Origin of the sequence: Jannaschia sp. GRR-S6-38, assembly GCF_029853695.1 — a bacterium.
GTDB lineage: Bacteria > Pseudomonadota > Alphaproteobacteria > Rhodobacterales > Rhodobacteraceae > Jannaschia > Jannaschia ovalis.
This window is the reverse complement of the sequence record NZ_CP122537.1, coordinates 2,123,907-2,180,438: the sequence shown is the minus strand read 5'-3', so window position 1 is coordinate 2,180,438 and position 56,532 is coordinate 2,123,907. Positions and strand designations below refer to the sequence as shown.

The following is a 56,532-nucleotide window of genomic DNA, read 5'->3' as shown; positions in this document are numbered from 1 at the left end:
AGCCGTTGCCGTCGAGCGCGATGCGCCCGGCCTGCGCCCCCGCGACGGTGCCGTCGCGCGGCGTCCAGTCGCCGTCGGGCAGCGGCGCCGCGGCGGGCTTCGGCCCGAGGTTGAAGACGCAGAGCACGTCCTCGCCGCGGCCGAGGACAAGGATCGGCGCGGGCGCGGCGAGGACGCGCGTCGCGCCGTGGCGCAGCGCCGGGAGGTCGCGGCGCAGGGCGATCAGGCGGCGATAGCGCTCCAGCACCGAGCCGGGCACGCCCGCCTGCGTATCGACGGCCCGCGCGGCCTCGGGCGGCTTGACGGGAAGCCAGGGCGTGCCCTCGGTGAAGCCCGCATGGGGGGCGTGCGCCTCCCACGGCATCGGCGTGCGGGCACCATCGCGGCCCGCCCCTTGCGGCCAGTGGCCGAGACCGTCGGGGTCGCGCAGCTCCTCGCGGGTCAAGACGGCGGAGCGCAGGCCCAGCTCCTCGCCCTGGTAGAGCGAGACCGTGCCTTCGAGCGACAGCAGGAGCGCGGCGCAGAGAATGGCGAAGCGGTCGTCATCGATGGCGTGGCCCGCCCAGCGGGTCAGGTGGCGGTCGACATCGTGGTTCGAGAAGGCCCAGCAGGCGCAGGCCCCGGGGGCGGCATCGCGGAAGGTCCGGATCTGATCGCGGACGAAGGCAGGGGTGAAGGTCGGGCCGAGGAAGCCCGGATGGAAGCCCATGTGCAGCCGCCCGGGCGCGATGTATTCGGCCAGCCGCGCGACGGGATGGTGAAACTCGTTGATCTCGGCCACCAGCGCCCGCTCGCCCGGGTAGCCGTCGAGCATGGCGCGCACCGTCTCGGAGAAGGCCAGCGCCTCGGGCTGGTTCTTCTGGAAGAGCTGGTGCTGCATCTGGAAGGGCTGCCCGGCGGGCCAGGGCACGGAGCGGGACTCGGCGGGATTGTCGCGCAGCTGGACGTCGTGGAAAGTGAAATTCCAGGAATCCAGCCGGAACCCGTCGACGCCGCGATCGAGCCAGAAGCACAGCGTGTCGAGCACCCAGTCCCGCACCGCGGGGTGGTGGAAGTTTAGCGCGGGCTGCGAGGGTCGGAAATTGGCGAGATAGTATTGGCGCCGCCGCGGCTCCCACCGCCAGGCGGGGCCGCCGAACACGGCCTGCCAGTTGTTGGGCGGGGTGCCGTCGAGCTTGGGCTCGGCCCAGACGTACCAATCGGCCTTGGGGTTGTCGCGGCTGGCGCGGCTGGTCGCGAAGAAGGGGTGCTTGTCGGAGCTGCGCGACAGCACCTGGTCGATCACCACCTTCAGGCCCAGCCCGTGGGCGCGGTCCAGCAGGGCGTCGAACCCGGACAGCGACCCGAAGACCGGGTCGATCCCGCGATGGTCGGAGACGTCGTAGCCGGTGTCGGCCATCGGCGAGGGGAAGACCGGGGCGAGCGCGACGGCATCGACGCCCAGCCCCGCCACGTGATCAAGCCGCCGGACGATCCCCGCCAGGTCGCCCACCCCGTCGCCGTCGCTGTCCTGGAAGGACCGCGGGTAGATCTGGTAGATGACGGCGTTTCGCCACCAGGGCGGGTCGGTCATGGCGAGCCTCCGCTGCGCTCCTTCCGGGCTAGGCCGATCGGGGCGCGTGGCGCAAGCGCCGCGGCGGGCCCGGGCGGGCCGGCCGGGCGAGGCCGCGGCGCGGCTTCGCCGGGTCTCCCCTTCGCCGTCCGTGCCCGCTAAGGATGGGGCGGGACGCAGGAGGGCCGGATGCGAGCACCCCGGGAAAGCGAGAGCCGCAAGCTGCTGCGGCGGCTTCAGGCCGTCATGGCCGAGGAGGCGCAGGGACAGGCGCGCCTCGACCGGATCGTCGATCTGGTCGCGGATTCGATGCAGACCGAGGTCTGCTCGATCTATCTCAACCGCGACAGCGAGACGCTGGAGCTCTGCGCCACGCACGGCCTGAACCCGGCCGCCGTGCACGTCACCCGGATGCGGCTGGGCGAGGGCCTGGTGGGCCGCGTCGCGCGCAAGCGGCGGGCGATCAACACCGCCGACGCGCCCGCGACCAAGGGCTTCCGCTACATGCCCGAGACCGGCGAGGAGGTGTTTTCCTCGTTCCTGGGCGTGCCGGTGCAGCGGCTGGGCGAGCGGCTGGGCGTGCTGGTGGTGCAGTCGAAGGACGCGCGGGAATATTCCGAGGACGAGGTCTACGCGCTGGAAGTCGTGGCGATGGTCCTGGCCGAGATGACCGAGCTGGGCGTCTTCACCGGCGAGGGCGAGGCGCTGCGCCCGCGCCATGCCCAGCAGGTTCTGATCCGCGGCATCACCGGGCAGGAGGGCTCGGCCGAGGGGGTGGTCTATCTGCACGATCCGCGGGTGGTGATCTCGAACCTCGTGTCGGACGACCCGGAGCGCGAGCTGGCCCGCTTGCGCGGCGCGGTGGATGCGCTGCGCCTTTCGGTGGACAAGATGCTCAACGATCCGAACCATGGCGGCGAGCAGACCGAGGTGCTGGAGGCGTTCCGGATGTTCGCCTATTCGCGCTCCTGGCTGCGCCGGATGGAGGAGGATATCGACGCGGGCCTGACCGCCGAGGCGGCCGTCGAGAAGGAGCAGACCGCGGCGCGGACGCGGATGAAGAATGCCGATCCCTACCTTCGCGACCGGCTGGCCGACCTGGACGATCTGTCGAACCGGCTGCTGCGGATGCTGACCGGACAGGGCCGCGACCGCGGCGACCTGCCCGAGAACGCGGTGCTGGTGGCGAAGAATATCGGGCCGGGCGAGCTTCTGGAATACGGGCGGGGGCTGAAGGGCGTGGTGCTGGAGGGCGGCTCGGTCGGCAGTCACGCCGCGATCGTGGCGCGCGCCTGGGCGGTGCCGCTGGTGTTGCAGGCGGAGGGCATCACGACCGAGGCGCTGTCGGGCGATCCGATCCTGGTGGATGGCGACCAGGGGGTGGTGCATCTGCGGCCCGACGAGATGGTCCGCTCGGCCTTCGGCGAGAAGCTGGCGATGGCCGCGAAGGCGCAGGAGCGCTACGCCACGATCCGCGACACGCCCTGCGTGACCGAGGACGGCGCGCGCATCGAGATGATGATGAATGCCGGGCTGATCGCGGACCTGCCGTCGCTGGCGGGGTCGGGCGCCGAAGGCGTGGGGCTGTTCCGCACCGAGCTGCAGTTCCTGACCCGCAACAAGGTGCCCCAGCGCGGCGAGCTGGCGCGGCTCTATGCGCATGTGATGGACGCGGCGAAGGGGAAGCCGGTGACCTTCCGGACGCTCGATATCGGGTCCGACAAGGTGCTGCCCTACATGAAGCGCCAGGACGAGCCGAACCCGGCGCTGGGCTGGCGCGCGATCCGCGTGGGTCTCGACAAGCGCGGGGTGATGCGGATGCAGCTCCAGGCGCTGCTGCGCGCCGCGAATGGCCGCCCGCTGCAGGTGATGTTCCCCTTTATCGCGCAGATGGAGGAGTATCTCGCCGCCCGCGAGCATCTGCACCGCGAGATCGAACGCGAGCGCGTGATGGGCCACCCCCTGCCCGAAGCGATCCGCGTCGGCGCGATGCTGGAGACCCCGAGCCTGGCCTTCGCGCCGCGGCGCTTCTTCGAGGAGGCCGATTTCATCTCGATCGGCGGCAACGACCTCAAGCAGTTCTTCTTCGCCGCCGATCGCGAGAACGAGCGCGTGCGCAAGCGCTACGACACGCTGAACGTCAGCTTCCTGTCGCTGATCGAGAAGATCGTCGCCCGCTGCGAGGAGGCCGGCACGCCGGTCAGCTTCTGCGGCGAGGATGCGGGCCGGCCGGTCGAGGCGCTGTGCTTCGCGGCGATGGGGCTGCGCTGCCTGTCGATGCGCCCGGCCTCGATCGGACCGGTAAAGCACCTGCTGCTGCGCGCAAACCTGGGCGAGGTGCGGCGCGTGATCGAGGATGCGCGCGACGAGGGCGAGCAGACGGTGCGCCCGGCGGTGATGGAGTATCTGCGGACGCGGTGAGCGCGGGGGCGGCTCAGCGCCCGACCTCCTGCTCCAGCCGCAGGCGGGCCACGTCCTCGTGGCGGTCGGCCTCGCGCTGGTCGCGCATGCAGCCGCGCACGAAGGTCAGATGCGCCTCGGCGGCGGCGCGCGCGGCCTCGGGGTCGCGGGCCTGCAGCGCCTCGTTGATGGCGCGGTGCTGGTCCAGGAGCGTGTCGCGCGTGGTGCGCTGCTTGAACATGACCGAGCGGTTGTAGAACACGCCCTGCCGCAGCAGATCCATCATCGAGCGCATCATGTGCAGCAGCACGACGTTATGCGACGCCTCGACGATGGCCATGTGGAAATCGGCGTCGAGCGCCGCTTCCTCGGACGGGTCGCGCTTGGAATGGGCGGCCTCCATCTTGCGGAACACGGCGTCCACCACGGCGAGATCGGTGTCCGAGCCCTGCCGCGCGGCGCGGGCGGCGGCGATCCCCTCCATGTCGCGGCGGAAGGCGATGTAGTCGAACAGCGCGTCCTGGTGGCTGGCGAAGAGCCGGGTCAGCGCGGGCGAGAAGGCGTTGCCCAGCACGTCGGCCACGTAGACACCGGCCCCGGCGCGGCTGGCCAGCAGGCCGCGCGCCTGCAGTTCGGCCACCGCCTCGCGCAGCGAGGGGCGCGACACGCCCAGCCGTTCGGAGAGTTCGCGCTCGGGCGGTAGCCGGTCGCCCGGGCGCAGGATGCCGTGCAGGATCAGCCCCTCGATCTGGCGCACGACGGCCGCCGCGAGCTTCTCGGCCTCGATCTTCTGAAAAGGCATCCACGATCCCCCGATTGGTAAAGAGATATGACCACTTCGCGGGGATGCCAATGAAAAACGGCCCCCGGATCGCTCCGGGGGCCGCGCGGTCCTGCCTGTAATCGGGGTCAGACGTTGGGCGTGATCACGATCTCGACGCGGCGGTTCTGCTGGCGGCCGGCCGGCGTCTGGTTCGACGCGATGGGCTGGCTTTCGCCGCGGCCGATCGAGACGACGCGGCGCGACGAGACGCCCTGATTGATCAGGACGCTGGCGACCGAGCGGGCGCGGCGCTCGGACAGGTCCTGGTTGTAGGCGGCGGCGCCGGTGTTGTCGGTATGGCCGATCACCTGGACCGTCGTGTTGGGATATTGCTGCAGGTTGCCCGCCAGCGCGCGGATGTCGCTTTGCAGGTCGGGGCGCAGCGTCGCCGAATCGGTGGCGAAGAGGATGTCCTGCGGCATCGTCACGATGAGCTCGGAGCCGGTGTTGACGATGGTGATGCGGTCGTCGCCCAGCTGCCGGCGCAGGTCGGCGGCCTGGCGGTCCAGGTTGGCACCGATGGCGCCGCCGATCAGGCCGCCCGCGATGGCGCCGGCCGCGATCTCGTCGGCGCGGCTGCCGTCGCCCGCGATCGCGCCGGCCGCGGCGCCGATGCCCGCGCCGATCAGCGCGCCGCTGCGGGTGCGGTTGGGCTCGCCCGTGGTGGTGTCGACGCAGGCGGTGAGGCCCAGAACGCCGGAGACGGCGATGGCGAAGGGAAGCTTGAGGGTGGTCATGTCGAGTTCTTCCGCAAATGAGGAATTCCAGTTGTGCGGCGCTTCAACGCATGGCCGACGCGGCCCGTTCCAGCGGAAAGCCGGATCGGACCGGCCATGCGCGGCGCTCCGCCGGTCACATGCGGGCCCGGGCCCGCGCTAGGCAATAACGCGGCGCGGTCATCGGGCGACGTCAGGCCCGGGCCGCGGCCCCTGCCCCGGCGTCGCCGCCCGCCTCGCCGGCCGCATCGGCGCGCGCGCCCTCCCAGGCCAGCATGGCGCGCTTGACCGGCAGGCCCCAGTGATAGCCGCCGATCCCGCCCGACTTGCGCAGCGCCCGGTGGCAGGGAATCAGCCAGGAGACCGGGTTGCGGCCCACCGCGGTGCCCACCGCGCGCACGGCCCGGGGATTGCCGATGCGTGCGGCGATGGCGCCGTAGGTGGTCACATGGCCCGAGGGGACCTGCATCAGCGCCTCCCAGACCTTGATCTGGAAGGGCGCGCCGATCAGGTGCAGCCGCGCCTCGCCGCCGCCGCCCCAGAGACCGCCTGCCAGATCGGCCACGGACGGGTCCGGACGGTGTTCGGCCACGGGCCAGCGCGCGGCCATATCCGCCAGCGCCGCGTCGCGCCCCGTCTCAGCCGCGAAGGCCAGCCCGCAGATGCCGCGATCGGTGGCCATGACCAGCGTGTCGCCGAACGGGCCGTCGACCCAGCCGTGCCGGATCACCAGCCCCGCGCCACCCCGCGCGTAATCGCCGGGCGACATCGCCTCCCAGCGCAGGAACAGGTCGTGCAGCCGGCCCGTGCCCGACAGGCCCGTCGCATGCGCCGTCTCGAGCATCGTCGCCCGTTCGCGCAGCAGCGCGCGGGCATGGCCCAGCGTCAGGTATTGCTGGAAGCGCTTTGGGCTAACGCCCGCCCAGGCCGAGAACAGGCGCTGGAAATGCGCGGGGCTCATCCGCATCTCGGCGGCCAGATCCTCGAGCGAGGGCGGATCGTCCGCGCGCGCGTCGATCAGGTCGATGGCGCGGCGCATGACGGCCCAGTGATAGCCGTGATCGCTCTCGGTGACGGGGTCGTGGCGGGTCATGGCGCGGGCTCCTTTCCCTGCGACGATATCGCAGCCCGGCGCGGGCGCGCGACCCGGAACATGCGGGTTGCGGGCGCCGCCCCGGCCCGCCACAACGCGGGCGATGTCGAGAGCCCTGCCCTACCCCGTCCAGCGCGAGATCTTCGCCCGCTTCCAGGCCGCCGAGCCGGAGCCCAAGGGCGAGCTGGAGCATGTCAACGCCTACACGCTGGTCGTGGCGGTGGCGCTGTCGGCGCAGGCCACGGATGCGGGCGTGAACAAGGCGACGCGCAAGCTCTTCGCGGTGGCCGACACGCCACGCAAGATGCTGGAGCTGGGGCTCGAGGGCGTGACCGAGCACATCAAGTCGATCGGGCTCTACCGCAACAAGGCCAAGAACGTCATCGCGCTCAGCCGCATCCTCGAGGAGGAGCATGGCGGCGAGGTGCCGTCGTCGCGCGCCGCGCTGCAGGCGCTGCCGGGGGTGGGGCGCAAGACCGCGAACGTGGTGCTGAACATGTGGTGGGCGCATCCGGCCCAGGCGGTGGACACGCATATCTTCCGCGTCGGCAACCGCACGCGGATCGCGCCCGGCAAGGATGTCGACGCCGTCGAGCGCGCCATCGAGGACCACGTCCCCGCCGAATACCAGCGCCACGCGCATCACTGGCTGATCCTGCACGGCCGCTACATCTGCACGGCGCGCAAGCCGAAATGCCCCGCCTGCCCGATCGCCGATCTCTGCCCCTACGAGGACAAGACGCCCGCGCCCTGACCCCGCCTCCCCATCACGGGTCGCGCAATACTCCGGGGGTCCGGGAGCGGCGCCCCCGGCGGATCGCAGCGGCGCAGCCGATCCGATCCCGACATGAAAGGACACATCCATGAGCTACGACGTGATCGGCATCGGCAACGCGATCGTCGACGTGATCTCGCCCTCGAGCGACACCTTCCTGGACCAGATGGGCATCGAGAAGGGGATCATGCAGCTCATCGAACGCGAGCGCGCGGAGCTGCTCTATGCCGCGATGTCCGAGCGGGTCGAGGCGCCCGGCGGCTCGGTCGCGAACACGCTGGCGGGGATCGGCGCGCTGGGCCTGGCGACCGCCTTCATCGGCAAGGTGCGCGACGACGCGCTGGGCCAATTCTACGCGCGCACGATGGAGGGCGCGGGCACGGCCTTCCCGAACCCGCCGCGGGCGGCGGACCTGCCGACCTCGCGCTCGATGATCTTCGTCTCGCCCGATGGCGAGCGCTCGATGAACACCTATCTGGGCGCGGGCGCCGATCTGGGCCGGGCCGACGTGCCGGACGTGTTCGGCGGCGGGGGGCTCCTGTTCCTCGAGGGCTATCTCTTCGACAAGGACGAGGGGAAGACCGCCTTCCAGGAGGCAGCGGGGAAGATGCAGGCCGCGGGCGGGCGCTCGGCCATCACCATCTCGGACCCGTTCTGCGCCGACCGCCACCGCGCCGATTTCCAGCGCCTGATCGCCGAGGACATGGATATCGCGATCGGCAATGCCGCCGAATGGACGACGCTCTACGAAACCGAGGACCTCGAGCGCGCGGTGGGTCTCGCCTCCGAGGTCTGTGAGACCGTGGTCTGCACCCGCTCGGGCGCGGATGTCTGGGTGCGCAACGGCGACGCGCATGTCGTCTCGCCGGTCCAGAAGGTGCCGGTGGTCGACGCGACCGGGGCGGGCGACCAGTTCGCGGCGGGCTTCCTCTACGGGCTGTCGACGGGCCGCGACCTGGAAACGGCGGCCCGGATGGGCGTGATCTGCGCGCGCGAGGTGATCGGCCATATGGGCCCCCGCCCCGCCACGGACATGGCGGCGCAGTTCCGCGCCGAGGGGCTGCTCTAGGTCGGGCGCCCCCGGTGCGACGCGCCGTGGTTCGCCGCTGACCCGCCCGGCCATAGGCCGGGCAGCCCCCGACCGCCCCCATGGGCGGGGGCTCCTCCCCCGCCCGCGGCCGGGGGCTCTCCTTGGCGGATCGCGCCGCGCGGGCTCTGGTCCCCCCGGGCCCGCTGCCCTAGCCTTCGGGGCTCAATCACGGGAGACGGGCCATGCAGATCCTCATCACCGGCGCGGCGGGCATGATCGGGCGCAAGCTGGTCGCGGCGCTGGTCGCGCGCGGCGAATTGCGCGGGGACCCGATCACCGGGCTGACGCTGGTGGATCGGGATGCGCCCGTCCTGCCCGATGGCATCCCCGGCGCGGCGCTGGCCGCCGACCTGTCGGACCCGGCCGCCGCCCCCGCCCTGGCCGAGGCGCGGCCCGACGTCATCTTCCACCTCGCCGCCGTGGTCTCGGGCGAGGCGGAGGCGGACACCGCCAAGGGCTATGCCGTCAACCTGCACGGCACGGTGGCGCTATGCGAGGCGATCGCGGCGCAACCGGACTACTGCCCGCGGCTCGTCTTCACCTCCTCCATCGCGGTGTTCGGCGCGCCCCTGCCCGACGTGATCCCCGACGACCAGCCGCCCCGCCCGCTGACGAGCTACGGCACGCAGAAGCGCATGGGCGAGCTGATGATCGACGACCTGAGCCGCAAGGGCGCGCTCGACGGCGTGTCGCTGCGCCTGCCGACGATCTGCATCCGGCCGGGCGCGCCCAACGCGGCGGCCTCGGGCTTCTACAGCTCGATCCTGCGCGAGCCGCTGATCGGGCAGCCCGCCGTGCTGCCCGTGCCCGACACGGTGCGGCACTGGTTCGCCAGCCCGCGCGCCGCCGTGGGCTTCCTGCTGCGCGCCGCCGAGATGGAGACCGGCGCGCTGGGACAGGACCGGTCGCTGAACCTGCCGGGCGTCGGCGCGTCCGTGGCCGAGGAGATCGCCGCGCTGGAGCGGGTGGCGGGCGCGAAGGCCGCGGGCCTGATCCGGCGCGAGCCCGACGCGGCGGTCCAGGCGATCATCGACACCTGGCCCCGGGGGTTCGACCCCGCCCGGGCCCGCGCGCTGGGCTTCGAGGCCGAGCCCGACATGGACACGATCATCCGCGCGCATGTCGAGGACGAGCTGGGCGGACGCATCCCGGTGGCCGAGCAGGGCTGACCCCTAGGCCAGCCGCGCGTCCAGCCGCTCGAAGCCCCGGAACCGCACGCGCCCGCCGCGGCGGGCCTCGGTGACGCGGTAATCGGGGAAGCGCGCAAGAAAGCGCGCCAACGCGACCGTGCCCTCCATCCGCGCGAGCGTCAGGCCGATGCAGACATGCGGCCCGGCGGCGAAGGCGAGATGGCGGTTGGGGCTGCGCGCCGGGTCGAAGCGGTTGGGCGCCGCGAACTGGTCCGGGTCGCGGTTCGCCGCACCGATGCAGAGGTGCAGGTCCGTGCCCGGCGCGATGTCGAGCCCGTGGAAGCGGCTGGGCGCGGTGGTCTGGCGGTTGCCGAACTGGTTCGGGCTCTCCATCCGCAGCGTCTCCTCGACGAGGCCCGCCGGGTCGGAGCCGCGCGCACCCGGATGGCGGTCGAGCAGCCAGAGCGCGTTGCCGATCAGGTTGGTCGTCGTCTCGTGGCCCGCGTTCAGGATGAAGATGCAATTGTGCAGAAGCTCGGCCTCGGACAGGTCGCCATCGGCGATGAGCCGGGTCAGCACATCGGTGTCGGGATCGCCCGGACGGGCGCGGCGGCGGGCGACGAGGTCCTGCAGATAGGCCAGGAATTCGGTCACCGCGCGGTCGCCGCGGGCCCGCGCCTCGGGGCTCAGCGCGGGTTCCAGCGCGCCGAGGATGGCGAGCGACCAGCCGCGCAGGGGGCCGCGTTCGGGCCGGGGCACGTCGAGCAGGTCGCCGATCACCTCGACCGGGATGGCAGCGGCGAATTCGACGATGAGATCGGCCTCGGGTCCCAGTTGTTCGAGCAGGGTGTCCACAAGCGCTTCGAGCCGGGGCCGCAGCCGGTCCAGCGCGCGGGGCGTCAGCGCGCCGGTCAGCACCCGGCGCACGCGGGTATGCAGGGGCGGGTCGTTGAAGACGAGCGAGGTGGTGTGATGCGCGTAGAGCGGGCCGTCACCGAATTTCGGCGCGAAGACCTCGCGCCTGTCGGAGCGGAAGGTGGCGGTGTCGCGGTAGATGGCCGACAGATCGGCGTGGCGCCCGAGCAGGACCGAGCCGTCCGGCTGCCGGATCGCGCCGGCTTCGCGGACGGCGGCGTAATGCGGGAACGGGTCGTCGTGGAAGCCGGGCGGCAGGTCGGTCAGGATCATGCGCGGAAGCGTCGCCGGGCGGCGAAGGCGGGTCAATGGGGGCGCGGCGGAGGCCGCCCCGACCGCGCGCTCACCAATGCGGCGGGCGCTGGTCGGCGAGCGGCACGGAGCCCTGGCCTTCGGATTCCGCCTCGGCGGCGCGTTCCATGAGCAGCGCGACGCGGCGCTCCAGCCGGTCGATCTCGCCCGACTGGCGGGCGACCACGTCGGACAGGTCCTCGACCTGCCGGATCAGGTGGGCGATGCGTTCCTCGATGGCGTCCATGATGCTCTCCCTGCAAGCGGGCCTCGGGTTGCGGGGCACCCGCGCGCCCCGTAGATGACGGCCCGACGATCCGAGGGACAGGACCCCATGGCCAAGACCAAGAAGCCCCGCCGCCCCCAGGCCCGCCCGCCGCGCGGGTTCCGCGACTATTTCGGCGCGGAGGTGACGGCGCGCAAGGCCATGCTGGACCGGATCGCCGAAGTCTACGCGCTCTACGGCTTCGACCCGCTGGAATCCTCGGCCGTGGAGACGGTCGAGGCGCTGGGCAAGTTCCTGCCCGACGTGGACCGCCCGAACGACGGCGTCTTCGCCTGGCAAGAGGGCGAGGCGGCCGACGATCCGGGCGACTGGCTGGCGCTGCGCTACGACCTGACCGCGCCGCTGGCCCGCGTATATGCCGAGCACCGCAACGAGTTGCCCACGCCCTATCGCCGCTATGCGATGGGCCCGGTCTGGCGCAACGAGAAGCCGGGCCCGGGGCGGTTCCGGCAGTTCTACCAATGCGACGCCGACACGGTCGGGACGGCCAGCGTGGCCGCCGATGCCGAGATCTGCGCGATGCTGGCGGATGTGCTGGAGGCGGTGGGGATCGCGCGCGGCGATTACGTGGTGCGGGTAAACAACCGCAAGGTTCTGAACGGGGTGATGGAGGCGGCGGGCATCGCCGAGGATGACGAGCGCACGCGGGGGATCGTGCTGCGCGCCATCGACAAGCTGGACCGGTTGGGGGTCGAGGGGGTCCGCGCTCTGCTGGGCGAGGGACGCAAGGACGAGAGCGGGGATTTCACCGAAGGCGCGGGGTTGGGTGAGGCGCAGGCCGCGCCGCTCTTGCGCTTTCTCGAGATCGGGCTGGCAGTCGGCGGCAAGGACACGCCCGGCGGCACCGCCGGGCAGCCCCCGACCTCCCCCCGGGAGGGGGCTTCCGCCCCCACCCAGGTCGGGGACCGCCCTTCGGGCAGTGCGGCGACCCTGCAGGCGCTGCGAGACGTGGTGGGCGCATCCGCCCTGGGCGCCGAGGGCGTCGACGAGTTGGAGAAGATCGCCGCTCTCCTCGACGCGCAGGGCTACGGCCCCGACCGCATCGTCATCGACCCCTCGGTCGTCCGCGGCTTGGGCTATTACACCGGGCCCGTCTACGAGGCGGAGCTGACCTTCGAGATCACCGACGAGAAGGGCCGCCCGCGGCAGTTCGGCTCGGTCGCGGGCGGGGGGCGCTACGACGACCTGGTGACGCGCTTCACCGGCCAGCAGGTTCCCGCGACCGGCGTCTCGATCGGCGTCGACCGGCTTCTGGCGGCGCTGGACGCGAAGGGGCGGCTGGGCGACGAGGCCCGGGGGCCGGTGGTCGTCACGGTCATGGATCGCGACCGGATGGCCGATTACCAGGCGATCTGCGCCACGCTGCGGCAGGCCGGCATCCGGGCCGAGGTCTATCTCGGCAACCCGAAGAATTTCGGCAACCAGCTCAAATATGCCGACAAGCGCGGCAGCCCGGCGGCAATCATCCAGGGCTCGGACGAGGCGGCGCGCGGCGTGGTGCAGGTCAAGGACCTGGTGCTGGGCGCGAAGCTGGCCGCGGAGGCGAGCCTCGAGGAGTGGAAGGAGAACCCCTCGCAGGCCGAGGTGCCGCTCGACGGGCTGGTCGCCCATATCCGCAAGCTCCTGGGATGATCGACGCCGCCGCACGCGCCCGCGCCGCGGACCTGCTGGCGCGCTTCCGCGCGGCCGGGGCCCGGCCGGTGGAGACGGCGATCCTGCAGCCCGCGGGCACGCTGCTGGAGCTTTACGGCGAAGACATCCGCGCCCGCGCCTTCACCACGACCGACCCGCTCGCGGGCGAGATGATGCTGCGTCCGGATTTCACCGTGCCGGTGGCGCAGGCGCATATGTCGGGCGGGGCCGCTCCCGCGCGCTACGCCTATGCGGGCGAGGTGTTCCGGCGGCAGGAGGACGATGACGGCCGGCCGCGCGAATACCTGCAGGTGGGCTTCGAGATCTTCGACGGCGCGGATGCGGCGGCAGCGGATGCCGAGGTCTTCGCGCTTTTCGCCGAGGTGCTGGCGCCCTGGGCGCCGATCGCCGCGACGGGCGATCTGGGGCTGCTGACGGCGGCGGTGGACGGGCTGACCACGAGCGAGCGCCGCCGCGCCGCGCTGCGCCGGCACATCTGGCGGCCCGCGCGCTTCCGCCGGCTGATGGAGCGCTTCGGAGGTGCCGTGCCCGCGCCGGAGCGCGCAGCCCTCCTGGCGCGGCTGGAACGTGCCACGCCCGAGGCGCTGATCGCGGAGGCCGGGACGGCGGTGGGCAAGCGCGGCCCCGACGAGATCGCCGCGCGGCTGGTGGCCTTGCAGGAAGACGCAGGCCTGCCGCCCGTTTCGGCCATCGAGGCGCAGGCGATCGACGCGCTGCTGGACCTCGACGCGCCGATGGCCGCGGCGGTCGAGCGGGTGCGCGACCTGGCCGTCGACCTGCCCGCGCTCGGCCCGGCCTGCGACCGGCTCGCGGCGCGGGCCGAGGCGCTGGCCGCGCGCGGCGTGGACGTGGACGCGCTGCCTTTCGCGCCGGCGCGGGGCCGCACGGCGATGGAATATTACGACGGCTTCACCTTCAGCTTCGCGCGGCCCGGCGCGGGCGGCCCGGCGATCGCGAGCGGCGGGCGCTACGACGCGCTGACCGCGCGGCTGGGCGACGGGCGCGCGGTGCCGGCCGTGGGCGGAGTGATCCGGCCGGGCCTTCTGGAGGATGCGCCATGATGCGGCTGGGCGTGCCGTCCAAGGGGCGGCTGATGGAGAAGACCTTCGACTGGTTCGGCGCCCGTGGCCTGGTGCTGGAGCGGACGGGATCGGACCGCGAATATGCGGGCCGGGTGGACGGGGCCGAGATGGCGCTGGTGCTGCTGAGCGCGGGCGAGATCCCGCGCGAGCTGGCCGCCGGGCGCATCCATCTAGGCGTGACCGGCAGCGACCTCGTGCGCGAGAAGCTGGTGGGCTGGGAGGCCCGGGTCGAGGCGATGGCGCCGATGGGCTTCGGCCATGCCGACCTGGTGCTGGCGGTGCCGAAGGTCTGGGTCGATGTCGAGACGCTGGACGATCTCGACGCGGCGGCCGCGCAATTCCGCGCGACGCATGGCCACCGGCTGCGGATCGCGACCAAGTATCACCGGCTGGTGCGCGAGTTCCTGCGCGGCCACGGCGTTGCCGATTACGCCATCGTCGACAGCCAGGGCGCGACCGAGGGCACCGTGCTGAACGAGACGGCCGAGGCCATCGCCGATATCACCTCGACCGGCGATACGTTGCGGGCGAACCACCTGAAGATCCTGTCCGACGGGCTGATCCACGCGAGCCAGGCGACGCTGTTCCGCTCGCTGGCGGCGGACTGGTCGGCGCAGGAGACGGCGGAGCTGGACCGGCTGCGGGGCGTTCTGGGGGGCGAATAGGCGCCGCGCCTAGAGCCTGGCAGGGCCCGCCTGCGCCAGGATCATCAGGTTGTTGGCCGGCATCTCGCGCGTCTCGACGGCGAGGCCCAGCACCCGCAGCACGGTCGTCAGCACCGCGGCGTCCTTATAGCCGATGGCCGCGTCCTGCGCCCTGAGCCGCGCGTCGAATTCGGCGTCGCCGCTGCTGGTCGCGGCGCCGCCGCGCAGGAACGGGCCGTAGATCGCCAGGAGGCCGCCCGGCGCCAGCGCCCGCGCGGCCTCGTCCAGCAGGACCGACAGCTCCGCCTCCGAGATCAGGTGCAGCAGGTTGACGACAAGGAGCGCATCCGCCCGCAACCCCGCGCCCCAGCCGGGCGCGCAGGCGTCGAGGTCGCGCGCGGGCGCCACATTGGCGAGCCCGGCGCAGCGCGCGTCGATGCTGGCGCGGCGGGCGGCGTCGGGCTCGGTCGGATGGAAGGCGAGATCGGCGCGATGCGCGGCCAGCGCGGCGACGTGCTGCCCGGTGCCCGAGGCGAGCTCGACGACCGTACCGCGGGCGGGCAGGCGCGGAAGCAGGACCGAGAGGATCGCGTCGCGATTGCGCTCCGCCGAAGGGGCGAAGAGCCGCCCGGCCGCGTCCGGCACCCCCGCGGCGTCGGGAAGATCGAGGCGGCGGATCACGCCGGGCTGCGGGCCGGAACGAAACGCCCCGGATCCAGCGCGGCGGCGAGGCGGGCGCCGATCTCGGGCGGGCGGCCGGCGACGCGATCGGCCAGGAGCCGCGCCGCGGCGGGCGCCGTCTGGAAGCCGTAGCCGCCCTGCCCCGCGCACCAGAAGAAGCCCGGCGCCTCGCCGGGCCCGATCGCCAGCAAGCGGTCGGGCGCGAAGGTGCGCAGCCCGGCCCATGTCGCGATGGGCCGCGTGACCGGGACGGAAACCGCCGCCTCGTAGCGCGCCAGCCCCTCCGCCAGCACCATGTCGTCGGCCCAGGCGTCCATCGCCGCGCAGGGTTCCTCCTCGGCGGGCGAGACGAGGAGCGCGCCGGCATCGGGCTTGGCGTACCAGGTCTCGCCCGCGCCGAGCAGCATGGGCCATCCCGAGACGTCATGTCCGCCGGGCGCGGCCAGCCGCGCCATCGAGCGGCGCATCGGGATCAGCCCCAGCGGCGCGACCCCGGCCAGCGCGGCGACCGCATCGGCCCAGGCGCCGGCAGCGTTGACCAGGATCGCCGCCTCGGCCGCAGCCGTCCCGGCCCTTGCGCGCCAGCCGCCGGGGACGCGCTCGACCGCGTCGACGCGGCGCCCGGTCTCGACCCGCCCGCCGCCCGCGCGGATGGCGCGCCGCGCGCCCTCCAGCATGGCGTGGGTGTCGAGATCCGCGGCCTCGGTGTCGCGCGCGGTGCGGGTGACCCGGGACGACAGGATGGGGACGGCGGCGCGGGCCGCGTCGGGGTCGATGGGCTCCAGCCCCATCTGGGCGAGGCTTTCGGCGAAGATCGCCTCCTCGCCGGCGAGGCCGACCAGCATCAGGCCGCGGGGGCTCAGATGCCCCGCGTCGCGATGCGCGGCGTGGGAGGCGCGGTTGAGCTCGATCACCTCGGGGGCGCCGTAGGACTGCTCGAACATCGCGGCCGAGCGGCCCGACGCGTGATAGCCGGTCGCGTCCTCCGCCTCCCAGAGCGTCACGCGGCCCAGCCCCGAGAGCGCGGCCCCCGCCGACATGCCGGCGATGCCGCCGCCGATGATGAGAAAGTCATCCATAATGCGGCGGACGATCACATGACGGGCGGCCCACGCTCAAGCCTCGCAGGCCCGCGGAGCGGCGGAAAACGGCGCGGCTATGGCCTTCAGGCCTCCTCCAGCCGGTCGGTCGCGGGGGCGGGCGTCGGCGCGAGCGCCGAGAGCCGGTCGCGCAGCGCGGGATCGAGCCGCAGATCCATCGCCGCGAGCGAGGGCGCGAGCTGGGCGCTGTCGCGCGCGCTGATGATCGGCGCGGTCACCGCCGGGTGCGAAGCGACCCAGGCCACGGCCAGCGTCGCGGGATGCTGGCCCGCCTCGGCCGCGATCCGCGACAGGCCGCGCGCGGCCTGGTGCATCCAGTCGGGGGCGTAGCGCTTGGCATACATCTCGTTCTCGGTCAGCCGCCCGCTGCCGCCTTCGGCGTATTTGCCCGACAGAAGCCCGCCGCCCAGCGGCGAATAGGGCGCGACGGCGATGCCCTGGTCGGCGGCCATCGGCAGGATCTCGACCTCGGCCTGCCGCTTCACGAGGTTGTACATCGGCTGGATCATCGCGATCCGCGTGCCGAGCGAGGCGGCGACGGCCTGCGCCTTCATCACCTGCCAGGCGGCGAAGTTCGACACGGCGAGATGGCGCACCGTGCCCTCCGATTGCAGCTTGGCCAGCGTCTCGAAGCTTTCCTCGAGCGGCGTGTCCGGGTCCCAGCGATGCAGGTAGAGGATGTCGATCACGTCGGTGCCCAGCCGCTTGCGGCTGTCGTCGAGGCTGGAGAGGATGTTCTTGCGCCCCGCGCCGCCCGGGTAATTGGCCTTGGTGGCGATCACCACCGCCTCGCGCTCGGGCCCCGTGAACCGGCCCAGCAGCGTCTCGGACGCGCCGTCGGTATAGACATGGGCGGTGTCGAAGAAATTGACCCCCGCCGCGCGGCAATCGTCATACATGGCGCGGCTCGCGGCCTCGTCGGCCGTGCCGCCGAATTGCATGGTGCCGAAGCAGAGCGGCGCGAGGGCGGAGCCGTCGAGGGCGGTGATCTGGGTCATGCCGCCCAAGCTAGCGCGGTCGGACGGCGCTGGCACGGGGCGATTTTGCCGGGACCGCGGCTGCGACACTTGCGGCGGGGATGGAACGGCTGCGGGCGGGCGCGCATTTCCGGGGCTGCAACCGGGAGCCGCGCCATCACCGAATTCCATCGCATCTCCGCCGCGGGCTTCATCGCCACGGCCATCACCTTCGGTCCCGCGCGGATGGGGTTCGGGCTGTTCGTGCCGTCCTTCCGGGCGGAATTCGGCCTGTCGGACACGGCGGTCGGCACGATCTCGAGCCTCGGCTTCGGCTGTTTCTTCGTGGCGTTGCTGGCCGCGCAGCGCCTTCTGCTGCTGCGCGGGCCGAAGCGGCCCGTCCTGACGGGGCTGGCCTTCGCGGTGGTGGGGCTGGCGACGATCGCGGCGGCGCCGGACCGGGTCAGCCTGGCGCTGGGCGTGGGCATCGCCGCGGCCAGCGCGGGCTTCACCTGGACGCCCTTCAGCACCTTCGTGCAGCGCCGGATCGCCGCGGACTGGCGGCCCGCCGCGCTGTCGGAGATCAGCACCGGCACCAGCGTTGGCGTCGCCGTCGCGGGCCTGGCGGCGCTCGGCACGGTCTTCACCGGCTTCGACTGGCGGATCTGCTGGGCGGGCTTCGCGCTGGCCGCCGTGGCGGTGCTCGCGGGCAACGCGGTCGCGCTGCGCCGCGTCGGGCCGGGCGCGCGGGGCGGCGACGGGCCGAGCTGGCGCATCATGCTGCGGCGCGCGGCGCTGCCGCTCTACGTGCTGGCCTTCGTCTTCGGCACGGCCTCGGCGGTCTACCTGGCCTTCGCCGCGGATGTCATGGCGCAAAGCGGCCTGCCGGGCCTGCCCGGCGCCGCGGTGCCGGGCCTCGTCTACCTGTGCTACGGCCTCTTCGGGTTGAGCGGGCTCATGACCGGCCGGCTCCGGGATGCGCTGGGCCTGCCGATGCTCCTGCGGCTGGTCTTCGCCGCCGGGAGCGGGTCGCTCCTGTCGATCGCGCTGCTGCCCGGCAGCTGGGTCGGGCTGGTCGCCTCGGCCGGGCTGCAGGGGATCTTCGTGATGATGACCTCCGCGATCCTCGCCTTCTGGTCGGACCGGCTCTTCCCCGAGCGGCCCTCGCTGGGCTTCACCGCCGCGATCCTGGCGATGGCGGCGGGCAGCGTGGCGGGGCCGGCGCTGGCGGGGCTGGCCAGCGACGCCTTCGGGGGGCGGGCGATGTTCCTGGCGGCGGCCCTGCTGCCGGGGCTGGCGGCGCTGTCGATCCGCGGCGGCCTCGTCGGGGGCGCTGGCGGGCGCAGCGCAAGGACCGCGCGAGCCTGACCGCCGGCCGGATCGCGCCGGACGCGGGACCCGGCGCGGAACGAAAGCGCGGGGCTGCGAATTGCCGTGCCGAGACATGCGCGCCCGCCGCGCCCCATTCCCGAAGCTGAGGCCATCATGACCGACGACAACCACGCCCACCCCGCCTATGCCGCGTCGCTGCCCATGGGACCGATCACGCTTGAGAACCGCGTGGTCATGGCGCCGCTGACCCGCTCGCGCTCGGAAGTGCCGGGCAACCTGCAGACGCCGCTCCACGCGCTCTACTATTCGCAGCGCGCGGGCGCGGGGCTGATCGTCAGCGAGGCGACGCAGATCAGCCAGGAGGGCCAGGGCTATGCCTGGACGCCGGGCATCCACAGCGACGAACAGGTCGAGCGCTGGAAGCTGGTGACCGATGCCGTGCACAATGCGGGCGGGCGCATCTTCTGCCAGCTCTGGCATGTCGGCGCGATCAGCCACAACGTGTTCCAGCCGGATGGCGGCGCGCCGGTCTCGGCCTCGGACTGGCAGCCCGAGGGCGACGCCTTCGTGGGCGACTATCATCCCGACGGGCCGACCGTGCCGCATCCGAAGGCGCGCGGGCTGCGCCTCGACGAGATCCCGCGCCTGATCGAGGATTTCCGCCACGCCACGCGCCAGGCCGTCGCCGCGGGCTTCGACGGGGTCGAGCTGCACGCGGCGAACGGCTACCTGCTGGACCAGTTCATCCGCTCCTCCTCGAACAGACGGGACGACCGTTACGGCGACTCGGTCGAGAACCGCATCCGCATCGTGGGCGAGATCCTCGACGCGATCGCGCAGGACATCGCACCGGGCCGGATCGGCGTGCGGCTGTCGCCCTCGGGCGGGGCCGGCGGAAGCCATGACGACGACCCGCTGACGACCTACACCGCGGCGGCGCAGCTATGCGCCGGGCGCGGGCTGGCCTATCTGCACGTGGTGCGGCCGAACAGCCATGGCGGCGGCGACGATGCCACGGCCGAGGAGATCGTGCCCGCGATGCGCGGCGCCTTCGACGGCGTGTTCATCGTCAATGGCGGCTTCGAAATCGAGGAAGGCGCGCGCTGGCTGGAGGCGGGCCGCGCCGACGCGATCTGCTTCGGGCGCAAGTTCCTCGCCAATCCCGACCTGCCCGCCCGGATCGCGGCGGGCGGCCCCTATAACGAGCCCGACCCGGACACCTTCTACGGCGGCGGGGCCGAGGGCTATGTCGACTACCCGAGCCTCGAAAAGACCGAACCGCCCGCCGACGCGGCTTGACGGGCGGGGGCGCGCCGTCCCGACCGGCGGCGCGCCTCAGGCTTTCTGCGTGGGCGCATCGATCGCGTCCCACGATCGCCGCGCGGGCCCCTTCCCGGTCAAGCGAAGCGCCTTGCGGTCGACCATCTTGCCCCGCACCTCGAAATCCCGGTCGATCCGGACGACGAGCAGCTTGTTGAAATTCCCCGTCGGGCGAACCGCCACTTGGCCGGTCCCGTTATGCGGGGCGATGGTCTTGATCTCGACATGATCGGGGCCCAGCCGACCGTCCGAGCCCTGCGCGTATGTCCGGTTCAGCTTGATGCCGTAGACGATGGCGCCGAAGAGCTCGCCGATATCGCCATAGACGGCGAGATGACGTCCGGTCGTCTCGTGGAATGAGCGCGCGATCAGCAGGAGATTCTGGAAGTAGGGGACGAGCCGGATATCACTTTTCGGAAACGCCTGTCGCATCCGGTCCTCGCGTTCCAGCCTTCGCAGCACGGAAGGATCGACCTCGTCCGGGTCGATTATGTCGTCCCAGTCGATCCATTCCCCGTCGCACCAGAACGCGTTGTCGGGTCCGAGTATCTTCATCTGTCCAGCCTCCGCCGTTGCGAATTTCGACAGAGAAGCAACGACTTGCGGCGATTCCATGGCGCCAGAACGCGAAGCGCCCGGCGGATCGCTCCGCCGGGCGCCCGGGTGTCGGCTCTTGGGCCCCGATCAGTTGGGGATTTCGGCCTCGATGCCTTCGACGTAGAAATCCATCGACAGGAGGTCGCCGTCCTCGGCGACCTGGCCGTCCTCGAGCCAGACCGAGCCGTCGGCCTTGTTGATGGGGCCGGTGAAGGGGTGGTACTCGCCCGCGGTGATCGCGGCGATCATCGCCTCGGCCTCGGCCTTCACCTCGGCGGGGACCGCGTCGGTGATCTCGCCGATGACGACCTCGCCCTCGGGCATGCCGCCCCAGCTCGCCGTCTGCTCGTAGGTGCCGTCCATCAGCGCGCCGACGCGCTCGATGTAATAGGGCGCCCAGTTGTCGATGATTGAGGCCACGCGCGGCGTCGGCGCGAATGCCGACATGTCCGAGGCCTGGCCGAAGGTGAAGATCCGCGCGCCGTTGGCGTTGGCCTCCTGCGCGGCGGCCTGCGGCGCGGTGGAGTCGGTGTGCTGCAGGATCACGTCGACGCCCTGGTCAATCATCGCGCGGGCGGCATCGGCCTCCTTGGCGGGATCGAACCAGGTATAGGCCCAGGTGACGACGATCTCGACATCCGGGTTCACCTTCTTGGCGTGCAGATAGGTCGAGTTGATGCCCTGGATCACCTCGGGGATCGGGAAGGAGGCGATGTAGCCGATCTTGTCGGTCTCGGTCAGGTGGCCCGCGATGGTGCCCAGCACGGCGCGGCCCTCGTAGAAGCGCGCGTCATAGGTGGAGACGTTGGGATGCTCGCGCTTGAAGCCGGTGGCATGTTCGAACTTCACGTCCGGGAACTTGGCGGCGACGTTGTTGGTCGGGTCCATGTAGCCGAAGGAGGTGGTGAAGATGATGTCCGCCCCGCCCAGCGCCATCTGGGTGATGACGCGCTCGGCATCGGCGCCCTCGGGGACGCTTTCCTGGTAGACGGTCTCGACGCGGTCGCCGAATTCCTCCTCGACGGCGAGGCGGCCCTGGTCGTGCTGGTAGGTCCAGCCGCCATCGCCGACCGGGCCGACATAGACGAAGCCGACCTTCAGCGGCTCGTGCGCATCGGCGAAGGCCGCGCCCGTCAGGCCGAGCGACAGCGCGCCCGCAAGCATGGTGGTGAATTTCATGAGTGTCTCCCCAGGGATTGCGCGTCTCTCTAGCTGGACGCGTGGAACGGTTTGCCGAGATCGGCGGGGGCGTCCCCGCTGCGCCCGGCGCGCAGCGAAATAAGCACGAGCACGAGGATGGTGACAAGGTAGGGCGCCGCCGAGAGCAGCTCGACCGGGACCTGCGCGCCGGCCGTCTGCAGATTGAGCTGCAGCACCGTGATGCCGCCGAAAAGGTAGGCGCCGAGCAGAACCCGCGGCGCCCGCCAGGAGGCGAAGACCACGATCGCAAGCGCGATCCAGCCCGCCCCCGCGGTCATCCCTTCCGTCCATTGCGGCACGCGCACGAGGCTCAGATAGGCGCCGCCCAGCCCTGCGCAGGCGCCGCCGAAGGCGATGGCCATCAGCCGCACGCGGCGCACGTGATAGCCCAGCGCATGCGCCGCCTCGTGGCTCTCGCCCACCGCCCGCAGGATCAGCCCGGCGCGGGTGAAGCGGAGGAAGGCCCAGACCGCGACGACGACGAGGAGCGAGATGTAGACGATGGGATCGTGCCCGAAGAGCACGCGCCCGAAGAACGGGATGTCCGAGAGCGGTCCGAAATCGAGCCGGCCCAGCGAGGTGGCCTTGATGCCCACATAGCCCTGCCCGAGCAGGCTGGAGAGACCGAGCCCGAAGAGCGTCAGCGCCAGCCCCGTCGCCACCTGGTTCGACAGAAGGACCTGCGTCAGCACCCCGAAGAGCAGCGCCACCGCCGCCCCGCCGATTACGGCCGCGCCGAAGCCCAGCCAGGGCGAGCCGGTCTCGACCGCGGCGATGAAGCCGGTGATGGCGCCCATGATCATCATGCCTTCGACGCCGAGGTTCAGCACGCCCGATTTCTCGACCACCATCTCGCCCAGCGCGGCCAGCAGGATCGGGGTCGCGGCCACCATCAGCGAGGCGACGAGGAGGGTGGGGGAGATCGCCGTCAGGTCCATGAGCGGGTTCCTGACGCGCTGTCGGGGACGTGACGGCTTTGCGGCAAAGGCCACGCCCGCCCGGCGGTGGAGGCGGTCGGGCGCCGTCCGGTCGGGCCCGCCGGGCGGGACGGAGGCCTTGCCGCGCTCATGCCCAGCCCGCGCCGTGCCAGGTCGCAAGGCAGTGCAAGCAGACGATCGCCGCGCCCGCCCCGGCGCCCAGCGCCATGCGGCCCAGCATCCGCGGCGTGGGCCGGTGCAGCCGCGCGCGGAGCGCGGGGACGAAGAGCAGCAGCGCGGCCAGCGCGAGGAGCGCCAACCCGTGCAGCGCCGCGAAGGCGAACCCCGCGCCGCCGATCACGCCATGCGCCATCAGCGGGACCATCGCCCCCATCATCGCGCCCATCGGCAGGGCCATCCGTGCGTGGGTCATGTCGCCTCCTTCACCGCTTGCACCGGCAGGACGCGCCCGATGCGGATGCGGAAATTGCTGAGCACGTCCACCGCCAGCAGGAAGAACAGAAGCATCCCCTGGAAGGCCGAGATCGCCGCCACCGGCAGGCCCAGATTGGTCGCCGCGTTGTCGCCGCCCACATAGGTCAGCGCCATCAGGAGGCCCGCCGCCACGATCCCGAGCGGGTTCAGCCGCCCGAGAAAGGCCACGATGATCGCGGTGAAGCCGTAGCCGGAGGCGAAATCGATGGAGATCTGGCCCGCGGGGCCCGTCACCTCGAAGAGGCCCGCGAGCCCGGCCAGCGCGCCGGCCAGCCCGAAGCAGATCAGCACGAGCTGCCCCGGCCGCACGCCCGCGAAGCGCGCCGCGCGCGGCGCCGCGCCGGTCAGGCGGATCTGGAAGCCCAGGAGGTGCCGCGTCAGCACGATATGGGCGAAGATCACCGCGATGATCGCCGCGACCACGCCCCAATGTGCGCCGGTCCCGGCGATCAGCTCCGGGTTGGCGGCGGCGTCCCAGCGGCTGAGGTTGCGCGAGCCGGGAAAGCCCACCGCCTCGGGGTTGCGCAGCCAGGAGACGGCGGCCGAGGCGAGGATGTTCTCGGCCACGTAGACCAGCATCAGCGACACGAGGATCTCGTTGGTGCCGAGGCGCACGCGCAGCAGCGCCGGGATCATCGCCCAGGCCCAGCCGCCCAGCGCGCCCGCGGCGACCATCAGCGGGAAGATCAGCACGCTGTCGGAGGGGTAGAAGGCCAGACCGGCGGCGGCGCCGCAGATCGCGCCGATGATGTACTGCCCCTCGGCCCCGATGTTCCAAACGCCCGCGCGGAAGCCCAGCGCGAGACCCACGGCGATCAGGATCAGCGGCCCCGCCTTCACCAAAAGCTGGCCGCGGAAATACCAGGCGAATTCGCCGAAGACCGGGTCCCAGAAGATCGTGCGGATCGCCTCGAACGGATCGGTGCCGAGCCCCGCGAACATCAGCCCGCCCGCCGCCATCGTCAGCAGCACCGCCAGCAGCGGCGAAGCCGCGCCCCAGATGCGGCTGGGCGTGGGGCGGCGTTCCAGCCGGATCACGGTCGGTCGCGGTCAGACATGCGCCGCCTCCATGTCATGCGCCCCGCCCAGCATCAGGCCGATCCGCTCCATCGTCAGCTCGGAGGTGGGGACCGAGGCCCCGAGGCGGCCCTCGTTGAGCGCCGCGAAGCGGTCGGAGATGGCGAGGATCTCGTCGAGATCCTGGCTGATCACGATCACGCCCGCGCCGCCCGCGGCGAGGTCCAGCAGCGCCTGGCGGATCGCCGCGGCGGCGGAGGCGTCGACGCCCCAGGTCGGCTGGTTGACGACGAGGACGCGCGGATCCTGCATCACCTCGCGGCCGATGACGAATTTCTGCAGGTTGCCACCCGACAGCGCGCGCGCCGCGACATGCGCGCCGGGGGTGCGCACGTCGAAGGCCTCGATCACCGTCTCGGCGAAGCTGCGCGCGCGGTGCCAGTTCAGGAAGCCGTGCCGCAGCATCCCGCGCCGCGCCGCGCCGGTCAGCGCGGCGTTCTCGGTCAGCGTCATGTCGGGCGCGGCGGCGTGGCCCAGCCGTTCCTCGGGCGCGGTCAGCAGCCCGGCGGCGCGCCGCTCGGTCGGGCCCAAGCGCGACAGGTCGCGCCCCGCCATCATGATGGTGCCCGGGCCCGTCCGCCGCTCGCCCGAGAGCGCGCCCAGAAGCTCGTCCTGTCCATTGCCCGCCACGCCGCCGATGCCCAGCACCTCGCCCGCGCGCAATTCCAGCGCGATGTCGCGCAAGGGCGTGCCGAATTGCGAGACCGGCTTCAGCGACAGGCCCGAGACGGTCAGCACCGCCCCGCCCTGCGCCGCGCCGCGGGCGCGGGGCGCGGTCAGCTTCGCGCCCACCATGCGCTCGGCCAGTTCGGCGGCCGAGGCTTCGCGCGGGTCGCATTCGCCCACCACGCGGCCGCCGCGCAGGATGGTCGCGGCATCGCAGAGCGTGCGGATCTCCTCGAGCTTGTGGGAGATGTAGAGGATCGACGTCCCCTCGCCCGCGAGCTTGCGCAGGGTCTCGAACAGGATCTCGACCTCCTGCGGCGTCAGCACGGAGGTCGGCTCGTCCATGATCAGAAGGCGCGGATCCTGCAACAGGCAGCGCACGATCTCGACCCGCTGACGCTCCCCCGCCGAAAGATCGCCCACGCGCGCATGCGGGTCGAGCGGCAGGCCGTAGGTTTCCGACACCTCGCGGATGCGCCGCGCGAGGTCGCGGGACCGGGGCGGGTCCTCCATCCCCAGCGCGACGTTCTCGGCCACCGAAAGCGCCTCGAAGAGGCTGAAATGCTGGAACACCATCGCCACGCCCGCGGCCCGGGCGGCGCGCGGCTCGGCCGGGGCGAAGGGCCGGCCGTCAAGCCGCATCGTGCCGCGGTCGGGTTTCACCAGCCCGTAGATCGTCTTGACGAGCGTGGACTTGCCCGCCCCGTTCTCGCCAAGCAGCGCATGCACCCCGCCGCGCGCGACCCGGAACGAGACGTCGTCATTGGCGACGACCCCGGGATAGGCCTTGGTCAGCCCGTTCAATTCCAGCAGATCGGACAGGCCTTACCCTTTCTCAAACCCGGTTTTGCACATTCGCCGACGGTGCCATCAGTAGCCCGTGCGCGACGCCGATCGCAATGGCCTGGGGATGCTTTCCGAGCGCCGGATCCCCGATCGGGCAGGTGATCCGCGCGATGGCCTCGGGCGGGTGGCCCAACGCGGCGAGCCGCGACCGGAAGCGCGCCCATTTCGTCGCCGACCCGATCAGCCCGCAGAATTCGAAGCCGCGCGTCAGCGCCGCGTGGCAGAGCGCGAGGTCCAGATCGTGGGAATGGGTGACGATCAGATGCGCGTCGGATCGCGCGCAGGTGGCAAGGCGCGCGGGAAGGTCGGCGGCGGCGTCATGCGCCACCGCCACGTCGGTGGGAAAGCGATCCGGTGCGATATCGTGCCAAGCCACGCGGATCTGCGGCGCGAGGGGCGCGAGCACGTCCACCAGCGCGCGGCCGACATGGCCCGCGCCCCAGATGTGGATCCGCCGCGCCGGACCGGCCGCGTCTTCGCGCATCCAGCCGGATTTCAGGCCGAAGCCGGTCAGGCGCGGCGCGGGGGCGTCTCCCTCCACGCGCCGGATCCAGGGATCGGGCGGCACCGCCGCGATGCGCTCGATCACCAGCGTGACCGCCCCGCCGCAGCATTGGCCGAGCGCGGGGCCGAGCGGCATGCGCTCGACCCGGGGCCGGCCGTCGGCGAGCACCTCGCGCGCGATCTCCATCGCGCGCCATTCCAGCGCGCCGCCGCCGATCGTGCCCTGGATCCGGTCCGCCCAGACATACATCGCCGTCCCGGCCTCGCGCGGGGCCGAGCCCCGGGTGCCCGCCACGAGGATACGCGCGAAGGGCCCGTGGGCGGCGAGCGCGTCGTGGATGGCCCGGGCGTCGACGGTCATCGCACGCGCCGCACGGCTCCTAGGACGCGCTCGGCCGTCGCGGGCGCGTCGAGGGCGGGATAGGCGGGCCCGCAGGCCGCCACCGCGTCCGACAGCGCCAGGAACACGCCGATGCCGTGCATGAAGGGCGGCTCGCCCACCGCCTTGGAGCGGTAGATCGTATCCTCGCGGTTCCGGTTCTCGTGAAGCTCCACGTTGAAGACCGGCGGCAGGTCCGAGGCGCAGGGGATCTTGTAGGTCGAGGGCGCGTGGGTGCGCAGCCGCCCGGCATCGTCCCAGACCAGCTCCTCCGTGGTCAGCCAGCCCGCGCCCTGCACGAAGCCGCCCTCGACCTGGCCCAGGTCCAGCGCCGGGTTCAGCGAGGCGCCGGCATCATGCAGGATATCGGTGCGCAGGATGCGGTTCTCGCCGGTCAGCGTGTCAATCACCACCTCCGAGCAGGAGGCGCCATAGGCGAAGTAGTAGAAGGGCCGGCCCCTGCCCGCCGCGCGGTCCCAGCTGATTTCGGGCGTGGCGTAGAAGCCGGTCGCCGATAGCGGCACGCGCGCGGCATAGGATTTGGCCGCCGCCTCGTGGAACGGGTATTCGGCGCCGCCGACGCGCACGGTGTCGCCTTCGAAGACGACCGCGGCCGGATCGGCCTGATGCGCTTCGGCCAGCGCCGCGGCCATGCGATCGCGGATCGTGTCGCAGGCGACCTTCACCGCCATCCCGTTCAGATCCGCCCCGGACGAGGCCGCGGTGGCCGAGGTGTTGGGCACCTTGCCGGTATCGGTCGCCGTCACCTTCACCCGGGCGATGTCGCAGCCGAAGCGGTCGGCCGCCACCTGCCGGACCTTGGAATGCAGCCCCTGCCCCATTTCGGTCCCGCCATGGTTCAGGTGGATCGAGCCGTCGGCATAGACATGGACCAGCGCGCCCGCCTGGTTCAGGTGGGTGAGCGTAAAGGAGATGCCGAACTTGACCGGCGTGAGCGCGATGCCGCGCTTCAGCCGGTCGTTCGCGGCGTTCCATTCCGCCACCCGCGCCCGCCGGCCCGCATAGTCGCAGCGCGCCGCCAGCCGGTCGACCAGCGCGTTCAGGCAGAAATCCTCGACCGCCTGGCCGTAATGCGTCCGTCCCGTCCTCACGGGTCCCGAAATACTCCGGGGGTCCGGGGGCTGGCCCCCGGCCGCCCCGCCCGCATCGGCGTAGAAATTGAGGCGCCGCACTTCCAGGGGGTCGCGGCCCAGCTTGTGGGCAACATGATCCATCACCCGCTCGATCCCCAGCATCCCCTGCGGACCGCCGAAGCCGCGGAAGGCGGTGGCGCTCTGCGTGTTCGTCCGCAGCCGCCAGGAGGTGATCTCCATCGCCGGGATGTCATAGGCGTTGTCGGCATGCAGCATGGCGCGGTCGGCCACGGGCAGCGACAGGTCCTGCGCCCAGCCGCAGCGCGTCCAGTGCCGGAAACGCACGGCGTGGACCCGGCCCGCGTCGTCATGGCCGACCTCGTAGGCGATGCGGAAATCGTGGCGCTTGCCGGTGACAACGAAATCGTCGTCGCGGTCGTAACGCATGCGACACGCGCGCCCGGTATGCCGCGCGGCGACGGCGCAGGCGATGGCCAGCGCATTGCCCTGGCTCTCCTTGCCGCCGAAGCCGCCGCCCATGCGCCGCACTTCGGAGCGGACGGCATGCATTGGCAGGCCCAGCGCATCGGCCACCTTGTGCTGGATCTCGGTCGGGTGCTGGGTCGAGGTCAGGACATGCATCTCGCCCGCCTCGGACGGCAGCGCCAGCGCGGCCTGGCCCTCGAGGTAGAAATGCTCCTGCCCGCCGATCTCGATCACGCCCTCCAGCCTCTCGGGGGCCGCCGCCAGCGCGGCGTCGACATCGCCGTCGCGCCAGATGCGGGGGCCGTCGTCGAACCAGCTTTCGGCGGCCAGCGCGTCCTCGATGGTCAGGAGCGCCGGGGCTTCCGTCACGTGCGCCTGGTGCAGCCGGGCGGCGCGGCGGGCGGCAAGGTGGCTGTCGGCGATCACGAGGTAGAGCGGCTGGCCCGCGTAATGGATCGTGCCGGTGCAGAGCAGCGGCTCGTCATGCAGCGAGGGCGAGCAATCGGGCATCGGGTCGAAATCGTCGGCCATCAGCACCGCGACGACGCCCGGCGCGGCGCGCACCGCGTCGAGCTCCAGCGCGTCGAGCGTGCCATGCGCCACCTCCGCAAGCCCGAAGGCCAGGTGCAGACAACCCGCGGGCGAGGGGATGTCGTCGGTATAGCGCGCGGCCCCCGTGACATGCAGGCGCGCGCTCTCGTGCGGCAGGGGCTTCGCGACGCTCATGGCGTCACCGCCAGAAGGTCCGGGCCGTCATGGACGAGTCCGCGGATCATCCCCTCCGCCGCCGCCAGCCGGTAGGCGGCGCTGGCGCGCATGTCCGACAGCGGCGTGAAATCCGCGCCCAGCCGCGCGGCGGCCGCGTCCAGCGTCGCGTGCGTCAGGGCCGCGCCCTCGAGCGCGGCCTCGACCGACGCCGCGCGCTTCGGGATGCCGGCCATGCCGCCGAAGGCCACGCGCGCGCCCCGGATCACGCCGCCCGCGACGGGCAGCCGGAAGGCCCCGCAGACCGCCGAGATATCCTGGTCGAAGCGCTTCGACAGCTTGTGGCAGCGCAGGTCGTCGGGCTGGCGCGGGATGGTGATGCGTTCGACGAATTCGCCGGGGCGGCGGTCCTGCCTGCCGTAATCGAGGAAGTAATCCTCGAGCGCCATCTCCCGCCGCGCGTCGCCGCGCCGCAGGTGCAGCCGCGCGCCCAGCGCGATCAGCGGCGGCGGGCTGTCCCCGATGGGCGATCCGTTAGCGATATTGCCGCCGATGGTGGCCGCGTTGCGGACCTGCACGCTGCCGTAGCGGCGCAGCAATTCGGCGAAGCCCGCGAAATGCGGCGCAATGGCGTGACGGAGGGTTTCCATGTCGCACATCGCGCCGATGGCGATCTCGTCCGCGCCGATCTCGACGCCCTTCAGATCGTCGCAGCCGACGAGGAAGGCCACCTGCCCCAGGTCGCGGAACTGCTTGGTGACCCAGAGCCCCACATCGGTGGCCCCCGCGATCAGCGTGGCGTCGGGATGGTCGGCATACCAAGCGGCAAGTTCGTCGGCGTCGCGCGGGTGGAAGGCGTTCGAATTGAGTATTTGCGGACCCGTGATGGGGGGCGTTTCGCGCATGTGGTCGGGAACCGGCGCCGTCTCGACCGCCTTCGCGGCGCGCAGGATCGGGGCGTAGCCGGTGCAGCGGCAGAGGTTGCCCGCGATCTGGTCGGCATGGTCGGTGCAGCCATTGGCATGGGCGGCGGCCATGGTGGTGACGAAGCCCGGCGTGCAGAAGCCGCATTGCGAGCCGTGCAGGTCGATCATCGCCTCTTGCACGGGATGCAGCGTGCCGTCGGGGGCGGCGATGCCCTCGACGGTGCGGATCGCGCGGCCCTGAAGCTGGGGCAGGAACAGGATGCAGGCATTCAGCGCCTTTGGCCCATCGGCGCCGGTGACGACCACCGAGCAGGCCCCGCAATCGCCCTCGTTGCAGCCCTCCTTGGTGCCGGTCAGGCCGCGGTCGCGCAGCCAGTCCAGAAGCGTGGTGGTCGGGTCGTCGGTCGTAGCCGTCACGTCCTCGCCATTCAGGCGGAAGCTGATCTCCATGTCGTCGGATCCGCCGCGATACCGGTCCGCCCCGGTCCGTCCCCTCCGATGCGGCGTAGGAGGGGCGGGGTGCCTTGAAATTAGAAAGAACGCGGCGGCGCTTGGCAAGGGGTTGGCGCCGCCGGGCGCGGCCCGTCACGAAGCCGTGGCTTGATCGGGCCTGCGGGTCCGGGCCAGACTCCGGCGCATGCAGCTGACCCGCGCCTTCGTCCATGACGTGACCGAGCACATCAAGACCTACCTTGTCGCGGGCACGCTGGCGGCGGTGGGGCTCGACGTGGTGAACAACGTCGAGAGCTCGATGGGCGGGGCGATGGCCGGGGTCGACATGATGGCCGCGCTGTCGGTACCGGGACCGCTGGCGCTTCTGTTGCGCGGCGTGGGCGTGGCGCTTCTGGTGATGGGGCTGGCGCTTTACGCCGCCAACATGTGGTGCGGGTTCCGCGCGCTGCGCGACTACCGCTTCCGCTTCGAGAACCGGGGCGTCGTGCTGCAGGCCTGCGGCTGGAGCGCGGCCTTCCTCTACGTGCTGGGCAGCCTCGCCATCGGCGCCTCGGTCAACGCCGTCTATCTGGCCCTGGTGCGCTGACGGCGCGCGCCCGCCCCCCGGGGGCGAGGCGTCACCGCGGCAGGTCCATCCGCTCCATCCGCAGCGTCGCCCGGATGATCGCGAGGCCGGCCTGCTCGGCGCTGTGGAGCGCGGGCAGGAGCCGGTCGGCGGGCACCAGCAGGGACAGCGTCAGCATCGCATCCTCGCGCTCGGTCAGCGCGGCGAGCGTCAGGACCTGCGCCACCGCCGCCTCGTCGGCGCCGACGCAGGGGCAGCCCGTCGCCCGACACAAGAGCGGTCGCCGCGCGCCGCGGGTCAGCGCCGTGGCGAAGTCGGACCAATGGCGCAGGGCCGCCGGCGCCGCCGGGCCCAGCGCGGTATCGAAGACGCGGCGCACCCGGTCCCGGCCGTCCGTGCCGTCGGCCCAGTCGCGCCAGAGCAGGACGCAGAGCGCCTGCACCCCGTCCATGTCGCGCAGATCGCCGAGCGGCGCGGCACCGGGCGGTTGACTGCGGCGGGGGGCGCGGAAGGCGGCGGACATGGCGGGACCTCGGGCGTCGGGCGGCTTCGCGGTAATCTTTATTATTTTTGTCAGGTTTGGCAATCCCTTTCGCCGGCCGCATTCGGCGGCTAGATCCGGGGCATGCCCGATCCACGATTCATCCATCTGCGCCTGCACACCGAATATTCCCTCCTGGAGGGCGCGGTGCGGCTCAAGACGCTGCCCGACCTCGTCGCCCGGGCGGAGATGCCGGCGGTGGCCGTCACCGACACCAACAACATGTTCGCCGCGCTCGAGGCGGCGACGGCGCTGGCGGGTCGGGGCATCCAGCCGATCATGGGCTGCCAGATCGACGTGATGCACGACCCCGCGCAGCCGGGTGACAAGCCGCGCCGCCCCGCGCCGGTGGTCCTGCTGGCGCAGTCCGAGGCGGGCTACGAAGCGCTGATGAAGCTGAATTCGTGCCTCTATCTCGCGCGGCCCGACATGGTGCCGCAGGTGACGCTGGAGGAGCTGGCGCAGCATTCCGAGGGGCTGATCTGCCTGACCGGGGGGCCCGACGGCGCGGTGGGCCGGCTGGTGGCCGACGGGCAAGAGGCCAAGGCCGAGGCGGTGCTGGGCCGGCTGCACGCGATCTATGGCGACCGGCTCTATGTCGAGCTGCAGCGCCACCGGTCGCCCGAGCCGACCGAGCGCTTCCATGTCGAACAGGCTTATGCCCGCGGCTTGCCGCTGGTGGCCACGAACGACGTTTATTTCCCCGACCCGTCGATGCACGAGGCGCATGACGCCTTCCTGTGCATCGCCGAGGGCGCCTATGTCGACCAGCAGGCCCCGCGCCGCCGGGTGACGCCGCGCCACCACTTCGCCTCGCAATCCGAGATGGCCGCGCTGTTCGCCGACCTGCCCGAGGCGCTGGAGAACACGATCGAGATTGCGCGCCGCTGCGCCTTCAAGGCGCATGGCCGCGACCCGATCCTGCCGAAATTCGCCGATGACGAGGTGGCCGAGCTGCGGCGCCAGGCCGAGGCGGGGCTGAAGGCCCGGCTGGACGTCATCCCGCATGCCGCCCCGGTCGAAGATTATCGCAAGCGTCTCGAATACGAGCTGGGCATCATCGAGGGGATGGGCTTCCCGGGCTATTTCCTGATCGTCGCCGATTTCATCAAATGGGCGAAGGATCACGACATTCCGGTCGGGCCCGGGCGCGGGTCGGGCGCGGGCTCGCTGGTGGCCTATGCGCTGACGATCACCGATCTCGATCCGCTGCGCTACGCCCTGCTCTTCGAGCGGTTCCTGAACCCCGAGCGGGTCAGCATGCCCGATTTCGACATCGACTTCTGCATGGACCGCCGCGAGGAGGTGATCGCCTACGTCCAAGAGAAATACGGCCGCGACAAGGTGGGGCAGATCATCACCTTCGGCGCGCTCTTGTCCAAGGCCGCGGTGCGCGACGTGGGCCGCGTGCTGGGCATGCCCTACGGGCAATGCGACCAGATCTCGAAGATGATCCCGGTCGAGGGGGTGAAGCCCGTCTCGATCACCAAGGCCCTGACCGATGAGCCGCGCTTGCGCGAGGCCGCGCGCGAAAGCGAGCAGGACCGCCGCGACGGGCGCACCAACCCGGTCAAACGGCTGCTGGACTATGCCGAGAAGCTGGAGGGCCTGCTCCGGAACGCCTCGACCCATGCCGCGGGCGTGGTCATCGGGGACCGTCCGCTGGACGAGCTGGTGCCGCTCTACAAGGACCCGCGCTCGGACATGCCGGCGACGCAGTTCAACATGAAATGGGTCGAGAAAGCGGGCCTCGTGAAGTTCGACTTCCTGGGGCTGAAGACGCTGACCCAGGTGCAGAACGCGGTGGAGCTGATCCGCGCACAAGGCCGCGACCTGCATGTCGCCGCCGACGGCCGCCGCCTCTACGATCCCGCGCCGGGGACCGAGAACGACATCAACCTGATCCCGCTGGATGACGAGGCGGCCTACAAGCTCTACTCCGCGGCGCGCACCGTGGCGGTGTTCCAGGTGGAATCGACGGGCATGATGGACGCGCTGCGCCGGATGAAGCCCACCTGCATCGAGGATATCGTGGCGCTGGTGGCGCTCTACCGGCCCGGCCCGATGGAGAACATTCCGAAATATTGCGAGGTCAAAAACGGCCTCAGCCAGCGCGACCGGCTGCACCCCTCGATCGACCACATCCTCGACGAGACGCAGGGCATCATCGTCTACCAGGAACAGGTGATGCAGATCGCGCAGGAGATGGCGGGCTATTCGCTTGGCGGCGCCGACCTTCTGCGCCGGGCCATGGGCAAGAAGATCCAGGCCGAGATGGACGCCCAGAAGCCCATCTTCCTGGAGGGCGCGGCGAAGAACGGCGTGGACGAGCGCAAGGCCGACGAGGTCTGGGCGCTGCTCGACAAGTTCGCCAATTACGGCTTCAACAAGTCCCACGCGGCCGCCTACGCGGTCGTCAGCTACCAGACGGCCTGGCTGAAGGCGAACCACCCGGTCGAGTTCATGGCCGGGATCATGAATTCCGACATCCACCTGACCGACAAGCTCGCCGTCTATGCCGAGGAGGTCCGCAAATCCGCCGATCGCGGCGGGCTGGGGCTGGAGATCGTGCCGCCCTGCGTCAACCGCTCGGAGGCGACCTTCACGACGCGGGACGGCAAGCTGGTCTATGCGCTGGGCGCGCTCAAGAACGTGGGCGTGGAAGCGATGCGGATGGTCGTCGAGGGCCGCGGGGCGCAGCCCTTCTCGACGCTCTACGATTTCGCGCGGCGCGTGGACCTGAAGCGGATCGGAAAGCGCCCGCTGGAGATGCTGGGCCGCGCCGGCGCCTTCGACGAGATCGACGGCAACCGCGCCCGCGTGCTGGACGCGCTCGACGGGCTGGTGGCCTATTCGGCGGCGATCCACGAGCAGCGCGCCTCCAATCAGGTCAGCCTGTTCGGCGAGGCGGGCGACGACCTGCCCGAACCGCGCCTGCCCTGGCGCGACGATTGGCTGCCGGCCGAACGGCTGGGCGAGGAGTTCAAGGCGATCGGCTTCTACCTCTCGGGGCATCCGCTCGACGACTACATGACCGCGCTGCGCCGCCAGGACGTGCTGACCCTGGCCGAGGTGCAGGCCCGCACCGTGAACGGCCCGATGATCGCGAAGCTGGCGGGCATCGTCTCGGCCCGGCAGGAGCGCAAATCGGCGCGCGGCAACCGCTTTGCCTTCCTGCAGGCCTCCGACCCGTCGGGCGCCTACGAGGCGATGGTCTTCTCGGACACGCTGGACGCGCATCGCGACGACCTTGAGCCCGGCTGCCGCGTCATCCTGCAGGTCGAGGCCACGCAGGAGGCCGACCAGCTGAAGCTGCTGGCCCGCGCGGTGACGCCGATGGACGACGCGGTCGACGCCGCGCCGCAGGTGGGCCTGCGCATCTTCCTCGACGCGCCGGACGCCGTGCCGCCGCTGCAGGGCCTGCTGGCGCGACTGTCGGGCGAGAGCGGCGCACGCGGGCGCGGGCCGATGCATCTGTGCCTTCTGGGCGACGACCTGCCCGGCGAGGTCGAACTGCGTCTGCCCGACCTCTACCCGGTCAACCCGAAGGTGAAGGGCGCGCTGCGCTCGCTGCCCGGCGTGGCGATGGTCGAGGAAGTCTGACCGCGGCGTTAACCGCGGTGGCGGATCGCGCGGCCGGATTAAGGATTTGGCGAGGATCGGGAGGGCATTCCCGGTGGCGTGAACCCGGTCCCGCCCGCGGGGCCCGCCGCCCGAGGTCGTCCCATGCCCGTCGTCTCCGACTACACCGCCCTGCTCGCCTCCACCTCGGACCCGGCCGCGCGCTGGAACGCGCTGCACGATCCGGGCACGGCGGTCGTGCTGACCTATACCCTCCCCGATGCGACCGAGCTGCCGCCGCTGTCGCAGACATATTACGGCGCCGATAGCGTCGCGGCCTTCACCGACGCGCAGGCCGACGCCTTTCGCCTGGCGCTGGCGGAATACGAGGCGGCGGCGGGCCTGATCTTCGTCGAGGTCGAGACCGACGCGATGATCACCGCCTATTCGGCCTCGGGGCTCAGCTCCGGCGGCGGCACGGTCTCGGGCTACGCCTTCTATCCCAACGTGACGAAGCGCGGCGCGGCCGATGTCGATCTGGTGATGAACGTCGCGGGCGACTGGCGGCCGGGCAGTTGGGGCTTCACTGTCCTTCTGCACGAGCTGGGCCATGCCACCGGCCTGAAGCACAGCTTCGAGGGGCCGGACGTGCTGGCCGATCCGCTGGATGACGACGATCACACGGTGATGACCTACACCTTCACCGGCCCGAAGCCGCAAAGTCTGCAGGAGCTGGACCGCGGCGCGCTGGACTATCTCTACGGCGCCTCGCTGGCGGGCTGGACCGCCGGGCCGCCGGACGCGGGCGGGCTGCACGCGCTGACCGGCAGCGCGAGCGATGACGTGCTGCACATGCCGCTCAACGCCCAGCGCGCGAATGGCGGCGCGGGGGCCGACGACATGACGGGCGGCGACGGGGACGACACGCTCGCGGGCGGGTCCGGCGCCGATACGCTGGCGGGCGCGGGGGGCGCCGACCTCCTGCGCGGCGGCGCGGATGCGGATCTCCTGCTGGGCGAGGCGGGCGACGATTTCATCTGGGGCGACGGCGCGGATGACGTGCTGGAAGGCGGGGCCGGGAACGACAGGCTCCTGGGCGGCGACGGCGCCGACAGCCTGCTGGGCGGGGACGGCGCGGACCTGCTGAACACCGGCGCGGGGAACGACTGGGCCGATGGCGGCACGGGCGATGACAGCCTCGCCGGCTGGGATGGCGACGACCACCTGCAGGGCGGCGCGGGCGCCGACACGCTGTCGGGCGGCATCGGGCGGGACTCGCTCGAAGGCGGCGACGGGGCGGACCTGCTGGGCGGGGGGCCGGGCGACGACACGCTGCGCGGCGGGGCGGGCGACGACCGCCTTCAGGGGCTGGACGGGAACGACATCCTGGTGGGCAGCTTCGGGGCCGATGTCCTGGAGGGCGGGTCCGGGGCCGACCGGCTGGAGGGCAACGGCGCGCGCGACACGCTGTCGGGCGGCGCGGGCGACGACTGGCTCTCGGGCGGCAGCGACCATGACCGCCTCATGGGCGATGACGGCAACGACACGCTGGCGGGCGGCAGCTTCAACGACACGCTGGGAGGCGGCGAGGGCGACGACTACCTGCTGGGCGGCGACGGCAACGACCTTCTGGTGGGCGGGAACGGCGCCGACCGGCAGGAGGGCGGCGCGGGCAACGACACACTGCAGGCCTGGGGCGGCGGCGACATGCTGATGGGCGGGCCGGGCCGCGACCTGCTGATCGACGGCACGGGCGACGACATCATGGCCGGCGGGCTGGATCTCGACCGCTTCGTCTATTCCGGCGGCCGGGACCGCATCCTCGACTGGGTCGATGGCGAGCGGGTGATGATCCGCAGCGCCGAGCTGGCGCTGGCGCAGTTGGGCCTCCCCGCGCTGCAGGGCGCCGCGACGGTCACCGCCGGAGGCTGGCGCATCGATTTCGCCCCGGGCGACAGTCTCGAGGTGACGACGGGCGCGGGGCTCGCGGCCTTCATGGACGACGTCTTCCTGATCTGAGCCGCGCTTGACGCGCGGCGGGCGATCCGGTCCCTTGCGGCCATGCCCGATGCCGCCCGCTTCCTCGCCGATCTGGACGCGCTGCGCGCCATCGGCGCGCGGGGCACGGGCGTCGTCCGCCGCGCCTTCGACGAGGCCGACATCCACGCCCGCCGCTGGCTGGCCGACCGCTTCGCCGATGCCGGGCTGGAAGCGCGGATCGATCCGGCGGGCAATGTCTGGGGCCTACGTGGGCGGCTGCTGATCGGCAGCCATATCGACACCCAGCCCGAGGGCGGATGGCTCGACGGGGCGCTCGGCGTGATCGCGGGGCTGGAGGTGGCGCGCGGCAATCCGGGCGTCTCGGTCGTGGCGTTCCAGGACGAGGAAGGCCGCTTCGGCGCGACCACCGGCTCCGAGATCTGGTCCGGCACGCTGACCTTGGCAGAGGCCGACGCGCTGACCGATCTCGACGGCCTGACCTTCGGCGCCGCTCGCGCGGCCCTGCCCGCGACCGGCGCGATGCCCGATCCGTCCCGCTTCAGCGCCTATCTCGAGCCGCATATCGAGCAGGGCCCGGTGCTCGACGCGGCGGGCGAGGCCGTGGGCGTGGTCACCGCCATCGTCGGGCTGCGGCAGGTCACCGTCACGCTGACGGGCGCGCAGAACCACGCGGGCACGACGCCGATGCATCTGCGCCGCGACGCGCTGCGCGGCCTGTCGGATGCCGATCACGCGATCCGCGCTGCGCTGGCCCCGCTGGTCACGCCCGCCTCGGTCTGGACCATCGGCCATGTCGCGCTGCATCCCAACGCGCCCTCGGCGGTGCCCGGGCGCGCGCGGTTCACCGTCCAGTGGCGCGACGCCGAGACGGCCCGCCTGGACGCGATGGAAGCGGCGATCCGGGCGGCGCTGGAGGACGTGACGCGCACCGCCGGGCTGGGGCTCGAGATCTCCGCCACCACCGCCCTGCCCCCGACTGCGATGGACCCGGGCCTGCGCGCGGTGCTGCGCGACGCCGCCGCGGCCCACGCCCCGGACCGCTGGCGCGAAATGCCGTCGGGCGCGCTGCACGACGCGACCAACGTGGCGCGGCTGATGCCCGCGGGGATGCTCTTCGCGCCGTCGATCGGCGGGATCAGCCACGATTTCGCCGAAGACACGGGCCGCGACGACTTGGCCATCTGCCTCGCGGTGCTGGCCGAGGCGGCCGCGCGCCTGACCTGAGGGTCAGATCGGCAGCGCCGTGGTGTCCTTGATATCCTCCATCACGAAGCTGGCCGAGATATCGGCCACCCCGACCCGGCCGATCAGCGCCTTGTAGAACCGGTCGTAATCCGCCATGTCGCGCACCCGCACCCGCAGGACGTAATCGAGGTCCCCGGTCATCCGATGCGCGCCCTGGATCTCGGGCATGGCCGCCACGACCGCCTGGAACTTCGCCAGCCAGGCCGGCTCATGCGCGCCGACGCGGATCAGCACCAGCACCGACAGGCCCAGCCCCAGCCGGGCCGCGTCCAGATGGGCCACGCGCTCGCGGATGATGCCGTCGGCTTCCATCCGCCGGATGCGCCGCCAACAGGCATTGCGCGACAGGCTGACCCGTTCGGCCAGCGCATCGAGCGACAGCGTGGTGTCGCATTGCAGCTGGCGCAGGATGCGGCGGTCAATTTCGTCGATGGATCCGCTCATTCGTGGGACGTTATCCCACACCTAACGTGCACGCGAGCGAAGAATGGGAGCCCGTCACCCCATCCGGGGGCGCAGTCTGGCGCAAAGCAACAGGAGCTCCCATGACCCAGATCGCCCAATTCGTCCGCGCCTTCCACGACCATCCCGCCAGCGTCGACGAGAGCTATTTCGGCCATATGCGGTTCGCGCTGGGCTTCGCCGGGGCGCTCCTGCTGGCGGGCGGCGCGGCGCTGGTTCACGCCTTCGTCCCGCCGCTCTTCGAGACGACCGCGAGCCGGATCGTCAAGCGCCTGCATGCGCGTCTCATCGCCCGGCACTGACGACCGGCGGCCCGTCAGGCCCAGCGCACCTCGCCCAGGAAGATGTAGCCCGCGCCGTAGATCGTCTTGATCAGCGCCGGGTTCTTCGGGTCCTCGCCCAGCTTGGCGCGCAGCCGGCTGATGCGGACATCCATCGCGCGGTCGAAGCTCTCGCCCGCCGCACCGCCCAGCGCCTCCTGCATCTCGGCGCGGGTGAGCAGGCGGCGGGGGCGTTCGAGGAAGAGCCGCAGCACCTCGGCCTCGGCCTGGCTGAATGGCGTCTCGCCTTGCGGACCCGTCAGCAGGAAGCGGTCGAAATCGGCGGTGAAGGGGCCGAAGCTGGCGCGGGCGCGTTGCGGCGGCGCGGTCTTGCGCAGCCGGGCGCGGATGCGAGCGACGATCTCGGCGGGCTCGAAGGGTTTGACGACGTAATCGTCGGCGCCGAGCTCCAGCCCCGTCACCCGGTCCTGCACCCCGCCACGCCCCGAGATGATGATGATCGCCGCGCCGCCCTCCAGCGCCAACCGCGAGACCACGGCCAGCCCGTCGCGGTCGGGCAGGCCCAGATCGACGAGGCAGATATCGGGCATTGCGGTGCGCAGCGCGGCCTCGAACGCGTCGGCGCGGGCATAGGCCTGCACCTCCATCCCCGCGGCGGCGATGGCATCGGACAAGAGCGCGCGGATCGCCGGATCGTCGTCGAGGACCGCGACGCGCGGCGCGGCCACGGTCACGCCAGCACCGCGGCCAGCTTCTCGACCGAGAAGGGCTTGCGCAGCACCGGCCAATGCGCGGCGGCATCGCGGTAGAGCGGGGCGTCGGCCTGCAGCGAGGTCATCAGCGCCACCGCCAGCCCCCGCGCCGCCGCGTCGCGCGCGAGGTCGAGCCCGGTCTCGTCGGTCTTCAGCATGATGTCGGTCAGCACCAGGCCGATCCCCTCGATATCCAGCAGGTTGCGCGCCTCGGCCACGCCCGCCGCTTCCAGCACGGAATGGCCCGCGGCCACCAGCCTGTCGCGCACCGCCTCGCGGATATGGGCGGCGTCCTCGACCAGAAGGACCAGCATCGGCGCCGGGCCGGGCGGCGGCTGGCGCAGCGGCAGGCGCAGGGTGACGAGCGCTCCCCCGCCCGGCGCGCGGCCCAGCCGGGTGCGCCCGCCCGCCAGCTTGACCACGTCGTAGACCATCGACAGGCCGAGGCCCGTCCCCTCCTCGCCCTTTTCGGTGAAGAACGGCTCGAGCCCGCGTTCCAGCGCCTGCTTGCTGAAGCCGGGCCCGGTATCGGCGACTTCGATCTCGAGCCAGGTGTCGCGGAGCGGCCGGGCGATCAGGGTGATGCGGCCCGCCGCGTCGCCGATCGCGTCGCGGGCGTTCAGGATGAGGTTCAGCGCGGCGTCGCGCAGCGCGTCGGGGTCGAGGAGGACCGGCGCCTCCAGCCCCTCGACCGTCCAGTCCAGCGTGACCCGCTCCGGCAGGGAGGCGCCGCCCAGCACCGCCACCTCGCCCAGAAAGGCCCGCAGCTCGGTGGCCCGCGGCGCCAGGTCGCGCGGTCCCGACAGGCCCGAGATCTGGTCGATCAGCATCCCGCCCCGCGTCGCGGCCACGCCGATCGCCTCGACCGCGGCGCGGGCCTCGGGGGCCAGCGCCATGCCGCCCAGCTTGTCCTTCAACCCCAGGATGACCGTCAGCAGGTTGGCGAAATCATGCGCCATGCCGGAGGTCAGCTGCGCCGCCACTTGCCGCCCCGCCGATTGCGCCAGCGCCGAGCGGGCCTGCGCCTCCTCGGTGATGTCCATCGACAGGGCGTAGACGCCGACGACTTCGCCACCGTCGCGGTCAGGGGTGAAGCTGACGCGGATACGGCGGCCGGACGGATCATGCGTGATCTCGAACGCGTCGGCCTCGCCGCCCAGCGCGCGGTCGAGATGCGGGGCGATCTTGGCATAGGTCGGCGCGCCCAGCGCCTCCTCCATGGTCAGGCCCAGGATCTCGGCATCGGCGCCCGGCATGACGGTGCCCAGCTTGCGGTTCGAGAAGGTGTAGCGCCGGTCGTGGTCCAGCCGGGCGATATGGGCGGGCAGCATCTCGGTGGTCAGGCGGATGCGCGCGGCCATCTCGGTGGCCTCGACCCGCGCCTCCTCCAGCGCGGTATTGGCGGCGGCGAGCTTGCGGTTGGCCTGCGCCAGCTCCTCGGCCCGGGCCAGGAGCTGTTCGGACAGCACCTCGGAGCGCGCGCGCAAGAGGCGCTCCTGCGACTTCATCGCCGTGATGTCGGTATAGACGGTGACCCAGCCCCCCTGCGGCAGGGGCGAACCCTCCACCGCGACGACCCGGCCGTCGGGGCGGGTCCGCTCCAGGTAATGCGGCTCGAAGGCGCGGGCCTGCGCCACGCGGGCGGCGACCGTGGCCTCGACATCCTCGACGGGCCCGTATTCGCCGCGCTCGACGAGAAAGCGGATCGTCTCCTCGAAGCTGACGCCCGGGCGGGTCAGCCGCTCGGGCAGGTCGAAGAGCGTGGCGTACATCCGGTTGCTGACCGCCAGCCGAAGTTCCGCGTCGTATATCGACAGGGCCTGGCCGATCAGGTTCAGCCCGGCTTGGGTCATGCGGGCGGTGGTTGCGGCGCTGCGCTCGGGCACGGGGCGGGTCCTCCGGGGAGGCGACGTTAGCAGGTGGGCGGATGGCGGCAAGCGCGGCCGCGTCGCAAACGACGCCGCATGCGGCGCTGCGGCGGGATCGGGCCCGGTCGCCGTCCAGCTAGGGGTCGGGGGGGCGCCGAGCGCCCGCAGAGAAGGAGACGGCATGTTCAACGTGCTCGCCGGGGTCTGGGCGCTGCTTCTGGGCATCGTCTTCCTGATGCTGGGCAACGGCATGCATTTCACGCTGATCGGCCTGCGCGGCGGGATCGAGGGCTTTTCCGCGGCGGAACTGGCGGTCGTCTCGTCGGGCTATTTCGTGGGCTTCCTGTCGGGGGCGAAGCTGACGCCCGGCCTGATCCAGCGTGTGGGCCATGTCCGCGTCTTCGCCGCGCTCGGCAGCTTCATGTCGGCGGGGCTGATCGCCTTTCCCCTGCTCGCCCTGCCCTTCACCTGGACGCTTCTGCGCATCCTGATCGGCTTCTGCATGTCCGGAATTTATGTCACCGCGGAAAGCTGGCTCAACGCGGCCTCGACGAACGAGACGCGCGGCAAGGTGCTGTCGGCCTACATGATCGCGCAGACGCTGGGCATCATCGGGGCGCAGGCGCTCTTGAACCTGGGTGACGCGGCGGGGGCAGCGCTGTTCATTGGCGCCTCGATCCTGGTCTCGATCTCCTTCGGGCCGATCCTGCTGTCGGTCACCCCCACCCCGCCGGCCGAGATCACGCGCGCCATGCCGCTGCGCGGGCTCTTCCGCGCCTCGCCGCTGGGGACGGTGGGCATTTTCCTGCTGGGCACGATCTACGCCACGCAAACCAGCATGGGCGCCGTCTTCGGAACGCTGATCGACCTCTCGGCAGCCGAGATCTCGCTCTTCATCGCGATGCTCTTCGCCGGAGCCCTGGTGCTGCAATACCCGATCGGATGGCTGTCGGACCGGATCGACCGGCGGCAGGTGATCTGCGGGGTCGCCGCGCTGGGGGCGCTCTTTTGCCTTGCGGGCTGGCTGGGCGGCGCGGCGCGCTGGCCGCTGATGGGCGCGGCCTTCCTGACGGGCGGGATGACGACGCCGCTCTACGCGCTGATGCTGGCCTATACCAACGACGCGCTTTCGACCGAAGAGATGCCCGCCGCCTCGGGCGGGCTGGTGCTGAGCTTCGGGATCGGCGCGATCCTCGGGCCGCTCGCCACCGGCTGGGCCATGGAAAGCGCCGGTCCGTTTTCCTTCTGGCTGGTGCTGGGCGGCACCTTCGCGGCGATCGCGCTCTACGCGCTCTACCGGATGACGCAACGCGCCGTGCTGCCGCCGGAGGAGACCGAGAGCTATATCGGCGTGCTGCCCACGGCGACGCCCATGGCGGTCGAGGCGGCGGGAAGCTGGACGGCCGAGCAGGCCGAGCACGAGGGCGAGGCCGGGACGGGTGCGCCCTGAACTGCCGGGCGCCGCCGTTACAGTTCGTAAGATTTCGGAAACATCCCTGAGAGAATCACGGCGCAGCTTTCCGGGCGGAGCCGTGCGGCCGGGGAGGGCCGCGCGGAGGGGAGAGAGCGATGCGCCAGACCGCCCTGCGGACGATTCCGGATTTCATGGACCGCAATGCCGAGGAATTCGGCACGGCCCCCGCCTATCGCGAGAAGGAATTCGGGATCTGGCAGGAATGGAGCTGGGCCAAGGCCCGCACCGAGATCGAGGAGATGGCGCTGGGCCTGATCGCCCGCGGCATCGAGATCGGCGAGCATGTCGCGGTGATCGGCCGAAACCGCCCGCAGCTCTACATGTCGATGGTCGCCGCCCAATGCGCGGGCGCGATCCCGGTGCCGCTCTACCAGGATGCCGTGGGCGAGGAGATCGCCTACGTGCTGCAGCACTGCTCGGCCAAGTTCGTCATCGCGGGCGACCAGGAGCAGGTGGACAAGGTGCAGGAGGTGCGCGACCGCATCGAGGGGCTGCGCCACATCGTCTATCTCGACGGACGGGGGCTGCGGAAATACGACCATTCCGAAATGTCCTCGATGGCCGACCTGCGCGAGACGGGGCGCGGCGCTGACCGTGCCGAGATGGAGCGCCGCCGCGCCCAGCAGACCGGGGCCACCACCTGCGTGATGCTCTATACCTCGGGCACCACCGGCAAGCCCAAGGGCGTGGTGCTGAGCCACGACAACATCGTCGCGACCTCGAAGGCCTCGGCGGAGTTCGACCATCTGCGCCGCGACGACGAGGTGCTGGCCTACCTGCCGATGGCCTGGGTCGGCGATTTCATCTTCTCGATCGGCCAGGCGATGGTCACCGGCTTCTGCGTCAACTGCCCCGAGAGCGCCGACACGGTGATGCAGGACCTGCGCGAGATCGGGCCGACCTATTACTTCGCACCGCCGCGGGTGTTCGAGACGCAGCTGACCAACGTGATGATCCGGATGGAGGATGCAAGCCCGCTGAAGAAGAAACTCTTCGACAGCGCGATGGCCCATGCCAAGACGGTGGGGCCGAAGATCCTCGACGGCAAGGACGTGCCGTTTCTCGACCGCGTGAAATACCGCCTCAACGAGATCCTCGTCTTCGGTCCGCTGAAGAACACGCTGGGTCTGAGCCGGGTGCGCGTGGGCTATACCGCGGGCGAGGCGATCGGGCCGGAGCTCTTCGATTTCTACCGCTCGATCGGGATCAACCTGAAGCAGCTCTACGGCCAGACCGAGGCCTCGGTCTTCATCACCCAGCAGAAGGATGACGAGGTCCGCGCCGACACGGTGGGCACGCCCACGCCGGGGGTGGAGCTGAAGATCGCCGAGACGGGCGAGGTCTTCTACCGCTCGCCCGGCAGCTTCCAGGAGTATTACCAGAACCCCGAGAGCACCGCCTCGACCAAGGATCCCGAGGGCTGGGTCGCGACCGGCGACGCGGGCTTCATCGAGCCCGAGACCGGGCATCTGCGGATCATCGACCGGGCCAAGGACGTGGGCAAGATGGCCGACGGCGCGCTGTTCGCGCCCAAATTCGTCGAGAACAAGCTCAAGTTCTTCCCCGAGATCTACGAGGCCGTGGTCTTCGGCAACGGGCGCGAGAAATGCGTGGCCTTCCTGAACATCGACCTAACGGCGGTCGGCAACTGGGCGGAGCGCAACAACCTCGCCTACGGCTCCTACCAGGAACTGGCGCAGCACCCCCGCGTGATCGAGATCATACGCGGCCACGTGAACAGCGTGAACAGGTCGGTGGCCGAGGACGAGATGCTGGCCGGCTGCCAGGTCCATCGCTTCCTCGTGCTGCACAAGCAGCTGGATGCCGACGACGAGGAGATGACGCGCACCCAGAAGGTCAAGCGCCGCACGATCGAGGAGAAATACGCCGATCTGATCGAGGGGCTCTATGCCGGCGAGGACGAGGTCTACACCGAGACCGAGGTCACCTACGAGGACGGCCGCAAGGGGAAGATCCGCGCCACGGTCAAGCTGATCGACGCCGAGGTGGTGCCGGTCAAGGCCAAGCCGGTGACGGTTCAGGTGGAGGCGGCGGAGTGAGGTTGCTCACCTACCCCTCTTCGGCCAGATATCTCCGCAATGTGGGAATTTTCTTGGATTTTGGGCCGAGTTCTCGACGCTTTCGAGCGCATCGGAGACGTGATGGCGCGGTGGCGGGTCTCACTCCCGACCGCAGCGTTGGCGGTCATCATCCCGATGTTCGCGTCATCTCCAGGCTTAGGTATCACTGCCCAATACGTTTGGGTGGCCGTTCCGACACTCGCGATAATGGGGCGGCTGATCCGAAATGGAGGCTTCTATATGCCAACCGAGGCCGAAGTCTTTCAATTTCAGCGGATGAGCCTCCCGTTCCTTGCCGGACTAATCGGTATTATTGTGGCAAGATGGGAAGCGAGTGGCGTAATGGCGCCTTCTTTGACCTCCGGCACGGATCTTCTTCCACCAATCTGATCAGACGATCCAAGCCTGTATTCGAGGCCCCTACTGCATCCATCAGATGGGCGCGGGAATTCGCATCGCGCCCGACGCGGAGGCTCCCATGCTAGACGCAAACCCCACCACCACCGCCGACGGCCGCACGATCGGCGGCACGGTCCTCGACCTGCGCAACATCACGCTGCGCTTCGGCGGCGTGGAGGCGATCAAGGACATCTCCTTCGACATCCGCGAGGGCGAGATCCGGGCGATCATCGGGCCGAACGGCGCGGGCAAGTCCTCGATGCTCAACGTCATCTCGGGCTTTTACGTGCCCCAGGAGGGCGAGGTCTGGTTCCGCGGCAAGCGGCGCCCGCAGATGAAGCCCTACCAGGTCGCGCAGCAGGGCATCGCGCGCACCTTCCAAAACATCGCGCTCTTCGAGGGGATGAGCGTTCTGGACAACGTGATGACCGGGCGGCTGGGCTACATGAAGACCAACATGCTGAGCCAGGCCATCTGGTGGGGGCGCGCCCAGCGCGAGGAGGTCGAGAACCGCGCCGCCGTCGAGCGCGTCATCGACTTCCTGGAGATCCAGCATATCCGCAAGACGCCGGTGGGCCGCCTGCCCTACGGCCTGAAGAAGCGGGTCGAGCTGGCCCGCGCGCTGGCCGCCGACCCGAGCTTGCTGCTGCTCGACGAGCCGATGGCTGGCATGAATGTCGAGGAGAAGGAGGACATGTCCCGCTTCATCCTCGACGTGAACGACGAGTTCGGGACCACCATCGCCCTGATCGAGCATGACATGGGGGTCGTCATGGACCTGTCCGACCGCGTGGTCGTGATGGATTACGGCCGCAAGATCGGCGACGGCACCCCCGACGAGGTGCGCAAGAACCAGGACGTGATCGACGCCTATCTGGGGGTCGCCCATGACTGAGGCCGCGCGCCGCCCGAAGGCGCCGGGGCTCTGCCCCGGATGCCGAGGTAGTTCCGGCCAGAGGACGGTTCGGAACATCGCGCCCGTCCGTCCGGTTGGGTTTCCGATACAAAGGAGACCTGCACATGAGCAATCACCACGACTGGATCAAGAAGACGCTGGCCGACATCCTGGGCGAGGACCGGGGGCTGCCGGATTACACCATCCAGCGGCTGGAGGGCTTCCGGCCCGAGGATCTGGACGCGCTCAGGATCAACGAGAAACAGGCCGTGTTCGACGCGATGAAGCAGGCCGCGCATTCCTCGCGCGATGCCCGCGGCGCGACCACGGCCGAGGACGGGCAGACCCGGCCGCCGCTGGTGGACGGGGATATCGACTGGGGGCTGCGCGCGGCGAAATCCGCGCTGGAGGCGATCCCCGCCGGCAAGCGGTCGGAGAAGGCCAACGAGCTGCTGGCCGCCTGCACTTGCCCCGCGGCGACCGGTCCCAATCCGGGGATCGACGGCGGCAGCTCGGCGCATCGCGACCCGGCACCGGCGCTCGACCGCAATATCGGCTCGTCGGAAAAGCCCCTGCCCAACTGACCCGCCCCGCCGCTCCGGCGGCGCGTCCCATCATCCGCGGCCCGTCCCCCGGCACCTGCCGGGCGGCGGGCCGTTTCACGTTCGGAGGTGCCCGTGCCTGACCAGTTTCTCTACGGCGTGGAGGTCGCGCTGAACGGCCTGATGGCGGGGGTGATGTATTCGCTCGTCGCGCTGGGCTTCGTGCTGATCTTCAAGGCCAGCGGCATCTTCAACTACGCGCAGGGCGTGATGGCGCTCTTCGCGGCGATGACGCTGGTGGGCATCCAGTCGGGCCAGGTGCCCTTCGCGCATCTCATCAACGCCACCTTCGGGACCGAGATCCACCATTTCGGCTGGGAGGTGCCGGCGCTGGCCGCGATCCTGCTGACGGTGGTGGTGATGATCGGCTTCGCCTGGGCGGTGAACGCCTTCATCTTCAAGCATCTGGTGAACCAGGAGCCGATCATCCTGTTCATGGCGACCATCGGGCTGGCCTATTTCCTCGAAGGTGTGGCCGACCTGATGTGGGGCTCCGAGATCAAGACGCTGGACGTGGGCCTGCCGCAGGGCGCGAGCCTCTGGCTGGAGGAGAATACCTCCTTCCTGGGCGGCGAGGGCTTCTACGGCTTCTTCATCGACAAGCTCGACATCGTGGCCACGGTGATCGCCGCGCTGCTGGTCGCGGGACTGGTGATCTTCAGCCAATACACCAAGCAGGGCCGGGCGCTGCGCGCGGTGGCCGACGACCACCAGGCGGCGCTGTCGGTGGGCATCTCGCTCAACTTCATCTGGGTGCTAGTCTGGTCGATCGCGGGCTTCGTGGCGCTGGTCGCGGGCATCATGTGGGGCGCGAAATCGGGGGTGCAGTTCTCGCTCTCGCTGATCGCGCTTAAGGCGCTGCCGGTGCTGATGCTGGGCGGCTTCACCTCGATCCCGGGCGCCATCGTCGGCGGGCTGATCATCGGCGTGGGCGAGAAGCTCTTCGAGTTCCTGATCGGCGCGCCCTATCTGGGCGGCGCGACCGAGAACTGGTTCGCCTACGTTCTGGCGCTGGTCTTCCTCGTGTTCCGCCCGCAGGGCCTGTTCGGGGAGAAGATCATTGAACGGGTCTGAGCCCCGGCGCCTCACCTGCCATTGCGGCAGGGCCGAGCTGCGGGTGACCTTGGCCGAGCCCGCCAGCGCGGCGCGGCGCTGCGACTGCTCGTTCTGCCGTCGCAGGCAGGCGGGGAACGTGGATGTCCGCGACGGTGATATGGAGGTGGTTCGCGGCGAGACGCTGACCCTCTACCAGTTCGGAACGCACACGGCCGAGCATTACTTCTGCAGCGTCTGCGGCTGCTACACCCATCATCGACGCCTGTCGGACCCGTCCGTCATGGGCGTCAACGTGGCGGGCCTCGACGGTGTGAACCCGCGCGCGTCCGAGCCGATGCCCTGGGTGGACGGCGCCGACGCGGACGAATTGTCGGGGGCGGCCCGATGAGCGGGCCTGTCGCATCCGGACGCGGGGTGTTCTGCCCGGCCGCCGATCCGTTGGCCGCGATCACCGGGAAAGACGGAAACCGGGATTCGGGTCTTCTTCGTGGTCCCGCCCGCAGGGGCGCCTCGGGGAGAAGATCATTGAACGGGTGTGAGGCGGCTCAGAAGAGGCCGGTATCGGCGATGGCCATGACGACGATCAACACGAAGCCCAGGACGATCAGGCCGCCCAGCGCCAGCGCGCCGACCTCGGTCATCGCGAGAAGCGTCGTGCCGCCGATCAATCCGCCCAGCGCCAGCATCCAGGTCGGGATGCCGGCCAGCCTCGTGTTCGAGCGGCGGGGTGGGCGGGCCTGCGGCACCGGGCTCAGCAGCCGCGCCTTCAGCGTCGCGAATTCCTCCGCCGTGATCTCCTCGCGGTCGCGCAGCTCCAGCAGCTTCTGCAGCTCAGAGGCGGGTGTGGCCATGTCCAGGTCTCCTCGGTCGGTCGAACCGACGGGACCCTGCAACGCGAGAATGGCACAAATTGGGCAATCGGCCCGCACGCAGACAGGAGGCCGAAATGCTCTATCGTGAGGCCGGCGACTTCAAGACGACCTACACCGCCGACAGCCAGACCTTTCCGATCAAGTTCGACCGGCTGGGCTATTGGGTGATCCTCGCCATCGCGGTGCTGGCGCTGCCCTTCCTGGTGACGGATTACTGGGCGAACGCGGTGCTGGTGCCCTTCCTGATCTACGCGATCGCGGCGCTGGGGCTGAACATCCTCACCGGCTATTGCGGACAGGTCAGCCTCGGCACCGGGGGGTTCATGGCGGTGGGGGCCTACTCCGCCTACAAGCTGATGACCGGGTTCGAGTGGATGGACATGATCACGGTCACGCTGCTCTCGGGCCTGATCACGGCCGCCGTGGGCGTGCTGTTCGGCTTGCCCAGCCTGCGGATCAAAGGGTTCTACCTCGCGGTGGCGACGCTGGCGGCGCAGTTCTTCCTGGTGTGGATGTTCAACAAGGTGTCGTGGTTCTACAACTACTCCGCCTCGGGCCAGATCAGCGCGCCCGAGCGCGAGATCTTCGGCATCCTCGTCACCGGCCCCAACACCGAACCCTGGGCGCAGTACTTGTTCTGCCTGCTTTTCGTGGTGGTCCTGGCCTGGGTCGCGCGCAACCTGACGCGCGGCACGGTGGGGCGGAAATGGATGGCGATCCGCGACATGGACATCGCCGCCGAGATCATCGGCGTGAACCCGCTGCGCGCCAAACTGTCGGCCTTCGCGGTCTCGTCCTTCTTCATCGGGGTCTCGGGGTCGCTCTTCTTCACCGTCTATCTGGGCGCGGTCGAGGTGGGCGAGGCCTTCGGCATCCAGAAATCGTTCCTCGTGCTCTTCATGATCATCATCGGCGGGCTGGGCTCGATCTTCGGCAGCTTCGCGGGCGCGGCCTTCCTGGTCTTGCTGCCGGTCGCGCTGAAGCTCTTCGGGGTCGACCTGCTGGGCTGGCCCACGGATATCGTCGCCCATCTCAACCTTGTCATCGTGGGCGGATTGATCGTCTTCTTCCTGGTGGTCGAACCGCATGGGCTGGCGCAGCTCTGGCGGCTCACCAAGGAGAAGCTGCGGCTCTGGCCGTTCCCGCACTGAATTCCGGCGGGCATTCCGGTGCCCGCCCATAAAGGCCGCCCAAGCGGTCGCATCGGACAACCAAGGGAGGAATACCGATGATGAAGAGACTAGGAGCCCTGACCGTGGCCGCCATGATGGCCGCCGCGCCGGCGATGGCCGAGCTGGTCATCCCGGACCTGAGCTACCGCACCGGCCCCTACGCCGCCGGCGGCATCCCGTTCTCGGACGGCTACCAGGACTATTTCACGCTGCTCAACCAGCGTGACGGCGGCATCGGCGGCGAGCCGGTGCGGGTGCTGGAATGCGAGACGGGCTACAACACCGAGAAGGGTGTCGAGTGCTACGAGTCCACCAAGGGTGAAGGCGCGCTGGTCTATCAGCCACTCTCGACCGGCATCACCTACCAGCTGATCCCCAAGGCCGCGGCCGACGGCATCCCGCTCCACACGATGGGCTACGGCCGGACCTCGGCGCGCAACGGCGAAGTGTTCAACAACGTCTTCAATTACCCGGCCAATTACTGGGACGCGGCCTCGGTGGCGGTGAACTACCTGCTGGACCAGAACGAGGGCTCGCTCGACGGCAAGACCATCGCGCTGGTCTATCACAACTCCGCCTACGGCAAGGAGCCGATCCGCACCCTGCAGGCGCTGGGCGAAAAGCACGGCTTCTCGCTGACCGAGATCGCGGTGGACCATCCCGGCCAGGAGCAGAAGTCGCAATGGCTGCAGATCCGGCGCGAGCGTCCGGATTACGTGCTGATGTGGGGCTGGGGCGTGATGAACCAGGTCGCCATCCAGGAGGCCGCGAACATCAACTACCCGATGGACCAGTTCATCGGGAACTGGTGGGCCGGGGCCGAGCATGACGTGACCCCCGCGGGTGCGGCGGCCGACGGCTACCTGTCGCTCAACATGAACACGCTGAACCCCGATCTGCCGGTCTTCGACGAGATCCGGGCGCAGGTGGTCGATGCGGGCATGGCCGCGGGCGACGGCTCGAACGTGGGCAGCGTGCTCTACACGCGGGGCATGTATGCCGCGATGCTGGCCGCCGAGGCGATCCGCAAGGCGCAGGAGATCCACGGCGTCTCGGACATCACCCCCGAGATGATGCGCGACGGGATGGAGGCGCTCGAGATCACCGCCGCCCGCATGGAGGAGCTGGGCATGCCGGCGATTGGGCCCGAGTTCTCGGTCTCCTGCCAGAACCACGGCGGGTCGGGCGAGGGCCTCGTGCAGCGCTGGAACGCATCCGAGATGCGCTTCGAGCCGCTGACCGACTTCATCAGCCCCGACCGCGAGATCATCGATCCGCTGATCGAGGAGGACTCGATGGCCTACGCCGCCGAGAACAACATCACGCCCGGCTGCGCCGAGAGCTGATCGACACCGCGCCCCGGCCGCCACGCGCGGCCGGGGCCCCTCGCCTTCGCCTTGCCGCCCGGGACCCGGGCCGCAGCGCAAAGGCGACGCCCAGGAGGGAACGACATGCTGGACCAGGCACAGACGGCGCCGGAAGCCGCAGCCGAGACGGGCGAGGCCCTTCTCGAGGTCAATAATATCGAGGTGATCTACAATCACGTGATCCTCGTGCTGAAGGGCGTCAGCCTGTCGGTCGCCAAGGGCGGGATCACCGCGCTTCTGGGCGGCAACGGCGCGGGCAAGTCCACCACGCTCAAGTCGATCTCGAACCTGCTGCGTTCCGAGCGGGGCGAGGTCACCAAGGGCTCGATCCTCTACAAGGGCGAGCGCATCCAGGACCTGTCGCCCGCCGACCTCGTCGAGCGCGGCGTGGTGCAGGTGATGGAGGGCCGCCACTGCTTCGAGCACCTCACCATCGAGGAAAACCTGCTGACCGGCGCCTACACCCGCAAGGACGGCGCCAAGGCGACGCAGGACGACCTCGAGCTCGTCTACAGCTATTTCCCTCGCCTCAAGGAGCGCCGCCGCAGCCAGGCGGGCTACACTTCGGGCGGCGAGCAGCAGATGTGCGCCATCGGCCGCGCGATGATGGCCCGCCCCGAGATGATCCTGCTCGACGAGCCGTCAATGGGCCTCGCCCCGCAGCTGGTGGAGGAGATCTTCGGCATCGTGAAATCCCTCAACGAGGACGAGGGCGTCAGCTTCCTGCTGGCCGAGCAGAACACCAATGTCGCGCTGCGCTTCGCCCATCGCGGCTATATCCTCGAGTCGGGCCGCGTGGTGATGGACGGCCCCGCCAAGGAGCTGCGCGAGAACCCGGACGTGAAGGAATTCTACCTCGGCATGTCCGAGGAAGGCCGCAAGAGCTTCCGCGACGTGCGCTCCTACCGCCGCCGCAAGCGTTGGCTGTCGTGAGCGTCGCCGAAAAGGTCACCTGCCGGACGCCCAATGGCGGTGCGGCCACGAACATCCCCGCGTGGAAATTCGACGCCTGCCGCGCCGCGCTGCTGGCCGAGCTGGCCGCGAACGAAGCCGTGCGCGCAGCCGACCTCATCACCGGGGCGACGGCGCGGCTGGCGGCGCGCGACCGGGACCGGCTCGGCTCGCCCGGCTGGCACCTGACCACCACCCGGCTGGAGCTGGAAGTGCGCGGCGAGATCCGCCGCGTGCCCGGCGCGCCGGTGCGGCTGGCGCTGCCGTGACCGCCGGCGCCGCCCTTCGCCGCCCGACCCCGCGCGGTGCGGGGGCGGCCTGATGCGCGCCTTTCTCGGCCTGCCCGTGCCCGAGCCCTGGATCGGGCCCCTGATGCGCGCCCAGGGCCGCATCCCCGGCGGGCGGTCCGTGCCCGCCGACGACTTGCACCTGACCCTCGCCTTCCTCGACGACCAGCCCGAGGCCCGGCTGGAGGCGCTGCACGACGCGCTGGAGGCCCGCGCCGCCCCGGCCGTCACCCTGACCGCGACCGGCTATGCAAGCTTCGGGTCCAAGCGCGCGCGGCTGGTCGCGCTGGACGTCGCCGCCACGCCCGAGCTCTCGGCCCTGCGCAAGCGCATCCGCAACGCCTGCCGCGGCGCCGGGATCGACCTGCCGCGCGAACGCTTCCGCCCGCATGTCACGCTGGTGCGCTTCCCCGCCGCCGCGCCACCCGACCCCGCCCGCCTGCCGCGCGCGCTGGCCGGGCTGGGCCTGCCCGAGATGGCCCCGGCCGAGGCGCGGCTGGCCGTGCTCTGGGGGTCCGACCTCACCCCCTCGGGGCCCGTCTACACCCCGCTCGCGCAATATCCCCTGCGGGCCGCGTGATGGCCGGGACCCCCGCCGCCGCCGCCGCATTGGCCTCCGGAAGGAGGCGCCGATGAGCCGTCAGGAGATCGTGGACGCCCTGATCGAGCACCAGGGCCAGCTCTATTCCGAAGCGATCGGCGCCAATTTCGCCCGCGACACCCCGCAGGAACTCTTCCACTGGCTGATCGGCGCGCTGATGCTCGCCGCGCGGATCGACAGCGGGCTGGCCGTGGCCGCGGCGGCGAAGCTGCGCGAGGCGGGGCTGCACAAGATCGACGCCATCCTCGACGCCGATGACGCGCGCCTGATCGAGGTGCTGACCGACGGCGGCTACGCCCGCTACCGCGAGGTGACGACCGGCTATCTGAAGGAGACGGCGGCGTGGGCGCGGGACAGCTTCGACGGCGACCTCCGCGTTTTGCGCGACCGGGCCGAGGATGCCGACGCCCTGCTCGAGGCGCTGCAGGGCGCCAAGGGCATCGGGCCGATAGGCGCCGCGATCTTCGCGCGCGAGGCGCAGCTCGTCTGGGACATCTTCCATCCGCGCGCGGATGGGCCGGCGCTCGATGCCGCGCGGGATCTCGGCCTGCCCGACGACGCGGAGGCGCTCCTGAAGCTCGCCGGCGGGCGGGAGCGCTTCGTGCGGCTGATGGCGGCGCTCACCCGCGCAGCACTCGACGGCCCCGCCGACGCCGTCCGGGCGGCCCGATGAGCGCCGCGCGCCACAGGACCCGCGGCAGCGCGATCCGCCGCGTCGCGCTGCGCCTCGGCCGGCAGCTGGAGCGCGGCCTGGAACGCATCGGCGCCCGCCGCGGCGCCGAGCCGGTGCTGGAGGCCTATTGCGGCTATGCCGAACCCGACGCGCTGGTGCTGCGCGGCCGCGTCCTGACCCATCTGCGCGAGGCCCATCCCGACCCGCGCCAGTCGCGGCTGACGAACCTGCGCCAGATGGCTTCGCTGTTCTTCACCGACGAGGTCGCGGGCGTCACCGTGACCGGCGGCGGCACCACCGCGATCAGCGACGCCGAGGGCTACGTCACCCTGCGCGTTCCGCCGCGCCGCGCCGACGTGGCCGCGGGCAATATCTGGGCCGGCGTGCCCGTGATGGTCGAGGGCCGCCCCGCGACCGAGATTGCCTTCCCGGTCCGGATGCCCGCGCCGTCGGCCACGCATCTGGTGATCTCCGATATCGACGACACGATGATCGAGACCGGCGCGCATTCGCTGGCGCGCAACCTCTGGACCACCTTCACCGGCTCCGCGCTGACCCGCACCGTGCATGACGACGCGGTCCGGCTGATGCGCGCGCTGGAAGCGGGGGGGCGAACCCGATCTTCTACGTCTCCTCCTCGCCCTGGAACCTCTACCGGTTCCTCGACGCGCTCTTCGCGCGAAACGACGTGCCACGCGGGCCGATGTTCCTGCGCGACCTGGGCCTGACCGAGGATGGCGTGGGCGCCAGCCACGGCTCCCACAAGGGCGCCGCCATCGACGCGATCCTCGCCGCCAATCCGGATCTGCCGGCCTACCTGATGGGCGATTCCGGCCAGAAGGACGCGGCCGTCTATCTCGATGCCGTCCGCCGCCACCCGGGCCGCATCCGGGGCGTCGCCCTGCGCGAGCCCGCGCCCGGAACGGGCGACAACGATGCCGCCGCCTTCGCCGCCATCGCGGCGGAGGGCGTGCCCTGCTACCACGCGCCCGATTTCGACGGGGCGCTCGACCATTGGGGACTGTCATGAGCCATTACGACGATCTGGAAACCCGCAGCGCCGACGAACGCGCCGCCGCGCAGCTCGCCGCGTTGCGCAAGCAGCTGGCCCAGACCTCGGGCGCGCCGGGCGGGCTCGCCCCCGACGACATCGAAAGCCTCGACGACCTCGCGCGGCTGCCCGTGCTGCGCAAATCCGAACTCGTCGAACGCCAGGCCGCCCGCCGGCCCTTCGGCGGCATCCGCGTCTCGAACCTCGCCCAGATCTTCCAGTCGCCGGGCCCGATCTACGAGCCGGGCGGCGTCACCCATGACTGGTGGCGCATGGGCCGCTTCCTGCATGCCTGCGGCATCGGCACGACCGATATCGTGCAGAACTGCTTCGGCTACCACCTGACCCCCGCCGGCCACATTTTCGAAAGCGGCGCGCGCGCCGTGGGCGCCGTGGTCGTGCCCGCGGGCGTGGGCCAGACCGACCTGCAGGTCCGTGCGGCGGCCGATCTGGGCTGCACCGCCTATGCGGGCACGCCCGACTATCTGAAGGTGATCCTCGACCGCGCCGAAGAGATGGGCGAGATGCTGTCCTTCACCCGCGCGGCCGTGGGCGGCGGCGCGCTGTTCCCCAGCCTGCGCCAGGAATACGCGGATCGCGGGATCGCGTGCCTGCAATGCTACGCCACCGCTGATCTTGGCAACATCGCCTACGAGTCCCAGGCGATGGAGGGAATGATCATCGACGAGGGCGTCATCGTCGAAATCGTCCGCCCCGGCACCGGCGACCCCGTGGCCGAGGGCGAGGTGGGCGAGGTCCTCGTCACGTCGCTCAACCCCGATTACCCGCTGATCCGCTTCGCCACGGGCGACCTGTCCGCGATCCTGCCCGGCGCCTCGCCCTGCGGCCGGACCAACACGCGCATCAAGGGCTGGATGGGCCGCGCCGACCAGACCGCCAAGATCAAGGGCATGTTCGTGCGGCCCGAACAGGTGGCCGAACTGGTCGCCCGCCACCCCGAGATCCGCGCCGCCCGCGTCACCGTCACCCGCGAGGGCGAAATGGACGCGATGGCCGTACAGGTCGAGGCCGATGGCGGCGACGAAGGGGCCTGGGCCGAGAGCGTGGCGCAGGTGCTGAAGCTGAAGGGCCGGGTGAGCCGCGTGGACAGTCTGCCCAACGACGGGAAGGTGATCGACGATCAGCGGGATTATGGCTGACGCGTGATCGCACAGCCGTAATTTCGCAACAATTCTCGCCTATCCGACCGGTCAGTGACGAGTCGGGTAGAATCTTATGACCGCGTATATTTCGGAGGTTGATTACGACGGCGGCGCGGCCTCCAACTTCGTCGAGGTGGTCCTTTCCAACAATTTCAACCCTGCGGATTTTCAGTTGATCGTCTATGATACGGACGGGACGATCATCGAGACCTTTTCGCTCGGCTCGGTCGTTCAAAGCATTGACGGAAAGAACGTCTTCCTAATCGACTCCGCCGATCCGAACTGGGTCGATCTTCACAACAACGAAGCGCTTGCGCTCGTGAATACCTCGTCCGGGACGGTCGAGCAGTTCATCGGCTTCAAGGACACCATCACCGCCATCGAAGGCCCGGCATCGGGCATGACGACGACCTCGGCTGGCGAGCACA

Annotated in this window: 50 protein-coding genes and 2 pseudogenes (2 of these 52 running past the window's edge); 29 read left to right on the top strand and 23 right to left on the bottom strand. The window is 70.9% G+C overall.

What is annotated here, in order from left to right; translation table 11 throughout:
• Positions 1 to 1,573 carry the 5' portion of an alpha-glucosidase gene (locus tag P8627_RS11045; protein WP_279964152.1) on the bottom strand. 20 nt of this gene lie to the left of the window's left edge, so the window shows 1,573 of its 1,593 coding nt (coding positions 1–1,573); it begins with the start codon at positions 1,571 to 1,573; the stop codon falls past the left edge of the window.
• Positions 1,574 to 1,741: 168 nt separating this feature from the next.
• Between P8627_RS11045 and ptsP the strand changes: the two genes are divergently transcribed.
• Complete coding sequence (gene ptsP, locus P8627_RS11040; RefSeq protein ID WP_279964151.1) at positions 1,742 to 3,973, top strand: phosphoenolpyruvate--protein phosphotransferase; 2,232 nt, start codon at positions 1,742 to 1,744, stop codon at positions 3,971 to 3,973.
• A gap of 13 nt (positions 3,974 to 3,986) precedes the next feature.
• Here ptsP and P8627_RS11035 read toward each other — a convergent pair whose 3' ends face one another.
• The 3 genes from P8627_RS11035 to P8627_RS11025 all read right to left on the bottom strand — a co-directional run bounded on the left by P8627_RS11035 (position 3,987) and on the right by P8627_RS11025 (position 6,584).
• Positions 3,987 to 4,754, bottom strand: coding sequence for an FCD domain-containing protein (locus tag P8627_RS11035; RefSeq protein ID WP_279964150.1), 768 nt, complete (start codon positions 4,752 to 4,754; stop codon positions 3,987 to 3,989).
• A 107-nt stretch (positions 4,755 to 4,861) separates the two neighbouring features.
• The gene (locus tag P8627_RS11030; protein WP_279964149.1) at positions 4,862 to 5,512 is read right to left on the bottom strand and encodes an OmpA family protein; all 651 of its coding nucleotides are present in this window, start codon (positions 5,510 to 5,512) and stop codon (positions 4,862 to 4,864) included.
• 172 nt (positions 5,513 to 5,684) lie between these two features.
• On the bottom strand, positions 5,685 to 6,584 hold the full coding sequence (locus P8627_RS11025; protein WP_279964148.1) for a methylated-DNA--[protein]-cysteine S-methyltransferase: 900 nt from the start codon (positions 6,582 to 6,584) through the stop codon (positions 5,685 to 5,687).
• 103 nt (positions 6,585 to 6,687) lie between these two features.
• Here P8627_RS11025 and nth point away from each other — a divergent pair, with 103 nt between their 5' ends.
• From nth to denD, 3 genes are all read left to right on the top strand, one after another.
• Entirely contained in the window at positions 6,688 to 7,338 is a 651-nt protein-coding gene (nth, locus tag P8627_RS11020; RefSeq protein ID WP_279964147.1) for an endonuclease III, read from the top strand.
• Positions 7,339 to 7,447: 109 nt separating this feature from the next.
• On the top strand, positions 7,448 to 8,428 hold the full coding sequence (locus P8627_RS11015; RefSeq protein ID WP_279964146.1) for an adenosine kinase: 981 nt from the start codon (positions 7,448 to 7,450) through the stop codon (positions 8,426 to 8,428).
• 203 nt (positions 8,429 to 8,631) lie between these two features.
• Positions 8,632 to 9,618, top strand: a complete 987-nt coding sequence (denD, locus tag P8627_RS11010; protein ID WP_279964145.1) for a D-erythronate dehydrogenase — start codon at positions 8,632 to 8,634, stop codon at positions 9,616 to 9,618.
• Positions 9,619 to 9,621: 3 nt separating this feature from the next.
• Here the strand turns inward: denD and P8627_RS11005 are convergent, their stop codons facing one another.
• A complete protein-coding gene (locus P8627_RS11005) occupies positions 9,622 to 10,767 on the bottom strand; it encodes a cytochrome P450 (RefSeq protein WP_279964143.1) in 1,146 nt (381 codons plus the stop codon).
• Between the two features lie 70 nt (positions 10,768 to 10,837).
• A complete protein-coding gene (locus P8627_RS11000; RefSeq protein WP_279964142.1) occupies positions 10,838 to 11,032 on the bottom strand; it encodes a SlyX family protein in 195 nt (64 codons plus the stop codon).
• An 87-nt stretch (positions 11,033 to 11,119) separates the two neighbouring features.
• On the opposite strand from P8627_RS11000, the gene P8627_RS10995 reads away from it, so the two are divergent.
• From P8627_RS10995 to hisG, 3 genes are read left to right on the top strand one after another with little or no spacing between them, the layout of a single operon-like run.
• Complete coding sequence (locus P8627_RS10995; RefSeq protein ID WP_279964140.1) at positions 11,120 to 12,703, top strand: histidine--tRNA ligase; 1,584 nt, start codon at positions 11,120 to 11,122, stop codon at positions 12,701 to 12,703.
• A complete protein-coding gene (locus P8627_RS10990; protein WP_279964139.1) occupies positions 12,700 to 13,785 on the top strand; it encodes an ATP phosphoribosyltransferase regulatory subunit in 1,086 nt (361 codons plus the stop codon). The genes P8627_RS10995 and P8627_RS10990 overlap by 4 nt, the downstream gene beginning before the upstream one ends.
• A complete protein-coding gene (gene hisG, locus P8627_RS10985) occupies positions 13,782 to 14,471 on the top strand; it encodes an ATP phosphoribosyltransferase (RefSeq protein WP_279964138.1) in 690 nt (229 codons plus the stop codon). The genes P8627_RS10990 and hisG overlap by 4 nt, the downstream gene beginning before the upstream one ends.
• Positions 14,472 to 14,480: 9 nt before the next feature.
• Here hisG and P8627_RS10980 read toward each other — a convergent pair whose 3' ends face one another.
• From P8627_RS10980 to P8627_RS10970, 3 genes are all read right to left on the bottom strand, one after another.
• The gene (locus tag P8627_RS10980; protein ID WP_279964137.1) at positions 14,481 to 15,131 is read right to left on the bottom strand and encodes a DUF938 domain-containing protein; all 651 of its coding nucleotides are present in this window, start codon (positions 15,129 to 15,131) and stop codon (positions 14,481 to 14,483) included.
• Positions 15,128 to 16,210 (bottom strand): NAD(P)/FAD-dependent oxidoreductase, encoded by a 1,083-nt coding sequence (locus P8627_RS10975; protein ID WP_279964136.1) that lies wholly within the window; start codon positions 16,208 to 16,210, stop codon positions 15,128 to 15,130. Before P8627_RS10975 ends, P8627_RS10980 begins: the two co-directional genes overlap by 4 nt.
• An 86-nt stretch (positions 16,211 to 16,296) precedes the next feature.
• Positions 16,297 to 17,229: an aldo/keto reductase gene (locus P8627_RS10970; protein WP_279964135.1), complete on the bottom strand. Its 933-nt coding sequence runs from the start codon at positions 17,227 to 17,229 to the stop codon at positions 16,297 to 16,299.
• A 204-nt stretch (positions 17,230 to 17,433) separates the two neighbouring features.
• Between P8627_RS10970 and P8627_RS10965 the strand changes: the two genes are divergently transcribed.
• Together P8627_RS10965 and P8627_RS10960 are read left to right on the top strand one after the other, a co-directional pair.
• Positions 17,434 to 18,555, top strand: a complete 1,122-nt coding sequence (locus tag P8627_RS10965) for an MFS transporter (RefSeq protein ID WP_279964134.1) — start codon at positions 17,434 to 17,436, stop codon at positions 18,553 to 18,555.
• Positions 18,556 to 18,672: 117 nt separating this feature from the next.
• The gene (locus tag P8627_RS10960) at positions 18,673 to 19,818 is read left to right on the top strand and encodes an alkene reductase (RefSeq protein WP_279964133.1); all 1,146 of its coding nucleotides are present in this window, start codon (positions 18,673 to 18,675) and stop codon (positions 19,816 to 19,818) included.
• Positions 19,819 to 19,854: 36 nt separating this feature from the next.
• On the opposite strand, the gene P8627_RS10955 is transcribed toward P8627_RS10960, so the two are convergent.
• From P8627_RS10955 to xdhA, 9 genes are all read right to left on the bottom strand, one after another.
• Positions 19,855 to 20,394 carry a hypothetical protein gene (locus tag P8627_RS10955; protein WP_279964132.1) on the bottom strand — a complete coding sequence of 180 codons (540 nt, stop codon included), beginning with the start codon at positions 20,392 to 20,394 and terminating at the stop codon, positions 19,855 to 19,857.
• A gap of 129 nt (positions 20,395 to 20,523) precedes the next feature.
• Positions 20,524 to 21,615 (bottom strand): BMP family ABC transporter substrate-binding protein, encoded by a 1,092-nt coding sequence (locus P8627_RS10950; RefSeq protein WP_279964130.1) that lies wholly within the window; start codon positions 21,613 to 21,615, stop codon positions 20,524 to 20,526.
• Between the two features lie 29 nt (positions 21,616 to 21,644).
• On the bottom strand, positions 21,645 to 22,574 hold the full coding sequence (locus P8627_RS10945) for an ABC transporter permease (protein WP_279964129.1): 930 nt from the start codon (positions 22,572 to 22,574) through the stop codon (positions 21,645 to 21,647).
• A 127-nt stretch (positions 22,575 to 22,701) separates the two neighbouring features.
• Positions 22,702 to 22,986: a hypothetical protein gene (locus tag P8627_RS10940; protein WP_279964128.1), complete on the bottom strand. Its 285-nt coding sequence runs from the start codon at positions 22,984 to 22,986 to the stop codon at positions 22,702 to 22,704.
• Complete coding sequence (locus tag P8627_RS10935) at positions 22,983 to 24,086, bottom strand: ABC transporter permease (protein ID WP_279964127.1); 1,104 nt, start codon at positions 24,084 to 24,086, stop codon at positions 22,983 to 22,985. The genes P8627_RS10940 and P8627_RS10935 overlap by 4 nt, the downstream gene beginning before the upstream one ends.
• A gap of 12 nt (positions 24,087 to 24,098) precedes the next feature.
• Positions 24,099 to 25,604, bottom strand: coding sequence for an ABC transporter ATP-binding protein (locus tag P8627_RS10930; RefSeq protein ID WP_407932983.1), 1,506 nt, complete (start codon positions 25,602 to 25,604; stop codon positions 24,099 to 24,101).
• Positions 25,605 to 25,626: 22 nt separating this feature from the next.
• Positions 25,627 to 26,502: a xanthine dehydrogenase accessory protein XdhC gene (gene xdhC / locus P8627_RS10925; protein ID WP_279964126.1), complete on the bottom strand. Its 876-nt coding sequence runs from the start codon at positions 26,500 to 26,502 to the stop codon at positions 25,627 to 25,629.
• A complete protein-coding gene (xdhB, locus tag P8627_RS10920; protein ID WP_279964125.1) occupies positions 26,499 to 28,826 on the bottom strand; it encodes a xanthine dehydrogenase molybdopterin binding subunit in 2,328 nt (775 codons plus the stop codon). Before xdhB ends, xdhC begins: the two co-directional genes overlap by 4 nt.
• Positions 28,823 to 30,181, bottom strand: a complete 1,359-nt coding sequence (xdhA, locus tag P8627_RS10915; protein ID WP_279964124.1) for a xanthine dehydrogenase small subunit — start codon at positions 30,179 to 30,181, stop codon at positions 28,823 to 28,825. The genes xdhB and xdhA overlap by 4 nt, the downstream gene beginning before the upstream one ends.
• 187 nt (positions 30,182 to 30,368) lie before the next feature.
• Between xdhA and P8627_RS10910 the strand changes: the two genes are divergently transcribed.
• Complete coding sequence (locus P8627_RS10910; protein WP_279964123.1) at positions 30,369 to 30,770, top strand: hypothetical protein; 402 nt, start codon at positions 30,369 to 30,371, stop codon at positions 30,768 to 30,770.
• Positions 30,771 to 30,801: 31 nt separating this feature from the next.
• Here the strand turns inward: P8627_RS10910 and P8627_RS10905 are convergent, their stop codons facing one another.
• Positions 30,802 to 31,272, bottom strand: coding sequence for a hypothetical protein (locus tag P8627_RS10905; RefSeq protein ID WP_279964122.1), 471 nt, complete (start codon positions 31,270 to 31,272; stop codon positions 30,802 to 30,804).
• A gap of 102 nt (positions 31,273 to 31,374) precedes the next feature.
• Between P8627_RS10905 and dnaE the strand changes: the two genes are divergently transcribed.
• The 3 genes from dnaE (at position 31,375) to P8627_RS10890 (ending at position 38,076) form a co-directional block, all read left to right on the top strand.
• Positions 31,375 to 34,893, top strand: coding sequence for a DNA polymerase III subunit alpha (gene dnaE / locus P8627_RS10900; protein ID WP_279964121.1), 3,519 nt, complete (start codon positions 31,375 to 31,377; stop codon positions 34,891 to 34,893).
• A gap of 123 nt (positions 34,894 to 35,016) precedes the next feature.
• Positions 35,017 to 36,870: a hypothetical protein gene (locus P8627_RS10895; protein ID WP_279964120.1), complete on the top strand. Its 1,854-nt coding sequence runs from the start codon at positions 35,017 to 35,019 to the stop codon at positions 36,868 to 36,870.
• Positions 36,871 to 36,912: 42 nt separating this feature from the next.
• The gene (locus tag P8627_RS10890) at positions 36,913 to 38,076 is read left to right on the top strand and encodes a hydantoinase/carbamoylase family amidase (protein WP_279964119.1); all 1,164 of its coding nucleotides are present in this window, start codon (positions 36,913 to 36,915) and stop codon (positions 38,074 to 38,076) included.
• Between the two features lie 3 nt (positions 38,077 to 38,079).
• Here P8627_RS10890 and P8627_RS10885 read toward each other — a convergent pair whose 3' ends face one another.
• Positions 38,080 to 38,541, bottom strand: a complete 462-nt coding sequence (locus tag P8627_RS10885) for an Lrp/AsnC family transcriptional regulator (protein ID WP_279964118.1) — start codon at positions 38,539 to 38,541, stop codon at positions 38,080 to 38,082.
• Between the two features lie 101 nt (positions 38,542 to 38,642).
• Here P8627_RS10885 and P8627_RS10880 point away from each other — a divergent pair, with 101 nt between their 5' ends.
• Positions 38,643 to 38,861, top strand: coding sequence for a DUF6356 family protein (locus tag P8627_RS10880; protein ID WP_279964117.1), 219 nt, complete (start codon positions 38,643 to 38,645; stop codon positions 38,859 to 38,861).
• 14 nt (positions 38,862 to 38,875) lie between these two features.
• Here P8627_RS10880 and P8627_RS10875 read toward each other — a convergent pair whose 3' ends face one another.
• Entirely contained in the window at positions 38,876 to 39,568 is a 693-nt protein-coding gene (locus P8627_RS10875) for a response regulator transcription factor (RefSeq protein ID WP_279964116.1), read from the bottom strand.
• Positions 39,569 to 39,570: 2 nt separating this feature from the next.
• Positions 39,571 to 41,478, bottom strand: a complete 1,908-nt coding sequence (locus tag P8627_RS10870; protein WP_407932935.1) for a PAS-domain containing protein — start codon at positions 41,476 to 41,478, stop codon at positions 39,571 to 39,573.
• A 163-nt stretch (positions 41,479 to 41,641) separates the two neighbouring features.
• Between P8627_RS10870 and P8627_RS10865 the strand changes: the two genes are divergently transcribed.
• The 6 genes from P8627_RS10865 to P8627_RS10840 all read left to right on the top strand — a co-directional run bounded on the left by P8627_RS10865 (position 41,642) and on the right by P8627_RS10840 (position 48,355).
• Complete coding sequence (locus P8627_RS10865; protein WP_279964115.1) at positions 41,642 to 42,910, top strand: MFS transporter; 1,269 nt, start codon at positions 41,642 to 41,644, stop codon at positions 42,908 to 42,910.
• Between the two features lie 119 nt (positions 42,911 to 43,029).
• On the top strand, positions 43,030 to 44,994 hold the full coding sequence (locus tag P8627_RS10860; protein WP_279964114.1) for an AMP-binding protein: 1,965 nt from the start codon (positions 43,030 to 43,032) through the stop codon (positions 44,992 to 44,994).
• 499 nt (positions 44,995 to 45,493) lie between these two features.
• Entirely contained in the window at positions 45,494 to 46,309 is an 816-nt protein-coding gene (locus P8627_RS10855) for an ABC transporter ATP-binding protein (protein ID WP_279964113.1), read from the top strand.
• 125 nt (positions 46,310 to 46,434) lie between these two features.
• Positions 46,435 to 46,893 carry a hypothetical protein gene (locus P8627_RS10850; protein ID WP_279964112.1) on the top strand — a complete coding sequence of 153 codons (459 nt, stop codon included), beginning with the start codon at positions 46,435 to 46,437 and terminating at the stop codon, positions 46,891 to 46,893.
• 93 nt (positions 46,894 to 46,986) lie between these two features.
• Positions 46,987 to 47,985 carry a branched-chain amino acid ABC transporter permease gene (locus P8627_RS10845; protein WP_279964111.1) on the top strand — a complete coding sequence of 333 codons (999 nt, stop codon included), beginning with the start codon at positions 46,987 to 46,989 and terminating at the stop codon, positions 47,983 to 47,985.
• The gene (locus P8627_RS10840; RefSeq protein WP_279964110.1) at positions 47,972 to 48,355 is read left to right on the top strand and encodes a GFA family protein; all 384 of its coding nucleotides are present in this window, start codon (positions 47,972 to 47,974) and stop codon (positions 48,353 to 48,355) included. The genes P8627_RS10845 and P8627_RS10840 overlap by 14 nt, the downstream gene beginning before the upstream one ends.
• 157 nt (positions 48,356 to 48,512) lie before the next feature.
• Here the strand turns inward: P8627_RS10840 and P8627_RS10835 are convergent, their stop codons facing one another.
• On the bottom strand, positions 48,513 to 48,818 hold the full coding sequence (locus P8627_RS10835; RefSeq protein ID WP_279964109.1) for an SHOCT domain-containing protein: 306 nt from the start codon (positions 48,816 to 48,818) through the stop codon (positions 48,513 to 48,515).
• Positions 48,819 to 48,913: 95 nt separating this feature from the next.
• Here P8627_RS10835 and P8627_RS10830 point away from each other — a divergent pair, with 95 nt between their 5' ends.
• The 9 genes and pseudogenes from P8627_RS10830 to P8627_RS17015 form a co-directional block, all read left to right on the top strand.
• Complete coding sequence (locus P8627_RS10830; protein WP_279964108.1) at positions 48,914 to 49,990, top strand: branched-chain amino acid ABC transporter permease; 1,077 nt, start codon at positions 48,914 to 48,916, stop codon at positions 49,988 to 49,990.
• A gap of 77 nt (positions 49,991 to 50,067) precedes the next feature.
• Positions 50,068 to 51,357, top strand: a complete 1,290-nt coding sequence (locus P8627_RS10825; RefSeq protein WP_279964107.1) for an ABC transporter substrate-binding protein — start codon at positions 50,068 to 50,070, stop codon at positions 51,355 to 51,357.
• A gap of 105 nt (positions 51,358 to 51,462) precedes the next feature.
• Positions 51,463 to 52,311, top strand: a complete 849-nt coding sequence (locus tag P8627_RS10820; RefSeq protein WP_279964106.1) for an ABC transporter ATP-binding protein — start codon at positions 51,463 to 51,465, stop codon at positions 52,309 to 52,311.
• The gene (locus tag P8627_RS10815) at positions 52,308 to 52,598 is read left to right on the top strand and encodes a DUF6958 family protein (protein WP_407932982.1); all 291 of its coding nucleotides are present in this window, start codon (positions 52,308 to 52,310) and stop codon (positions 52,596 to 52,598) included. Before P8627_RS10820 ends, P8627_RS10815 begins: the two co-directional genes overlap by 4 nt.
• Before the next feature lie 52 nt (positions 52,599 to 52,650).
• The gene (gene thpR, locus P8627_RS10810) at positions 52,651 to 53,196 is read left to right on the top strand and encodes an RNA 2',3'-cyclic phosphodiesterase (protein ID WP_279964104.1); all 546 of its coding nucleotides are present in this window, start codon (positions 52,651 to 52,653) and stop codon (positions 53,194 to 53,196) included.
• A 52-nt stretch (positions 53,197 to 53,248) separates the two neighbouring features.
• Positions 53,249 to 53,890 (top strand): HhH-GDP family DNA glycosylase, encoded by a 642-nt coding sequence (locus P8627_RS10805; protein ID WP_279964103.1) that lies wholly within the window; start codon positions 53,249 to 53,251, stop codon positions 53,888 to 53,890.
• Positions 53,887 to 54,920, top strand: a pseudogene (locus tag P8627_RS10800) (phosphatase domain-containing protein). The gene P8627_RS10805 and the pseudogene P8627_RS10800 overlap by 4 nt, the downstream one beginning before the upstream one ends.
• Positions 54,917 to 56,101: a phenylacetate--CoA ligase family protein gene (locus P8627_RS10790; RefSeq protein WP_279964101.1), complete on the top strand. Its 1,185-nt coding sequence runs from the start codon at positions 54,917 to 54,919 to the stop codon at positions 56,099 to 56,101. The pseudogene P8627_RS10800 and the gene P8627_RS10790 overlap by 4 nt, the downstream one beginning before the upstream one ends.
• A 76-nt stretch (positions 56,102 to 56,177) precedes the next feature.
• Positions 56,178 to 56,532, top strand: a pseudogene (locus P8627_RS17015) (Hint domain-containing protein) (its annotated part continues 452 nt past the right edge of the window); the annotation flags it as partial.

Bases quoted from the DNA above. Each gene is read 5' to 3' on its own strand.
- ptsP (WP_279964151.1), top strand. From the start codon at position 1,742: ATGCGAGCACCCCGGGAAAGCGAGAGCCGCAAGCTGCTGCGGCGGCTT.
- P8627_RS11035 (WP_279964150.1), bottom strand. From the start codon at position 4,754: ATGCCTTTTCAGAAGATCGAGGCCGAGAAGCTCGCGGCGGCCGTCGTG.
- P8627_RS11030 (WP_279964149.1), bottom strand. From the start codon at position 5,512: ATGACCACCCTCAAGCTTCCCTTCGCCATCGCCGTCTCCGGCGTTCTG.
- P8627_RS11025 (WP_279964148.1), bottom strand. From the start codon at position 6,584: ATGACCCGCCACGACCCCGTCACCGAGAGCGATCACGGCTATCACTGG.
- nth (WP_279964147.1), top strand. From the start codon at position 6,688: ATGTCGAGAGCCCTGCCCTACCCCGTCCAGCGCGAGATCTTCGCCCGC.
- P8627_RS11015 (WP_279964146.1), top strand. From the start codon at position 7,448: ATGAGCTACGACGTGATCGGCATCGGCAACGCGATCGTCGACGTGATC.
- denD (WP_279964145.1), top strand. From the start codon at position 8,632: ATGCAGATCCTCATCACCGGCGCGGCGGGCATGATCGGGCGCAAGCTG.
- P8627_RS11005 (WP_279964143.1), bottom strand. From the start codon at position 10,767: ATGATCCTGACCGACCTGCCGCCCGGCTTCCACGACGACCCGTTCCCG.
- P8627_RS11000 (WP_279964142.1), bottom strand. From the start codon at position 11,032: ATGGACGCCATCGAGGAACGCATCGCCCACCTGATCCGGCAGGTCGAG.
- P8627_RS10995 (WP_279964140.1), top strand. From the start codon at position 11,120: ATGGCCAAGACCAAGAAGCCCCGCCGCCCCCAGGCCCGCCCGCCGCGC.
- P8627_RS10990 (WP_279964139.1), top strand. From the start codon at position 12,700: ATGATCGACGCCGCCGCACGCGCCCGCGCCGCGGACCTGCTGGCGCGC.
- hisG (WP_279964138.1), top strand. From the start codon at position 13,782: ATGATGCGGCTGGGCGTGCCGTCCAAGGGGCGGCTGATGGAGAAGACC.
- P8627_RS10975 (WP_279964136.1), bottom strand. From the start codon at position 16,210: ATGGATGACTTTCTCATCATCGGCGGCGGCATCGCCGGCATGTCGGCG.
- P8627_RS10970 (WP_279964135.1), bottom strand. From the start codon at position 17,229: ATGACCCAGATCACCGCCCTCGACGGCTCCGCCCTCGCGCCGCTCTGC.
- P8627_RS10965 (WP_279964134.1), top strand. From the start codon at position 17,434: ATGGGGTTCGGGCTGTTCGTGCCGTCCTTCCGGGCGGAATTCGGCCTG.
- P8627_RS10960 (WP_279964133.1), top strand. From the start codon at position 18,673: ATGACCGACGACAACCACGCCCACCCCGCCTATGCCGCGTCGCTGCCC.
- P8627_RS10955 (WP_279964132.1), bottom strand. From the start codon at position 20,394: ATGAAGATACTCGGACCCGACAACGCGTTCTGGTGCGACGGGGAATGG.
- P8627_RS10950 (WP_279964130.1), bottom strand. From the start codon at position 21,615: ATGAAATTCACCACCATGCTTGCGGGCGCGCTGTCGCTCGGCCTGACG.
- P8627_RS10945 (WP_279964129.1), bottom strand. From the start codon at position 22,574: ATGGACCTGACGGCGATCTCCCCCACCCTCCTCGTCGCCTCGCTGATG.
- P8627_RS10940 (WP_279964128.1), bottom strand. From the start codon at position 22,986: ATGACCCACGCACGGATGGCCCTGCCGATGGGCGCGATGATGGGGGCG.
- xdhC (WP_279964126.1), bottom strand. From the start codon at position 26,502: ATGACCGTCGACGCCCGGGCCATCCACGACGCGCTCGCCGCCCACGGG.
- xdhB (WP_279964125.1), bottom strand. From the start codon at position 28,826: ATGAGCGTCGCGAAGCCCCTGCCGCACGAGAGCGCGCGCCTGCATGTC.
- xdhA (WP_279964124.1), bottom strand. From the start codon at position 30,181: ATGGAGATCAGCTTCCGCCTGAATGGCGAGGACGTGACGGCTACGACC.
- P8627_RS10910 (WP_279964123.1), top strand. From the start codon at position 30,369: ATGCAGCTGACCCGCGCCTTCGTCCATGACGTGACCGAGCACATCAAG.
- P8627_RS10905 (WP_279964122.1), bottom strand. From the start codon at position 31,272: ATGTCCGCCGCCTTCCGCGCCCCCCGCCGCAGTCAACCGCCCGGTGCC.
- dnaE (WP_279964121.1), top strand. From the start codon at position 31,375: ATGCCCGATCCACGATTCATCCATCTGCGCCTGCACACCGAATATTCC.
- P8627_RS10895 (WP_279964120.1), top strand. From the start codon at position 35,017: ATGCCCGTCGTCTCCGACTACACCGCCCTGCTCGCCTCCACCTCGGAC.
- P8627_RS10890 (WP_279964119.1), top strand. From the start codon at position 36,913: ATGCCCGATGCCGCCCGCTTCCTCGCCGATCTGGACGCGCTGCGCGCC.
- P8627_RS10885 (WP_279964118.1), bottom strand. From the start codon at position 38,541: ATGAGCGGATCCATCGACGAAATTGACCGCCGCATCCTGCGCCAGCTG.
- P8627_RS10880 (WP_279964117.1), top strand. From the start codon at position 38,643: ATGACCCAGATCGCCCAATTCGTCCGCGCCTTCCACGACCATCCCGCC.
- P8627_RS10865 (WP_279964115.1), top strand. From the start codon at position 41,642: ATGTTCAACGTGCTCGCCGGGGTCTGGGCGCTGCTTCTGGGCATCGTC.
- P8627_RS10860 (WP_279964114.1), top strand. From the start codon at position 43,030: ATGCGCCAGACCGCCCTGCGGACGATTCCGGATTTCATGGACCGCAAT.
- P8627_RS10855 (WP_279964113.1), top strand. From the start codon at position 45,494: ATGCTAGACGCAAACCCCACCACCACCGCCGACGGCCGCACGATCGGC.
- P8627_RS10850 (WP_279964112.1), top strand. From the start codon at position 46,435: ATGAGCAATCACCACGACTGGATCAAGAAGACGCTGGCCGACATCCTG.
- P8627_RS10835 (WP_279964109.1), bottom strand. From the start codon at position 48,818: ATGGCCACACCCGCCTCTGAGCTGCAGAAGCTGCTGGAGCTGCGCGAC.
- P8627_RS10830 (WP_279964108.1), top strand. From the start codon at position 48,914: ATGCTCTATCGTGAGGCCGGCGACTTCAAGACGACCTACACCGCCGAC.
- P8627_RS10825 (WP_279964107.1), top strand. From the start codon at position 50,068: ATGATGAAGAGACTAGGAGCCCTGACCGTGGCCGCCATGATGGCCGCC.
- P8627_RS10820 (WP_279964106.1), top strand. From the start codon at position 51,463: ATGCTGGACCAGGCACAGACGGCGCCGGAAGCCGCAGCCGAGACGGGC.
- thpR (WP_279964104.1), top strand. From the start codon at position 52,651: ATGCGCGCCTTTCTCGGCCTGCCCGTGCCCGAGCCCTGGATCGGGCCC.
- P8627_RS10805 (WP_279964103.1), top strand. From the start codon at position 53,249: ATGAGCCGTCAGGAGATCGTGGACGCCCTGATCGAGCACCAGGGCCAG.
- P8627_RS10790 (WP_279964101.1), top strand. From the start codon at position 54,917: ATGAGCCATTACGACGATCTGGAAACCCGCAGCGCCGACGAACGCGCC.